Consider the following 56567-nt stretch of genomic DNA (forward strand, 5'->3'; position numbering starts at 1 on the left):
TCCACAGCCGCGGCGATCTCGAAATCGTAGGCTTCCAGCATGCGCACCAGGCCGTCGCGCAACAGGAAGAGATCTTCGGCTAGGACAACTCGCAAGGGATCTCCATGGTCACCATGGTGGGACCGCCCGCTGGGCTGCTGACGGCCAGTACGCCGTCGAATGTACCGAGTCGGCGTTCGACTCCGCTCAGCCCCGAGCCGGAACCGATCGCCGCACCGCCCCTGCCGTTGTCCGTCACGGAGACGCGCAGCATCCCGTCGGCGTGATGCACGTCCACCCAGAGCCGGTCGGCGCCCGAGTGCTTCACCGCGTTCGTCAGGATCTCGCTGACCGCGAAGTACGCCGCCGACTCCACCGGCGCCCCGGCCCGCCCGGTCAGCTCCACATGTACGTCGGACTCGGTCGGCAGCCGCAGGGCCAGCGCCTTCACCGCGTCGCCGAGCCCGCGCTCGGCCAGTACCGGCGGATGGATGCCCCGCACCAGATCGCGCAGCTCGGTGAGGGCCTCGGCGGAGGACGCGCGGGCCATCGCCAGCAGCTTCTTCGCCTGGGCCGGGTCCTTCTCGACGAGCGCCTCGATGGTGCCCAGGTTCATGCCCATGGCGACCAGCCGGGCCTGGGCGCCGTCGTGCAGATCCCGTTCGATGCGCCGCAGTTCGGACGCCGCCGTGTCCACCGCCTCGTGGCGGGTCTCGGTGAGCCGGTCGATGCGCTGCGCCAGCTCCTGTTCATGGGTGGGAGCGAGGACCGAGCGGGCGAGCACGAAGTGCAGACGCAGCAGCGGTTCGCTCACCTTCAGCCCGACGGCGAACAGCACGATGCCCAGGGCGACGGCGGCCAGCGCGGACGCCTGGCTGTCCACCGGCACGAATCCGTACCAGTACGCGTCGTCCCGGAACACCCGCCACAGCCCCGCCGCCAGGACCAGCGACTCCAGCGGGTAGATCATCAGTGCGGCGGCCAGGACCGACAGGACGTATCCGGCCGTCATGTCGACCAGCAGCCACTGGAGGTCGCGCCAGGTCGCCGGGTCCTTCAGCATCAGCGTCGTGCGCTCCACCTGCCCGGTGAAACCCGTGCGCACATCCGGCGGAAAGGGCCGGTACGGCACCGGAATGCGGACGTCCGACCAGGTGACCGCCCACAGCCGGCGCTGATTGGCGTGCCTGCGCACCGCTTCGAGCACCGGGGGAGTGGTGACGAGCCCGATGCCCAGCAGGATGAAGGCGATGGAGAGCACCGACAGCACGAACAGGGTGATCGACCCCACCAGACCGACGAAGGAGAGGGCGAAACCGCGTCCGGCCGCCCGCATCGGCGGCCGTATCCGCTCCAACATCGCATTCATGGTGGTATCTCCCCTCACGGGACCCGAGCAGGTCCCGGTCCGAGGACAGTCTCACCCGAGCGGGGCCGCGGGCGTGAGCCGGTTCGCCACCCGCGCGGGGGTGTACCTGGCACCACCCCCTGACCTCGCCCTACGGCTCGGGCAGTGGGTGTTTCGACGGCTGGGGAGGGCGGTCCGCCGTCCCTAGATTCGTCAGCGTCTTGTCCGACGTTTACTTTCTGGGGGCGAAAACCGCATGAGGCGCAACCTCGCGGCACGCATCGGTGTGTGGAGCGCGCACCACCGCAAAACGGCCATTCTCGGCTGGTTGCTCTTCGTCGTGCTCGCCACGGGCATCGGCGGAGCATCCGGCATGGTCGAGATGACCGACGCGGAGAACGGCGCGGGCGACTCGGTCTGCGCGGAGCGGATCCTCTCCGACGCCGGGCTCGACAAGCCCGCGGGCGAGCTGGTCATGGTGTCCGCGTCCGCCGCCGGGGAGTGGAAGGCAGCCGCCCGGGACGTCTCCGCCGCCGTGCGGAAGACCGGCGAGGTACGCAACCTCGCGGAGCCCGTCCCCTCCGAGGACGGCAAGGACGCCCTGATCACCTTCGAGATGAAGGGCGACGCGGCGACCGCCGCCGACCGGGTGCAGCCGGTACTGGACGCGGTCGCCTCGGCCGGGAAGGAGCACGGGGGCGTCGAGATCCACCAGTTCGGCGAGGCCAGCGCGGGCAAGTGGCTCGGCGACCTGCTCGCCGAGGACTTCAAGAAGGCCGAGTTCACCGCCGTACCGCTGGCGCTGGGCATCCTGCTCGTGGCCTTCGGCGCCGTGGTGGCCGCCCTGCTCCCGGTGGGGCTCGCGCTGACCGCGTGCATGGCCGCCTTCGGTCTGCTCTCGCTCGCCAGCCACCAGCTGCACCTGTTCCAGACCACGTACTCCGTGATGTTCCTGATGGGCTTCGCCGTCGGCGTCGACTACTGCCTGTTCTATCTGCGCCGCGAACGTGACGAGCGGGCCGCGGGCCGGGACGCCGAGACGGCCCTGCGGATCGCGGCGGCGACCAGCGGCCGGGCCGTGCTCGTCTCCGGCGTGACCGTGATGGTGGCCATGGGCGGCATGTTCCTGTCCGGACTGCTGCTGTTCAAGGGGTTCGCGCTCGCCACGATCATCGTCGTGTTCATCGCGATGCTGGGTTCCGTGACGGTGCTGCCGGCCCTGCTGTCCTGGCTCGGCGACCGGATCGACGCGGGACGCGTTCCGCTGCTGAACCGGCGTGGCAAGCGGGGCGCGCGGCCCGCCGGAGGCATCGCCGGCACCGTGCTGGGGCCGGTCCTGGCCCGGCCCAAGGTCTTCGCCGTCGGGGCCGTCCTGGTCCTGCTCGCCCTGGCGGCACCCGCCCTCGGCATGAAGACCGAGGCGCTCGGACTGGAGAAGCAGTTCGGCTCGGACTCGGCGCTCGCGGTCGCCCACCGGCACATCACCGACAGCTTCCCCGGCGGCCCCGCCCCGGCCCTCGTCGTGGTCTCGGCGGACGACATCGGCACGCCGGAACTCCGCAAGGCGCTCGGCTCCTTCGACAAGGTGACCGTCCACACCGCCCAGAACGTCGCGGAGATCGAGGTACCGCTGCCGGGCGGCCAGGCGGATCTGGCCGAGCTGCGCGAGGAACGGGTACCGGACGCCTTCGACGGCACAGGGGCCCAGGCGTATGTGACCGGGGAACTCGCGAATTCCGTCGACTTCAACGATCAGCTGAAGCGCGGCATGGTCCCGGTCTTCGCGTTCATCACGGTGGTGACCTTCCTGCTGATGCTGTTCTGCTTCCGCTCGTACGTCATCGCGGTGACCTCGATCCTGCTCAACCTGCTCTCCGTGGGCGCCGCCTACGGTGTGATGGTCGCCGTCTTCCAGCACGGCTGGGGTGCCTCGCTGATCGGCTCCGAAGGCGTCGGCGCCATCGAGTCCTGGATGCCGCTGTTCGTCCTGGTGGTCCTCTTCGGACTGTCCATGGACTACCACGTGTTCGTGGTCTCCCGGATCCGTGAGGCCCGCCTCGGCGGCGCGGACAACCGGACCGCGATCGACACGGGCATCCGGCACACGGCCGGTGCGGTGACCGGTGCCGCGGCGATCATGGTGGCGGTGTTCGCGGTCTTCGGGACCCTGTCCATGCAGGACATGCAGCAGATGGGCGTCGGCCTCGCGGTGGCGGTGCTGCTGGACGCCACGGTCGTACGGATGGTCCTGCTGCCCTCCGTCATGCTGCTGCTCGGGGAGCGGAACTGGCGCACCCCGCGCGGACTTTCCCGGCTGCCGAGCCTGGAGCACGACGCCCCGGCACCGGGCGGGGGAGCGGACGGGGCCGGCGTCACGGTGGGGGCCGGCACGCGCGGCTGACCCGTACAGCTGACCCGTACAGCTGACCCGTGCAGCTGTCCCGTACAGCTGACCCGTACACGGCGATGTGGCTCCGGCCCCCGGTGCGAACCGGGGGCCGGAGCCACATCGGCCCGACCCGGACCCGTCAGGGGGCGTACTTGTAGCCCACCCGCCGGACCGTCTGGATGGAGCGGCGGTACTCGGCGCCCAGCTTGCGGCGCAGCCGGGCCACATGGACATCGACGGTGCGCCCGTCGCCCACGTGCCCGTAGCCCCAGACCGTGGTCACCAGCTGATCGCGGGTGTGCACCCGGTGCGGATGCGCCACCAGGTGGGCCAGCAGCTCGAACTCCAGGTACGTCAGATCCAGCGTCCTGCCGTCCACCGCGGCGGTGCGCCGGGTGGCGTCGATCCGGACGGGACCGGCCGGATGGGCCGCGTCGACCGCCTCCGGGACGAAGTGCTGGGCGACCGGCAACTGGCCCGCCCGGTCGAACTGCCGCTCACCGGTCCGGTCGGCCTGCCGGTGCTGGGAGGCGGCGACCGCGCCGGCGATGGCCGGCTGCTGATCGGCCGGTACGAGCACCAGGTAACCGATCATCGGCGGGTGGCCGGGCAGCGCGGGGAGGGTGTGCTGAGGCGCGGGCAGCCAGGTGGCACCCGGCGGCAGGAAGTCGGCCACGTCGGAGATCCGGACGACCTCGTCACGGTCGACGGCGCGCAGCCGGTGCCGGTTGGGGGAGAGGGGGCGGGCGGTGGTGGCCGCGGCGGGCGCCGCGGATGGCGCGGTGGCAGCGGAAGCGGCGGAGAAGGTACGAGTGTTCGCCATGGAGGGTCAGCTCTTTCGCGCGAGGAGTCGTCAAGGACGGACTTGCGTCGTGCGCGCGGACCGAAGGCCGGGTGAGCGGCTTTAGAGGGCCTGCGCGTTCCACGCGCGGCAACACACCCGGTCGAAGTCATGATGCTGACGGGAAGGCCAGAACGGCTCTAGGTCGCTGGGACCCGACGCGATGTGCTGGAAGCTGGCCATGTCCCCATTGAAGCAGAGAATGCGGCAGGGCAGGAGGGTCCTCTCACCCGTCGATACGGCCCCTTGGTGTCACCTGCCTCACCGCTCCCGCACGCACCCTGCTCAAGGCCCCGTACGCTCCGTGCTCACGGGGCCGCACTTTCCGTGCCCCCGGGCAGTGTTCCCCGTCCCGTCCCCGTCCCGCACCGTCCCCCTCCCCGGCTGGTCCCGTCCTCGTCCTCTCCCCCCGCGTCGATCCGCTCAACCGATCAGCCGCTTGCGCCAGTCGAGAGCGTCCACATCGATCGCGTTGTCCGGCGAACCGTCCCACTTCACCGTCAGCCCCTCCTGGCGCAGGGCCGCCACGACCTCCTGACCCACGTCCGTGGTGGTCCCCTCGGACCCCTCGAACCCGCCGTAGTACAGCGAGAGACCGTGCCCCGAGGCGGCGCCGTCGGTGTTCTGCGTAGGGAAGAAGACGAAGCCGCGCGCCTGCTCGTTCTCCGCGTGGATCTCGCTCAGCCCGCAGGAGCGGCAGCAGGTGAAATGCTCACGGGCCGTTATCCCGCGCCCCTCCAGTGCGGCGAACGCCCGCTCCAGCCGGTCCGCGTCGGTGACATCCGTCCACCGGGTCTGCTCGTCGACCCGCTCCAGCCACAGCCGTTCCACCAGCTCGCGGGCCTGCGCCCTGGTGACGGGGTGGACCCCGTCCTTGACGAGATAATCCTCGGCCGTCTCGGTGAGCGAGTCCACCGTGCCGTAACCGCCGCGCAGCGACAGCCGGATCCGGTCCTCCAACTGCTCCCGGATCTCCGGGGCGAGCTCCGGCACCGGATCGGCGGCGGGCATCTCGGCGTCCGCCCACTCGATGCCCGCGTCCCACGCGGAATCCTGGCGCGCCCACCGCACCATCGCCTCGGCCACCCGGTCCGGGGAGCCGATCCGCGTGCGGAAGTGGTCCCGGGGGCCGCCGGCGCGGTACTCCAGCTGGTATTCCTCGCCCTCCTCGTGCCAGACCTGCACGAAGAATCCCGGCCGGTCCGGAACGCGCTGCACCACCAGGAAACGGTCCTTGCGACCGCCGATGCGGTGCACCAGGTCACTCAGGGCGTCCGGCGACATGCGGGTGTGCGTCTCGGAGTTCTCGGTCTCCACCTTGATATCGAGCATGGTTCAACCCTGACACGCGCCACTGACAACCGGCGGTGCCACCGACAGCCGGCCGGAGCCCGGCCACGGCAAGGGGCCGCCCGCCGGAACACCGGCGGGCGGCCCCTTCGCGTGCGCGGGACAGCGCGGGATCAGACCTGGTCGGCCTTCTCCAGCGCGGTGCAGCAGGTGTCGACGATCAGCCGCGTGACGACGTACGGGTCGACGTTGGCGTTCGGACGGCGGTCCTCGATGTAGCCCTTGCGGTCCTGCTCGACCTGCCACGGGATGCGGACCGAGGCGCCGCGGTCGGAGACGCCGTAGCTGTACTCGTTCCACAGGGCGGTCTCGTGCAGACCGGTCAGCCGGTCGTCGATGCCCGCGCCGTAGTTCTTGACGTGGTCCATCGGCTTGGAGCCCTCACCCAGCGACTCGCACGCGGTGATGATCGCGTCGTAGCCCTCGCGCATCGCCTTGGTGGAGAAGTTGGTGTGCGCGCCCGCGCCGTTCCAGTCGCCCTTGACCGGCTTCGGGTCCAGGGTCGCGGAGACATTGAAGTCCTCGGCGGTGCGGTACAGCAGCCAGCGGGCGATCCACAGCTGGTCGGAGACCTCCAGCGGGGACAGCGGGCCCACCTGGAACTCCCACTGGCCCGGCATGACCTCGGCGTTGATGCCCGAGATGCCCAGCCCCGCCCGCAAACAGTTGTCCAGGTGCTTCTCGACGATGTCACGGCCGAAGATCTCGTCGGCGCCGACACCGCAGTAGTAGCCGCCCTGCGCGGCAGGGAAGCCGCCCTCGGGGAAGCCGAGCGGCCGGTGGCCGTCGAAGAAGGTGTACTCCTGCTCGATGCCGAAGATCGGCTCCTGGCCCGCGAACTGCTCGGCGAACGGACGCAGCACGGCACGGGTGTTGGACTCGTGCGGCGTCATGTCGATGTGGAAGACCTCGCACAGGACGAGGATGTCGCCGCCGCCGCCGCGGATCGGGTCCGGACAGGTGAAGACCGGCTTCAGCACCCGGTCGGAGGCGTGGCCCTCCGCCTGGTTGGTGCTCGAACCGTCGAAGCCCCAGATGGGCAGCTCCGCCACGTCCTGCGAGGGGGACCCGGTCATGATCTTCGTCTTCGAACGAAGCTTGGCGGTCGGCTCGGTGCCGTCGATCCAGATGTACTCAGCCTTGAACGTCACGGACGCCATCCTTTGCGGGTGCTGCGGTCTCTACCGCGCAGCTTCGCAAGACGCGATTTCCCGTCCGTTGCCCGCATGTGAACCCCGTGTTACCTGGGTTTCCCCCGTGACGCCCGGTCCCCGGGCGTCGGACCGGCCGCCCCCCCCATGTCCCGGACGGTCCTACACCTGACCCTTGAGCAGCGCGGCGAACCCCGCGGCCCGGAGCCGCCGCGCCAGCTCCTCCCCGGTCGTCCCCAGCGTCACGGCGGCCCGGGACAGCGACCAGTCCGCGTCGAACAGTGTGCGCAGCAGATACCCCCGCCTGACCTGGGCGTCGGAGAGCCGGAACGTCTTCAGATAGGCGACCTGCCCGCGGTGGTCGGTGATCGTCTCCCCGATGTGCTGACCGCTCCCGTCCCGTACGAACGGCGGCAGGAACCGCCACAGGGTGAACGAACCCATCCGGTACACCCGGTCGAACCCGTACGACGAATCCAGCAGCTCCCGCGCGAACAGGGTGTCGTGCGCCTCCGTCCACGCCCGCTCCTGCGCCCGCGCGGCCACCCGCAGATCATCCAGCGTCCGCAGACCGGCGCCGTCCCGGATCCGCGCCCCGAACTCCGCCACCGGCGCCCCGTACATGGCGTACTGGTGCACCAGCTCACCGAACAGGTCCTCCACCAGCGTGGCGTGCAGCAGCCGGTAGTCCTCCGGGTGCGGCAGCACGAACGCGGCGGCGAGCGCGTCGGAGACGTACACCATGACGCCGCACTGGCCGGGATGGATCTCGAAGACCCGCAGCGCGTCGCCGAGGCCGCGCACCGACCGGCCGAGGTAGGCGTCCTCGGCGCGCGGCGAAAGCCCGTCGCGCAGCGCCTGGCGCGACCACTCCTCCCAGGCGACCGAGGGGCCGCCGAAGTGCAGGGCGAGATAGCCCTCCAGGGCCAGGTGCAGCGGCAGGAAGCGCAGCCGGTCGCCGGGCCGCCGCTTGGCCATCCGGTGATGGCGGTACTTCGGCAGCCGGACCGTGCGCGCCGGGGTGCCGTCGTCGAGCTGCGTACCGTACGCCGCCGACTGCGCCCCCTCGCCCGACCAGTCGGCGACGAGACCGTGCGGGATGTACGAGGCGTAGTGCGTGCGCGGGCCGGCCTCCACCAGGCCCGCGCCGAAGCCCTCGTAGACCTCCCGGTGCAGCCGCAGGCCCTCGACCGGCTCCTCGCGCACCAGCGGGACCAGCCGGACGCCGCCCCACACCTGCGCGGGCCGGACCGCGAGGCCGCCCAGATCCAGCCTGTTCACCGCGCCGTCCCCTCCATCCGCTCCTCGTCGCCCGCCCCGCCGTCCAGAAAGCGCGCCACCTGCCGGTCCAGGTACGCGTACAGCTCCGCGAGCCCCGTACGCCCCTCCGCGAACTGCGCGATCTCCACCAGCGACGGCAGATCCTCCGCGTCCCGGACCCCTGCCGTCGGCACACTCGGTGCCAGCCGGCGGACATCGAAACCGTCCGCGTCGTATACGGGGTTCAGGTGCACGGCCGCCGTCCGCCGCCCGGGATCCAGCCGCGTCCGCCATACCCGCAGCACCTCGCCCGCGAGTCCGGGCGGCGCGTTGTCCCAGCCGTCCGACACGATGATCAGCCGGTCGGGCGCGCCCCCGGGACCGGGCTCCAGCGCGTCCAGGACGCGCATCCCCAGCGGGGTCGGCCCCCAGGGGCGTACGAGCAGCGGATCGGTGGAGCCCGAAGTCCACAGCGGGCGGTACGCGCCGGGTGCCGCCAGCGCCTCCAGCAGGAAATGGCAGGCCAGCGCCACCGCGAGCGGACGGCGCCGCTTCTGGCCCGACCCGGACGAGGAGTAGCTGTCGTCGAGCACGGCGGCCACCCGCCCCCAGCTCCCGGCGTACGGGCCCGCCGCCCGTCGGGCCGCGGCACGCAGCGCACCGGTCAGCTCCGTACGGCCGGCCGCGCGCCTGTCGAAGCCGAGCGACAGCACGTACAGGGCGAGCCGGGTCAGCGGCATCACGGTCAGATCGATGTCCGAGGGCCGCCGCGGCTGCGTGCCGGTGGACCGCTGCCCCAGGGTGCGCAGCCGCTCCAGCCGCGTCATCCCGGGCGCCGCCCGCTCCAGGAACACCTCCCGCTTCATCCCGTGCCGGGCGGCGAAGCCCTCGGCGACGGTGAACGGCAGTTCGTGGACGGCACCCTGCTCGTAGTGGGCCCGGCGCCAGGCGTCCAGCAGCCCGTGCCGGTAGCGCGGCTGCTTCCCCGGCCGGAACAGGAACGCACCCACCTCGCCCAGCGGCCCGTCACCCTCCGGGCACCGCAGATGGATGTGGCGGGCGGCCGTCTTCAGCCCGCTGCGGTACTTCACCGCGTCGTGGGCCGGGTCCGGCCGGGCGGCCAGCCAGTCGCGCATGATCGCGCGCGTCCGCCGGTTGTTGACCTTGGCCCGGCGCAGCGCACCGAACAGCCGGTAGACGCGCTGCGGCGGCAGCACCGCCAGCCGCGCCGCGATCAGCCGCCCCTCGGTGCGCCGCTCCTCGGCACTCGCGTCGGCGGCGGTCTCCAGCAGGCCCCGCACGATGAGCGCGGCATTGTGGTCGTTGATGTCGAGGGCGAGCGAAGAGGCGTACACCCGGCGGTAGTTGACCCGTACGTACTCATGCAGGAAGTCCAGCGACAACTGCTGCTGATACGCCCCCGAGTGGAATTCGCGCTGCCCGGTCGCGGTGATCGCCGCATTGACGAAGAGCAGTACGTCCTCGGCGGCGACGAGGTCGGCCAAGGTCTCGGGAACGGCGCCCGAGGCATCGGCAACGGCGCCTGCGGTCCCGGGAACGGCGTCTGCTGTGGTCATGGATTCCCCCGTGCTGCTTCACCGGCCCGTACGGGTACCGAGGAGCCGGCCGGGGAATGGAGGCGCGAACAGCGAAATCACTGCTTCATAGGCAAGTCCCGGAAGTCGCAGCCGAAGTCCCGCGGCCGGCCGGAGAAACGTATCCGCCCACCTCCGCGCGCCGCCACCCCATTGGCGGACCGGGCACACTGGCCCGTATGACGACACCCACCGCCGCCCTGCGCATCGGCCTGCTCGGCACGGGCCCCTGGGCCCGCAACACCCAGGCCCCCGCCCTCGCCGCCCACCCGGACGTCGAACTGAGCGGGATCTGGGGCCGCCGCCCCGAAGCGGCGGAAGAACTCGCCGCCGCCCATGGAACACGGGCGTACACGGACGACGCGGGCATCGACGCGCTGCTCGCCGCGAGCGACGCCGTCGCCTTCGCCCTGCCCCCGGACGTACAGGCCCCGCTGGCCGCGCGGGCGGCGGCCGCCGGATGCCACCTCCTGATGGACAAGCCGGTCGCGACCACCGTGGCGGGGGCCCGCGAGGTCGCGGACGCCGCGGCGAAGTCGGGAGTCGCCTCCCTCGTCTTCTGCACCCTGCGCTTCGCCACCGCGACCTCCGACTGGATCGCCGAACAGGCCGCGGTGGACGGCTGGTTCACCGCCCGCGCCCAGTGGCTCGGCGCGCTCTACGGGCCGGACTCCACCAGCGAGTACGCCGCCTCCCCGTGGCGCCGCGACAAGGGCGGACTCTGGGACGTCGGCCCGCATGTGCTCTCGGTCCTGATCCCGGTACTCGGCGACGTGACGGAGGTGACCTCGGCCCGCGGACCCGCCGACACCGCACACCTGGTGCTCCGCCACACCTCCGGCGCCTCCAGCACCGTGACGCTCGGGCTGAGCGCACCCCTGGGCGCGGCGGGCACCGAGATCGAGCTGAGGGGCGAACACGGGACGGTCACCCTGCCGGGGTGGGACGGCGCGGTGGACCCGTTCCGGGCGGCGGTGGACGCACTGGCCGAATCGGTACGTACCGGAGTGCCGCACCCCTGCGACGTACGGTTCGGGCTGCGGCTCACCGAACTGCTCGCACGGGCCGAGGCCGGGCTGGGGGCTTACGACGGGGCGTAGCGGGCGCGCCCGCGCGGCGGGACATCGCGGACCGGGGGAGTCCCTCACCAGACGACCGGCATGCTCCGCAGGCCGAAGACGATGTCGTTGAGCTTGAACTCGCTCCGCGGCAGCGGCCTCGCCGGTCTGAGCCCGGGAATGCGGCGCAGGAGGGTGGTGAGGGCGACCTCCAACTCGATCCGGGCCAACTGGCGGCCGATGCACTGGTGCGCGCCGAAGCCGAACGAGAGGTGGGTACGGGCCTGTCGGCCGAGATCCACGGTGTCCGGGGCCGGGAACACGCTCTCGTCCCGATTGCCGGACGGAACCGCGGCGACCAGCCACTCTCCCGCCCTCACGGCGGTGCCGCCGACGGTGACGTCCTCGGTTGCGTGGCGCAGCAGCCCGAACTGGATCACCGACAGGTAGCGCAGCAGCTCGTCCACGGCGGTGCCGACCGAGTCCGGTGCGGCCCGGAACGCGGCCATCCGCCCGGGATCCTCCAGCAGCACCAGCGTGCTCAGCGCGATCATGCTGGCGGTCGTCTCATGCCCGGCGACCAGCAGCAGCACGGCGAGTGTGGCCAACTCCTCCACAGTCAGGGGACGTTCGGTCCGGTTGCCGCGGGCGATCAGCCGGCTGAGCAGGTCGTCCCGGGGTTCGGTGAGCCGTTGCCCGATCAGCTCGGCGAGGTAGCCCTCCAGCCTCCCGCCGGCCGCGTCACGAGCGGCATCGTCCGCGTCGAAGCCCATCAGCACCTCGCTGTCGCGCTGGAACGCCTCATGGTCCTCGTAGGGCACACCGAGCATCTCGAAAATCACCAGTGACGGGATCGGCAGGGCGAAGTCGCGCACCAGGTCGGCGCTCGACCCGGCGAGCATCGCGTCGATGTGTTCGTCCGCGATCCGCTGGATGTACGGCCGCAAGGCTTCCATGCGCCGACCGGTGAACTCGCCGATCAGCAGCCGCCGGAGCCGCGCGTGCTCCTCGCCGTCCAGCTGGATCATCGAGCCGGGCGACGGGTCGCGCCCGTCGTAGGCCGGCAGCATGTGCATCGACCCCGCGCCGCGCGAGCTCAGCCGCGGGTCCGTGAGCACGCCCCGGATGTCTTCGTACCGGCTGACCAGCCACGCGTCCATGCCGGCCGGGCAGCGTACCGGCGCCACGGGTGCCTCGGCGCGCAGCCGAGTGTAGCTCTCGTCGGGGTCGAAGGGGCAGGAATCCGGCCTGCTGACGGGAAAACCGGGGGCGTCGGTACCGGAAGGGGGAGGGGTGTTCGTCATGGGGGAGGGCTCCAGCCTGACGGGAAGGACTCACGACGCACCGTTCCGGGGAGGGGAGCACCGGGGGAGGCGGAAGCTCCAGGGAGGGGGAAACTCCGGGGAGGGGGAAGCTACTGTCTGTCCACCGCGTCGGGGGCCGCGACCAGCCTCCCGCGCCTGTCGGCCGGGCGGCTGAAGCGCCGGACGGCGGGACGTTCGACCAGGGTGTAGAGGGCCGCCGCCAGCGCGACGCTGATCACGACGGTCAGCAGGATCTGGACCAGTCTCGTCGACAGGGACGCGGTCACCGCCCCGCCCGTCGCGTGCACTGCGCCGATCGGTCCGTACTGGATGACGAGGTAGTGCACGAGATACAGGGCGAACGAGATCTCCCCGAGCCACACCATGATCCGGCCGCTGAACGGCGTACGCACAGCGCGTACGTCGGCACCGGCGCCCGCCGCGATCACCAGGGCGAGCCCGAACGCGGTCGGACCGGCGCAGAGGCGGAAGATGCCGGGCAGGCCGGACTGGACCACCACGCAGATGACGGTGAGGAGGAACGCCGGCGCCATGCCCAGCCGGATCCATTTCCCCGAGATCACGATGCGTGCCATCAGGATTCCGAGAATGAATTCGAGCATCCTGATGAAGGGAAAGCTGTACGCGAACCAGGACTGCCACTGCGGAACGGCCGGGTCCCACGAGGTGGCCGGATGCTCCGGCAGGAGCAGTGCGGCAAACGGTACGGCGATGATCGCCGCGGCGACCAACACCGTCCATGACCACAACCGGGGCGGCCGGATACGCCCGATGAAAGTGATCAGCCAAGGAAATGCGAAATAGAAAACCATCTCGCAGCCGAGGGTCCAGCTCGGCACATTGATCCCGGTCAGCCCGCCGAGGGCATCGAACTGGGGAATCCACGGTTCGATCAGCAGCAGCGGGGGAATCGTGTTGATCAGCATGACCGGCACACCGGCGATGACCATCAGCACCAGGGTGGCCGCGAAGGTCGTCAGATGGTTCGGAAAGATCTTGGCCACACGTCGACGCCAGAACAGCCTTGCGGTGTCGCCCGGGTCGGCGACCCAGGTGAGAATGAAACCGCTGAGCACGAAGAAGAAGGCCACCCCGACCGGCCCGAGGGTGGTGATCAGATCCAGCAGACCGGGGAATTCTGTGCCGGTGATCTGCCCGGAGAGGTGAGAGATCACCACGGCGAAGGCGGCGATGAACCGCATTCCCGTCAATGACGGCAGGCGGCTCCGGCGAACGGATGGTTCCGGCGTCTGCATAACCATTCCCCCCAGCTTCACCCGGTCAATAGCGCAGGGCAGCCGTTGGGGACACTATCAACGATTTCGTTGACACGAGCCGAGATGATTATTTTGATCAATTGGATCGCATGACGCGATCCCATAGAGGGGGAGAAATTCAACACCCGCACCACCATGCACATGAGCCCCGGCCGGCGCCCCCGCTGCCGGTCGGCGAATTCTTTCCGGCGGGCCCGTTCCGGGTTTGTGCGGCACGCCTCAGGCGAGAACGGGCGGCAGGGCGCGGCACAGGGCCTCCAGCGCCTCCGGATACGCCTGCTCGGAGGGTGTCGCGTACCCCACGACCAGCCCGTCCCGGCCGCCGCCCCGAGTGGCGGGGGCACTCGGATGCAGATAGTCGGCGAGGCCCTCGACGGCCAGCCCCTGCCAGGCGGCCGCCCGGACCACCGAGCGCTCGGTGCCGGGCGGCAGTTCCAGTACCGCGTGCAGGCCCGCCGAGATCCCGGTGACCCGGACGTGCGGCGCCCGCCGCTCCAGCGCCGCCACGAGCTGGTCGCGGCGGCGCCGGTGACGCTGGCGCATCCGGCGGACCTGCCGGTCGTACGCCCCCGACTCGACGAAGTCCGCGAGGGTCAGCTGCTCCGTGGCACTCGACCACTGCTCGCGCTCACCCTTGGCCGCGACCACCGCCTCCACCAGCCGCTCGGGCAGCACCAGCCAGCCGATCCGCAGGGTGGTGGAGAGGCTCTTGCTCACCGACCCCAGCAGCACCACATGCTCGGGATCGAGCCCTTGAACCGCGCCCACCGGCTGCCTGTCGTAGCGGAACTCACCGTCGTAGTCGTCCTCCACGACCAGCGCTCCCGCGGCCCGCGCCCAGTCGACCACGGCGGCCCGCCGCTCGGGACGCAGCGGCCCGCCGGTGGGGAACTGGTGGGCCGGGGTGAGCAGCACGGCCCGGTCCGTCCGCCCCAGCTCCGCCACCCGGGCGCCGTGTTCGTCGACGGTCAGCGGCCGGGTGCCGACCCCGTGCCCGGCGAGCAGTTCGCGATGGAACGGCAGCCCGTACTCCTCCGCCGCCCACGGCCCGCCCAGCACCTCCGCCAGCAGGCGCAGCCCGTGGGCGGCCCCCGAGCAGAGGACGATCTGCCCGGGGGAGGCCCGCACCCCGCGCACCCGGGCCAGATAGCCGGCCAGGGCCCGCCGCAGCTCGGGCCGCCCGTGCGGATCGCCCGGCCCGAAGGCGTCGTGCGGTGCCCGGGTGAGCGCGCGGCGGGCCGAAGCCAGCCACGCGGTCCGGGGGAAGACCGACGGGTCCGGTTTGCCCTGGACCAGATCGTGGACCGGCGGGGCGGACCGCTCCGGGGTACGCGGCCGGCCGACCGGGGTGCGGGGCGCGGCGCGCTCGGCGACCCGGGTGCCCGAGCCCTGCCGGGCGGCGAGCCACCCCTCGGCGACGAGCTCCGCGTACGCGTCGGCGACCGTGTTGCGGGCCAGCCCCAGATCGGCGGCGAGCGAACGGTACGGCGGCAGCCGGGTGCCGGGGGCGAGCCGGCCGGAGCGGATCGCCTCGCGCAGGGCCCGCATCAGGACGGCCCGCCGGTTGCCCGTACCGGACAGCTCCAGCGGCAGATCACTGCCGAGGACCTCAGCCGAATTGACCCACGGAACTGCCATGCAAATGCACCCCATATCCAGTCGCCCGTGCTCATAGATTCGTACCCATGACGACGACAGAGATCAAGACGAACGACCGCACCGCCACCGCCGCCACCACCGTCCGGCTCAATTTCGCCAAGGCCGCCCCGAAGGTCTTCCGGGCCGTGATCGGCCTCGACGCGGCGGCCCGCGAGGGGCTGGACCCCGCCCTGGTGGAGCTGGTGCAGATCCGTTCCTCGCACCTCAACCACTGCGCGTACTGCCTCCACATGCACACCACCGACGCCCGTAAGGCGGGCGAGAGCGAGGAGCGGCTGCACATGGTCGCCGTGTGGCAGGAGGCGGCCCACTTCTTCACGCAGAAGGAGCAGGCGGCCCTCGCCCTCACCGACGCGGTCACCCGGGTCGCGGACGGCGGGGTGAGCGACGCGGTGTACGAGCGGGCCGCGACGCACTTCGACGAGCCGGAACTGGCCCAGCTGCTCGCGCTGATCCTCACCATCAACACCTGGAACCGGATCGCCCTGGCCACCGCCAAGCGCGCGGGCACGGACGAGCGCTGAGTGGCTCCGGCCGCCGGTCACCTCAGCCGGGCCCGCAGCTCCGGCCGGCTCTCCCACTCGGCCCGCGGCTCCGCGTCCCGGACCGCGGGCAGATGCTGACGGGGGCGCGCGTGCCCGTGGGGGCCCTCTCCGTACCGTCGGGCCGGCCGGATCTCAACGCCCGAGTGCTTCCCGGACCGCTTCGTCCGTACGCGCCACGACGGCGCTGCCGTCGTCCGCGGTGATGATCGGCCGCTGGATCAGCTTCGGGTGCCCGGCGAGCGCCGCGATCCACCGCTCCCGCGAACCGTCCTCCCGCGGCCACTCCTTGATCCCCAGTTCCTTGGCAGCCGCCTCCTGGGTGCGCGTGATGTCCCAGGGCTCCAGCCCCAGCCGGTCCAGCACGGCCCGGATCTCCTCGGGCGAGGGGACGTCCTCCAGGTAGCGCCGGACGGTGTAATCGGCCCCTTCCGCGTCGAGCAGGTCCACCGCACCGCGGCACTTGGAACAGGCGGGATTGATCCAGATCTCCATGGGGCCCAGGTTACGGGAGGGGTTGCCGAAATACCCTCTGGCCAGGGGCGATTGTCAGTGGGGGGCAGTAAAATGGGGGTAGTTCGTGAGGGATCCACGACCGTGCCAGGAGGTTGCCGATGGCCGTTGCCGCAGTCACGACCAAGCCGCTCGACACTCAGCTCGCCATGCCCTTCCACCCGCCGCTGCCGAAGCCTCCGCAGAAGAAGAGGCTCCCCGCGGGCCGCCCCCGCGAGTGGTACGTCTCCCACAACCGCCGGCTCAAGGCGATGCGCCTGACGATCGCCCTGCTCGACTCGGGCGTGTACCAGCCGGCGAGCGCCAGCAACCACAAGATACGTACCACCGCCGAACACCTCGGCATCCACCCGCCGTCCGACACCACGTGCCGCATGGTCCGCACCCTGATCCGCTACGGCCGCTGACCCACCTGGACCTGTGCCCCCGGGAGACCGGGGGCACAGCCATGCCCCGGTCGGCGTACCCGGCATGCGGCCCCGCCCCCGGCGGCCTTGACTGGGACCATCGCGAGTGCTGGGAGGCACATATGACCGGGCGAGGCGTACGAGGCGTACGGGCCGTGCTGCTGGCCGCGGCCGTGGCATCGGCCGCAGCGGGCTGTTCGGACGACGGGAACAGCCCCTCCGGCGCGATCTCCAAGGCCGCGTCGGCAGCCTCCTCGGTGGCATCCAGGGGCTCCGACGTGGTCGCCTCCGCCACGGCCGCCGCCCAGGACAAGCTGAACGAATTCAAGGACGGCGTCAACGCCAAGGGCGACATCAAGCTCGGCACGGTGGGCAAGGACGGCGACGGCCGCTCCACGGCGAAGTTCACCGTGACCAACGGCACCGACTCGGCCAAGTCCTACGCCGTGCAGATCAACTTCCATGACAAGGGCGGCAACCTGCTCGACACCACGGTCGTCACGGTCGACGACGCCCAGCCCGCCGCACCCAAGGACGCCACGGCCCGCAGCAACCGCAAGCTCGACGGAGACGTCACGGCAGACGTGGCCACGGCCCTGCGCCACTGACCGCGCCGGCCGGCCACCGACGCCCGAGGGCCGCCACCCCGGAACAAACGGGGTGACGGCCCTCGCTCTACGGGTGTGGGATTCCTTCGCGCCCAGGCAGCTGGCAGTCTCACGGCGCCGTCGGCTCACCGGGCGGCTGCTCGTCCCGAGCTTCCGCTCTCCCAACCTTATGCAGCGAAGCGGCGAGGATCCGGCAGACTGCGACTCGTTGGCCCTGGTCGCACCCATCAAGAAGGCGCTCCAAGTGGCGCAATACTGCCACGTCCCGCCCGCATCGCACGATGAAACCCAGGACGGCGCACGCCGACACTCCGAGCATCATTACGGGCAGGGTCATGAGCTGTATCCCTTTCTGATGTCCTCCGCGATCTCCGGCGCCTCGTCGCCGTACAGGCATGAACCGTGGCGATTCAAGATCACTGTGCGTTCGCCGAGATGAGCTGAGTGGCGAGAGAGCAACCTGATTGCCTTCTCCCGAGGCAAACCGTCAGCGAAGCCGTGAGCCAGGAGGTTTGCGCAGAGGGTTTCCACGGTGTCACCGCAGCACCACTCGATCACAAGATCGCCGGAGTGATGCGTGTAGCAGTTGGCGAACCCATGTGGCTCCGCCGTCCTGTTGACCACGCCGACGAAGCGCAGAATTCGACTCAACAGCACGTCGCGTACCCGTAGGTCACGAATCGCCCGTGAGCCCACCCATTCCTCAGCTTCCTGCCTTTCGCCGTGAGAGAGGTCATCGGGGACTCGCCTCCACAGAAGCACCTCCCCATCACGGGCGGACGGCAGACGCATGGGGCCGTGATCGGGTCGCACCAGGGTGACCTGCGCGGAGCTGAGAGCGTCGTGGAGCACCACTTGCCTGCTGCTCCCAAGGACACGCAGTCCAGGGATTCCGCGGATACCTCCGTAGTAGTGATCGAACCGCGGGAGCAGCTCACGCAGCACATCGTCGGCCATGTCGGAGTCAAGAGTCAGCTTCAGACCTTGGTCTTCCGGCTGGGCCTCTCGAACTCCGAGAAGGGCGGCGTTGAGCTGACGGTCCTGGAAGCGGCTTGCCAGCACATGCGCAACATGTGCTTCCAGGCGGCGCTGATACGGGGCAGGGGCATCCGCGACCGAGGACCCGCAGTAGACATTGGCCTGCTGTGCCAGCCTGGAAGCAGTGGAGAGCGTCAGCGACGTCTGATCACGGATCTTCTTGGCCAGCCGGTTGGTGTTGCGTGACCTGGACATACGTAGCCCCTTCCATGTGCCGCCCGGCGACGACAGGAGAGACGGATCGGATGTCCGGATGCGTGCTGACTGCCAGCTGCGGATGACTCTCAAGAGCCCACTGCTCGCTCCGGCGCCGGGACCGGATGTGGCGAGACACGCTGCCGCAGCAGCGCCGCACACACGGTAACCCAACATCTCGCGCTCCCGTCTCGTGGACGAACCGCAGGTGCGGCCGACAGCCGAGGAGAACGGCTCCCGCATGTGCGGGAGCACGCTTTGGGGGCCGGGTGGCCAAGATCCACACACCGTCCGCACGACGCCGGGTCAAGACCGGCGCGCCCCATCGCCAGCCAGCGAAGGAAGGCCAAATCAGCGCCCCGCAGCAGCAATCGCCGCAGGTCACTGATCGCGAGCGCTATTCGGAGACCAAGAAGCCCGCCGCCGCATACGGAGCCTGGACACAAAGCAGCGAGGGCCGTCACCCCGACAGGGTGACGGCCCTCGCTCCGTGCCCTCGCGGGCCCGCTCTTTAGAGGTCGAAGTACAGCTCGAACTCGTGCGGGTGCGGGCGCAGCTGGATCGGGGCGATCTCGTGCGTCCGCTTGTAGTCGATCCACGTCTCGATCAGGTCGGGCGTGAACACGCCGCCGGCCTGGAGGTACTCGTTGTCCGCCTCCAGCGCTTCGAGGACGGCCGGGAGCGAGGTCGGGACCTGCTGGACGTTGGCGTGCTCCTCGGGAGCCAGCTCGTAGAGGTCCTTGTCGATCGGCTCGGCCGGCTCGATCTTGTTCTTCACGCCGTCGAGGCCCGCCATCAGCAGTGCCGAGAAGGCGAGGTACGGGTTCGAGGACGGGTCCGGGGCGCGGAACTCGACGCGCTTGGCCTTCGGGTTCGAGCCCGTGATCGGGATGCGCATCGCGGCGGAGCGGTTGCGCTGCGAGTAGACCATGTTGACCGGGGCCTCGAAGCCGGGGACCAGGCGGTGGTACGAGTTCACCGTCGGGTTGGTGAAGGCCAGCAGTGACGGGGCGTGCTTGAGGATGCCGCCGATGTAGTAGCGCGCCATGTCCGACAGGCCCGCGTAACCCTGCTCGTCGTAGAACAGCGGGTCGCCGCCGGCCCACAGGGACTGGTGGACGTGCATGCCCGAGCCGTTGTCGCCGAAGATCGGCTTCGGCATGAAGGTCGCGGTCTTGCCGTTGCGCCAGGCGACGTTCTTCACGATGTACTTGAAGAGCATCAGGTCGTCGGCCGCGGCCAGCAGCGTGTTGAACTTGTAGTTGATCTCGGCCTGGCCGGCGGTGCCGACCTCGTGGTGCTGACGCTCGACCTGGAGGCCGTTCTTGTCCAGCTCCAGGGAGATCTCGGCACGCAGGTCGGCGAAGTGGTCGACCGGCGGGGTCGGGAAGTAGCCGCCCTTGTAGCGGACCTTGTAACCGCGGTTGTTCTCCGTCGCACCGGTGTTCCAGGCGCCTGCCTCGGAATCGATGTGGTAGAAGCTCTCGTTCGCCGACGTCTGGAAGCGGACGCTGTCGAAGACGTAGAACTCGGCCTCGGGGCCGAAGTACGCGGTGTCGGCGATGCCGGTGGAGGAGAGGTACGCCTCGGCCTTCTTGGCCACGTTCCTCGGGTCACGGCTGTACTGCTCGCCGGTGATCGGGTCGTGGATGAAGAAGTTGATGTTGACCGTCTTGTCGCGGCGGAACGGGTCCACCCGAGCCGTCGACAGGTCCGCGCGGAGGGCCATGTCGGACTCGTGGATGGCCTGGAAGCCGCGGATCGACGAACCGTCGAAGGCGAGTTCCTCGGCCGGGTCGAAGGACGCTGCCGGGATCGTGAAGTGCTGCATCACCCCGGGCAGGTCGCAGAAGCGGACGTCGATGAACTTGACGTCGTTGTCCGCGACGTACTTCTGCACTTCGTCGGCGTTCTGGAACATCCAACTCCTCCTACTCCCGGCCCGGGCGGGACGGGGTTGCAGCTTCTTGTGCGCCAGTGCGGTGGCACACGCTGGACCCGACCATAGGCAGGCGGGATTTCTCAAGCATGACCCATTTGTTTCGCCCAAGTTAACCGGGGCGGGTGTGGGCAGCACCTCGGCGCCGTGTATCGGTGCCCCGCCCGGCCGGGGGCGGGAGGGGGCGCAGTACCGTGGTCGGGTGGACAACAGGCAAGCAATCGGATCGTGGCTCTCCGGGCCGCGTGCGGCCTCCGAGGAGATGGGTGCCGACTTCGGCTACCGGGGCAAGAGGCTCGGTCTGCCCGAGGAGGGACCGGGGGCCGTGGCCCCGCTCGGCCGCCGCTTCGGCGCCCTCTTCATCGACTGGTCGCTCTGCATGCTGATCGCATACGGGCTGCTCGCTCGCGGTGACCAGCAGGCGGCGGGCAACTGGGCGCTCGGCGTCTTCCTCGTGCTGAGCGTGCTGACCGTCGGAACCATCGGTTCCACACCCGGTAAGCGCATCCTCGGGCTGCGGGTCGTCGCCGAGGGCGGTGGCCGGCTCGGCTCCGGGCGGGTGATCCTGCGGAGCGTCCTGCTCCTTCTGGTGATCCCCGCCCTGGTCTGGGACCGCGACGGGCGCGGACTGCACGACCGGCTGGCCCGCGCCGTTCAGGTCCGCAGCTGAGCCACCACGCGCGTCAGCGGTTCCGCAGCTGAGCCACCACGCACGCCGGCGGTTTCGCAACTGAGCCGACGCGCACGCCGGCGGTACGGAGACGAGAAGGCGGCCCCGGAATCCGATCGAGCCGATCGGATTCCGGGGCCGCCTTCTCGCGTGTGGTGCGGTCAGCGCATCTTTCCGCCGCGCGGCATCCGCATGCCCTTGGGCATCGGCCCCTTCGGCAGCGGCATGTTGCTCATCAGGTCGCCCATCGCCCGCAGCCGGTCGTTGGCCGCGGTCACCTGCGGGCCGGACAGGACTCGGGGCAGCTTCAGCATCTTGGTGCGGACCTTCTTCAGCGGCACCTGGCCCTCGCCGTCACCGACGATGATGTCGTGCACCGGTACGTCGATCACGATGCGGGCCATCTTCTTCTTCTCGGCCGCCAGGAGTGACTTCACCCGGTTCGGGTTGCCCTCGGCCACCAGCACGATGCCGGCCTTGCCGACGGCGCGGTGCACCACGTCCTGGCTGCGGTTCATCGCGACCGCGGGCGTCGTGGTCCAGCCACGGCCCACCCGGTCCAGTACGGCCGCCGCCGCGCCGGGCTGCCCCTCCATCTGCCCGAAGGCCGCCCGCTCGGCACGCCGCCCGAAGACGATCGCCATGGCGAGGAGGGCCAGTACGAAGCCCAGGATGCCCAGATAGATCGGATGCCCGACCACGAAGCCGATGGCGAGGAGGACACCGAAGGTGACGATTCCCACACCAGCGACGACGAGACCGATCTTGGAGTCGGTCCGCCTGGTCATCTTGTAGGTCAGGGCGATCTGCTTGAGCCGCCCCGCGTTCTCGGCGCTGTCCGCGCCTTCAGTGTGTGCCTTCCTCGCCATGCACAGAAGTTTACGTGGCCTAGGAACGCTGGTCGGCCACGGCCTCCAGTACGTGCAGGGCCTCGACCCGGTCCTTGGCCCGGCGGCGGTCCTCCAGGACCGCTGTCCAGGCGTTGTGGCGGGCCGTGCGCTGGCCGCTGCTCAGCAGCAGCGACTCGACGGCGCGAAGGGCATCGGTGACGGACGGGATGGCGTGGGCACGGACCGGCGCGGCCTGCATCGTGGTGTTCCCCTCGGAGCGGATGCGCGGAATGGGGGTGGAGCGACGTGCGGCGAACAGTGACGGCGGCCGCCGCGGGAGCCGCGGCCGGTTCTACCTAGGGTCACTGCTCGGTGTTACCAGTGCGTGACCGGTCGGTCAAACACCAATGAAACCTTGATTCCGGCGCCGCGCACGTCGGCGCGGCCCATACGCGTCCCCGACCTGCGGGGAGCGTACGGACCGCGCCGAGCGCGCTATTACTGCTCAGTAGTGACTTGTGCGCGGATTCACACGGCGGGTGCGGCCGCGGGGGCCTCGGTGGCGGCGCCACGCGCCTCCATCGCCTGCTGGAAAAGACGCCCGGCGCGGTACGAGGAACGCACCAGCGGCCCCGACATCACCCCGGAGTAGCCGATCGCGTCGGCCTCGTCCTTCAGCTCCACGAACTCGTGCGGCTTCACCCAGCGCTCGACCGGGTGGTGCCGTACGGACGGCCGCAGGTACTGCGTGATCGTGATGAGCTCGCAACCCGCGTCGTACAGGTCCTGGAGCGCCTGGCTGACTTCCTCACGGGTCTCGCCCATGCCGAGGATCAGGTTGGACTTGGTCACCAGACCGGCCTCGCGGGCCCGCGTGATGACTTCCAGGGAACGCTCGTAACGGAAACCGGGGCGGATCCGCTTGAAGATCCGCGGCACCGTCTCCACGTTGTGGGCGAGCACCTCGGGGCGCGAGGAGAAGACCTCGGCGAGCTGCTCGGGCTCCGCGTTGAAGTCGGGGATCAGCAGCTCGACCTTGGTCGCGCCCGCCTCCCGCTCCGCCGTCAGCGCGTGGATCTGGCGCACGGTCTCGGCGTACAGCCAGGCGCCGCCGTCCTCCAGGTCGTCGCGGGCGACGCCGGTGATGGTGGCGTAGTTCAGGTCCATCGTGACGACCGACTCGCCGACGCGGCGGGGCTCGTCGCGGTCCAGCGCCTGCGGCTTGCCCGTGTCGATCTGGCAGAAGTCACAGCGCCGGGTGCACTGGTCGCCACCGATGAGGAAGGTGGCTTCGCGGTCCTCCCAGCATTCGAAGATGTTGGGACAGCCCGCCTCCTGGCAGACCGTGTGCAGCCCCTCGCTCTTCACGAGCTTCTGCAACTGGTTGTACTCGGGGCCCATCTTCGCCCGGGTTTTGATCCACTCGGGCTTGCGCTCGATGGGGGTCTGGCTGTTCCGGACCTCCAGGCGCAGCATCTTGCGCCCGTCGGGTGCGACAGCGGACACTCCGGCACTCCCCTTTGCTCTCGCTGCATTCGATTCTTCGGCGAACACCAGGGTACGCCCGTAGTTCAAACGGTCTTACGCCTGGCCAACCTGTGGCCGGCGGGGCCTATTCCCCCGAACGGCCTACGCTCGGGCTGCGGCCCTCGGAGGCTCGATCACCCGGGGGGCGAGGTCCGCGTTCTCCAGGACGTCCCTGAGGTGCTTCTCGGCGACCGGGAGCACCTGCGCGACGGTGATCTCGCGGCCCAGCTCGTCACTGAGCGAGGTGACGCCCGCGTCCCGGATGCCGCAGGGCACGATCCGGTCGAACCAGGTGTTGTCCGGGTTCACGTTGAGGGCGAAACCGTGCATGGTCACGCCCTTGGCGACCCGGATCCCGATCGCGGCGAGCTTGCGGTCCTCGCGGCGCTGGCCCGCGTTGGACGGGGCGTACTCGGGGCCGTTCAGCCGGGGGTCGAACTCCTCGTCCTGGAGCCTCGGGTCGAAATCGAGCGAGAGCCCACCGGCGGACCGGCGCTCCTCGACCGGGTCGCCCAGCACCCAGACGCCGCTGCGGCCCTCGATCCGGGAGGTCTCCAGGCCGAAGTCGGCGGCCGTGCGGATCAGCGCGTCCTCCAGGCGGCGGACATGCGCGACGACATCGACCGGGCGCGGCAGTTTCTGGATGGGGTAGCCCACGAGCTGCCCCGGGCCGTGCCAGGTGATCTTGCCGCCGCGGTCCACGTCGATCACCGGAGTGCCGTCCAGCGGGCGCTCGCTGTCGGCGGTGCGCCGCCCCGCCGTGTAGACGGCCGGGTGCTCAAGGAGCAGGCAGGTGTCGGGGACCGTGTCCTCGAACCGGGCCGCGTGCACCTCGCGCTGCTTCTGCCAGGCCGCCTGGTACTCGACCGCTTCCTCGCCGAACCCCAGACGGACGAACCGCAGCTCACTCACGGGGATGCCTTCCTAGTCGTGGTGCCGGGAGCCGGGGGGTGTCCCCGGAGTCACGTTCACCCTGCACTGATCGCGCCCCGAGCCACTGTACGGCCGCTCCGGAACAGGCGATCCGGCAGGTTGTTCCCGTCAGCTCTGCCCGCAATCCTCACACGATCGGATGAATGTGGAGCAAATGCGGCTGTCATTGCCCAGGAGGCCGCTAAATTCGCGCCGTTCCATAAGGGCCGCCCGCCGGGCCCCGAAGGCAGGAGACCGTACAGCTGATGTCGGAACGACCCCCGCAGCGCACCCCCAACCGACGACTCGCCTCACTCATCGCGGAAGCCGGTTTCTCCCACGCCGGCCTGGCCCGCCGGGTCGATCAACTCGGCCTCGAACACGGCCTCGACCTGCGGTACGACAAGACATCGGTGACCCGTTGGCTGCGGGGCCAGCAGCCGAGGGGAACCACGCCCGCGCTGATCGCCGAGGTCTTCACCCGGCGGCTGGGGCGCCGGCTCTCCGCGCAGGATCTGGGACTCGACGCGTGTGCGCCCGTCTACGCCGGACTGGAGTTCGCGGCCACCCCGGCCGAGGCGGTCGACATCGTCAGCGGTCTCTGGCGCAAGGACTCGGGCAGCCACGCGGAGCTGCGCAAGATCGCCTTCACCCCGGCCGGCCTGGTCGTGCCCAGCCGGGACTGGCTGATCGGGCGGGCCGACGAGTGGGTGGGGAACGACGAAGCGCCGGATCAGGGCGCGCCCGTGCCCGGTGGGGTACTCCCGGCGCCACCGGCCCCGGCACCGGCCCCGGCGCCGCCGGGAGCACCCCGCAGGACGGCCGGGGCCGGGGGAGCCGGCGGACCCTCCGGCCCGATGGGCGCGGCCGCGCCGGGCGCCGGGCTCCACCGCTCCACCGTCGTGGGCGGGCAGCGCAGCCGCGGCGGCGGTACGACGGGGCCCGGATACGTGCGCCCTCCCGCACCCCCGATGCCGCCCGTTCCGATGCCGCCCGTCGTGCCCCGGCAGCGCTCCACCGACCGCGAACCGGGACAGCGGGTCGGCAATGGGGACGTCGCCGCCCTCCGCTCGGTCGGTGAGCTCTTCCGCACCCTCGACAACGCCTACGGCGGCGGTCATGCCCGGCAGGCACTCGTGCGGTATCTGGAGCACGAGGCCGAGCCGATGCTCCGGGGGAGCTACGACGAGACCACCGGCCGCAGGCTGTTCTCGGCTGCCGCCGACCTGACCCGGCTGGCGGGCTGGACCTCGTACGACATCACCGCGCACGGCCTCGCCCAGCGCTACTTCGTCCAGGCCCTGCGGCTCGCGCAGGCCGCCGGTGACCGGGGCTACGGCGCCTATGTGCTGATCACCATGAGCCGGCAGGCGGTCTACCTCGGGCACGGGCGGGAAGCCGTCCAGCTCGCGCGCGTCGCCCAGCAGGGCATCGGTTCCTCGGCCCCGCCCGTCGCCCAGGCGCTGCTGCACTCGGTGGAGGCGCGCGGCCACGGGGTGCTCGGTGAGGCGCGGGCGTGCGTCGCCGCGCTGGCCCGCGCCGAGCGCGCCCTGGAATCCTCGCGCCCCGGTGACGAGCTGCCGCACTGGGCCCGGTTCTTCGACGAGGCCCAGCTCGCCGACGAGTTCGGGCACTGCCACCGGGATCTCCAGCAGTACCGGGCCGCAGCCCAGCACGCGGAGCGCTCGCTCCAGCTGCGCGCCCCCGCGTACGCCCGCAGCAGACTGTTCTGCCGCGTGGTGCTCGCCACCGCGCGCCTCGGGCTCGGCGAACTGGACCAGGCATGCCTGCTGGGTGCCGAGGCGGCCCAGCAGGCGTCCGAGATGCGCTCGGCCCGCGCGACGGAGTACGTCCGGGAGTTCGAGCGCCGTCTGGAGCCGTACCGGGACGCGGCCGCCGTACGGGGATACCGCGACCGGGTCGCCACCCTCGGCTGACCCGGCCGGGAGCGGCGGGCGCGGACGCGGTGGCAGTCGCGGACGCCCGGAGCCGGTGGGGCGGGCACGGTGAGCGGAACCCCGGCCGCCCCTGTGCGCGTGCCAGGGCCTGCGCCGCCCCTGTGCGCGTGGCTGGGCCTACGCCGCCTCGGGCAGCGTGGCCCCGGCTCCGTACTCCCTCCGTATGCCCAGGTCGGCGAGGATCGCCGAAGCCGCGCGGCGCCCCGAGTACAGCGCGCCCTGGACCGTGCTGGTGTCGCGGTGGTCGCCGCACACATACAGCCCGGCGAGCAGCCGTACCGGGCGGCGCATGTCGTGCGGGGGCGCCATCGCCGGGACCGCCTCCGGGTCGTGATGGGCGGCCAGCAGCTCCCAGTCGTCCGTCGGGGTGCCGTACAGCGCCGCGAGATGGGTCCGCACCGAGCGGTCGAGGTCCGGCGGCGGGGTGCCGAGCACCGTCGAGCTGATCAGCGTCCGGCCCCGGGGTGCGCGCGAGGGGTCGACCTCGCTCATCACGGCGGTGTACGCGACCGGCCCCGAACGATCGGCGTCCAGCAGCAGCGAGCGGCCCGTCGGCGGGGGAGCGGGCGCCGTGTGGTGAAGGACCGTCACCGGATGGAAGGACGGCGTCCGCAGCCCCGGCAGCAGCTCGACGGCGGCACCCGCCCCGGTGGCCAGCAGCAGGGAGCGGCAGCCCAGTTCACCGTGTTCCTCGGTGCGCACCGAGGTGATGTCGGCGGCGGTGACATGGACTCCCGTCCGTACGGTGCCCGGCGGCAGGGCGGCCGCCAGCAGTTCCGGGAGCGCCGCCGAGCCGCCCTCGGGTACGCAGAGCCCGCCCTGCGCGTAACTGCGCAGGGCGAGGTCGGCGCACCGGCTCGACGTGGTGAGCGCCGGATCGCTGAGCAGTGCCGAGAGCAGGGGGCGCAGAAACCCGTCGACCGTACGGGCGGGGAGGCCGTACGCCGGCAGGGCGGCCAGCGCGGTCCGTTCCGGCCGGGTCAGGAGCCGGCCGGCCGGGACGGTGGCGAGCCGGGACAGCGCTCCGCCGAGCCTGGCCCGGTCGATCGCCCCCGCCATCGCACCGCCCCGTGGGCCGCCCCGTGAGTCACCGCGGTGCACGCCCCGCGGTGCACGGGAGGCGCTCGATCGGATGCGTACAGCCCGGAGTGCGCCCCTCGTGCTCCTGACGTCGCCGGTGCGGTAGCGGCGGCCCTCGCTGTGGACGAGCACTCCGGGCGAGAACTCCCGCAGCACCAGTGCGTCGAGTCCGGGGGTGAGACGCAACTCCGGATGTGCGGTGCTGAGCAGGGGACCGATGTGGTCGAGCCGGAACCCGTCCACTTCGTGGGTGACCATCCGGCCGCCGACATGAGGGGCGGCCTCCAGGACGGTGACGCTGACCCCCGCGCTGGTCAGTTGATGAGCAGCTGACAGGCCGGCTATCCCGGCCCCGATGATGACCACGTCCGCGTGATGTGCCGTGCTGAGCACAGGACCCTCCCCGAGTCGGCGCGACTGGTGGGGGGCTCTTGCCCCCAACAGGCCCCCGGAATGCCGGAGTTCGGGTCGAGGGTAGGAGGATGGCCGATACAGGTACAGTCGCGCGCGGCCGGCGACGGGTGCACGGGGTCGCACACGTCGGCGCGGCCTTCCCGCCGGTGGGAGACGGTCAGCGCAGAGCCGCGCGGATGGCGGCGTCGATTCCGGGGAAGGCGAAGGTGAATCCCGAGTCCAGGAGCCGTCCCGGCAGGACGCGCTGGCTGCCCAGCACGTCCTCCGCGAAGTCCCCCAGCGCGAGGCGCAGCGCGGGCGCGGGGGCGGTGAAGAGGGTCGGGCGGCGCAGTACCCGGCCCATCGCGGCGGTCACCTCGGCGTTGGTGACGGGGTCGGGCCCGGTCAGGTTCAGCGGTCCGGACAGTGTGCGGGTATCGAGGATGTGACGCAGGGCCGCTACATGGTCGTGCAGCGCGATGAAGCTCCAGTACTGGCGGCCGTTGCCCATCCGCCCGCCCAGCCCGGCCTTGAACAGCGGGAAGAGCCTGCCCCAGGCCCCGCCCTGACGGGCGACCACCAGTCCGGTGCGCGCGTGCACCGTCCGTACGCCCGCCTCCTCGGCGGCGGCGGTGGCCGCCTCCCACTCCTCGCACACGGACGGCAGGAAACCGTTGCCGGGCGGCGCGCTCTCGTCCACCGCGCGGTCCCCGGTGTCGCCGTAGAAGCCGATGGCGGACCCGGACAGCAGGATCTCGGGCGGAGTGTCGAGCGAGGCCACGGCCTCGGCGATCGCGGCCGTTCCCAGCACCCGGCTGTCGCGGATCTCGCGCTTGTACGCCTCGGTCCAGCGGTGGTCGCCGACCCCGGCACCGGCGAGGTGGACCACGGCGTCGCAGCCGACCAGGCCCGCCACATCGACGTAGCCCCGGTGGGGATCCCACTCCACCTCGTCGCCGGCGGCGGCCTGCCGCCGCACCAGGCGGGCGACCTCGTGCCCGTCGGCCCGCAGCGAGCGCACCAGCGCCGCTCCGATGAGTCCGGTCGATCCGCTGACGGCGATACGGGAGTGCGGCATGGCCCCATCCTGCCCCATGGGTCCCACGAAATTGCTGCGTGGCACAGTGAGGGCATGGCCTCGCTCTCCCTTCTCCCCGTCCGTCACGCCCTGCTCGCCGACGAGGATGAGCTGGGGGAGCTCGACCGGGCCACCTGGTCGACGCTGCACGCCGTGCAGCCGCGGGCGCAGCCGCCGTACGACTCCTTCTACGACGAGCGGCACCGGCCCGAGGACTTCCTCGTGGCGGAGGCGAAGGCGGAGTCAGGGGCGGCGGACGATTCCGAGGGGCTTCGCATCGCCGGGTACATCCGGCTCGTTCCGCCGACCCCGCTGGTCTGCAACGCGCACGTACGGCAGATACAGGGCCTCGCCGTCGCCGACTGGGCGCGCGGCAACGGCGTCGCACGCGCCCTGCTGCGGGCCGCGTTCACCGAGGCGCGGCGCCAGGGTGCCCACCGGATCACGCTGCGCGTGCTCGGGCACAACGCCCCCGCCCGCGCCCTGTACGTGTCGGAGGGCTTCGTCGTGGAGGGCGTGCTGAGCGGGGAGTTCTTCCTGAACGGGCGCTACGTCGACGATGTCCTGATGGGGCGCTCGCTCACCCCTTGAACAGCCGTGTTCCGCCCATGAGTTCATGCAGGCAGCGCACCGCGAGCGCGGCGGGCGAGCCGGGGCCGGTCGCCGGTGCGTCGGTCCGGGCCCACGCTTCGAGCGCCACCCGTACCGCGGCCGTGGCGGCCGCGGCGGCGAGCCGTACCTCCAGCGGGTCCGCGCCCCGGCCCGCCAGCCGGGCCAGCACCGGAAGCAGCCGCTCCTCGGAATCCTGATTGACCCGGTACCAGACGGCGCGCAGCGCCGGATCGCCGTCGGCCGCCCGGAGCAGGCCGCGCGTCCAGGTGAGCTGCTCGGCGGCCGACGCGTCCGGTGCGGCCAGCGCGTCGGTGACGGCACGCTCCAGGACCTCGGCGAACGGGGAGCCCGGCTCCGCCGCTTCGAGCAGGGCCCGCCAGCGCTCGCCGCCGCCGGACAGCAGCGGGCCCACCGCGTCCTGCTTGGAGCGGAAGTACCGGTAGAAGGTGCGCAGCGCCACGCCCGCCCGGTGGGCGATGTCCTCGGCCGTGGTGCCGTCGGGCCCGCGCTCGGTGAAGAGCGCTGCGGCCGCCCGGGCGATGTCCAGCTGGGTCGCGGCCTTGCGGCGTTCGGTGAGGGACGGCTGCTGAGGACTCATTCCCAGCAGATTACCCCGGCGGCAACAGTGCGGACGGAATAGTGATGCGCGAAGTGCCGTTGTGGCAAAACGTGCCACCTAGACGTACGGTGGACACGCATCGGGATATCCGTCCGGATATCCACCGGGACGTTCATCGGAGCATCCGGCGGGGACCCACCGACGGATCGATCCGGAATCGGGAGACATCACATGAACCGCTACGAAGGCCGTCGCGCCCTCATCACCGGCGGCGGCTCGGGCATCGGCCGGGCCACCGTCCACCGCCTCCTGGCCGAGGGCGGCCGCGTCGTCGCCGCCGACGTCAGCGAGGCGGGACTCAAGGGCACGTACGACACGGCCGTGACCAACGGCACCGCGGACCGCCTCACCACCATGACCCTGGACATCTCCGACGAGGCGGCGGTACGCGCCGGTGTCGCCTCGGCGGTCGACACGCTCGGCGGTCTCGACGTCCTGGTGAACGCGGCCGGGATCCTGCGCTCCGAGCACACGCACAAGACCACGCTGGAGTTCTTCAACAAGATCATCGCGGTCAACCTCACCGGCACGTTCCTGATGGTCCGCGAGGCGATACCGGCCCTGCTGGCGGGCGACGGGCCGGTCGTCGTGAACTTCTCGTCCACCTCGGCGAGCTTCGCGCACCCGTACATGGCGGCCTACGCCGCGAGCAAGGGCGGCATCCAGTCGATGACCCACGCCCTGGCGAGCGAGTACAGCAAGCAGGGCGTGCGGTTCGTCGCCGTCGCGCCGGGCTCGATCTCCTCCGACATGACGAGCGGCAACGGCCCGGGGCTGCCCGCCGATGCCGACATGTCGCTCTTCATGAAGCTCTCCCCGGCCCTCGGGGAGGGATTCGCCAGCCCGGACACCGTGGCGGGCGTCGTCGCGATGCTCGGTTCCGAGGACGGGGCGTTCATCACCGGTACGGAGATCCGTATCGACGGCGGAACCCACTTCTGAGAAGGAACTCTCTTCAGAGGCCAGAGGCCAGAGGCCAGAGGCCAGAGGCCAGAGGCCAGAGGCCAGAGACCCGGGCCGGGCGTGGCCGGCGGCTCAGGCGGCGCCGAAGCGGTCCCACAGCATCGGGAAACGTGCCGCCAGGGCCGCGTCGTCCTCGAAGTCCACCGGGGTGCCCTCGGGATCCGTGGCCTGGGGTGGAAGTCCCAGGTCCGGGGCGACCACTCCGGTGAGCTGTTCGTACGCCTCGTCCGCGGCGTAGCCCAGGTCCTCGGCGTCCCCGTCGAGATCCTCGTCGAAGTCGTCGAGGAGTTCGGCGAGGCTGTCCGGATCGTGTACGGCTCCCTCGAAGACCTCCCGGCCCTGGCCGATCAGCCAGCACCGGAAGTAGTCGAACGCGTCGTCGCTCGCCCCGCCGAGGAGCACCGAGGCGGCGCCCCACAGATCCCAGCGGTACGCGCGGTTGTAGCGGGCCTCGAAGTGCCTGGCGAAGTCCAGCACGGAATCGGGATCGAGCTGCACCAGCCGTTCGACGAGCAGGTCGGCGTGGTCCTCGGGGTCGCCCTCGGCGGCCTCGCGGGTGTTGTCGATGATCTCCCAGAATTCCGTCTCGTCCATCACGGGTCCAGCATCGTGCTTGGCGGCGGGCGATGCACGCGGAGACACCGAAATGCAGCCTTTCAGCGATAGAGGTCGCGCAGGCGTTCGGCGGCCTCCGCGAAGCGGTCGCGCAGGCCGGGCGGCTCCAGGACCTCCAACTCGGGTCCCAGCGCCAGCAACTGGCCGTACGCCACGTCGAGCGACTCGACCGGCAGGGTGACCGTGCGCCACCCGTCCGGGTCAGGGGGCCCGGCGGCGGCCAGCGCCTCCTCGGCGGCGGCCCGGTCGCCCGCGTACGCCAGTTGCCCGGCACCGGCCCGCGACACCCGTACGGTCACCTCGGTACGCAGCAGGGACCGGGCGAACTGGGCCGCCCGCTCGTCCCAGAAGCCGGGGAGGTCGAACCCCTCGTCCCGCTCGAAGTGCCCGTCCGCCAGGTCCACCCCGGTGAAACGGTCGATCCGGTACACCCGGAAGTCGTCCCCCGTTTGGGCACACAGGTACCAGACCCCGGCCTTGAGGACGAGACCGTACGGAGCCAGTTCCCGCTCCACCTCCGTCCCGTCCCGGCCGCCCCTGCGGTAGCGGGCCCGGACGAGGCGGTCGTCCCAGACGGCCTCGGCCACGGCGGGCAGCAGCTCGGGGGAGGCAGGCTCGTGGTACCAGCGCGGGGCGTCCAGATGGAAGCGCTGGGCGGCGGAGTCGGAGGCGTCCCGCAGCGAGGGCAGCAGGGCCGCCGACACCTTCAGCCGGGCGGCGGACGCGGCGTCGTCCAGGCCCATCTCGCGCAGCGCGGAGGGGAGCCCGGAGAGGAAGAGGGCCTCGGCCTCGTTACGGGCGAGGCCGGTGAGACGGGTGCGGTAGCCGCCGATGAGCCGGTAGCCGCCGGCCCGGCCCCGGTCCGCGTACACCGGGACACCCGCCTCGGAGAGCGCCTGGGCGTCGCGGGTGACGGTCCGCTCCGAGACCTCCAGCTCCCTGGCCAGTTCGGCGGCGGTCATGGTGGGACGGGACTGGAGGAGCAGCACCATTCTGATCAGGCGGGCAGCACGCATGGGCCCATTGTCGCCGCACGGCCCCGGCGCGGGCGTACGGCGAAGCCCCGGCCCACGGCGCGGGCACGTACCGCGAAGCCCCCGGCCCCGGCGCGGGTGCGGACGACGAAGCCCCCGGATCGCCGGGCGGGCGTGACCAGCACGCCCGCCCGGCGATCCGGGGGCCATCGGGGGATCAGAGCGCGTACCGCTCCCGGGCCTCCTTGACCACGGACGCGGGGACCTCGCCGCGCCGGGCCAGCTGGGCCAGGGCCGCGACCGTGATCGACTCGGCGTCGACGCCGAAGTGGCGTCGGGCCGCGTCACGGGTGTCGGAGAGGCCGAAGCCGTCCGTGCCGAGCGAGGACCAGTCCTGATCCACCCACTGGCTGATCTGGTCCGGGACCTGACGCATCCAGTCGCTGACCGCGAGCACCGGGCCCGGCGCACCGGAGAGCGCCTGGGTCACGTACGGCACCCGCTGCTCGCCGCGGAGCAGCGCCTCGTCGGCATCCAGCGCCTCGCGGCGCAGCTCGCCCCACGAGGTGGCGGACCAGACATCGGCCGTGACGCCCCAGTCGGCGGCCAGCAGCTCCTGGGCCCGCAGGGCCCAGTGGATCGCCGTACCGGAGGCCAGCAGCTGCAGGCGCGGCGCGTCCGCCGTCGCGGGCGTGCCCTCCTTGAAGCGGTACAGGCCCTTGATGATGCCCTCCTCGACGCCTTCCGGCATCGCGGGCTGGGGCTTCGGCTCGTTGTAGACCGTCAGGTAGTAGAAGACGTTCTCGGCCTCGGGGCCGTACATCCGGCGCAGACCGTCCTTGACGATCACCGCGATCTCGTACGCGAACGCCGGGTCGTAGTTGAGCGAGGCCGGGTTCGTGGCCGCGATCAGGTGCGAGTGGCCGTCCGCGTGCTGGAGACCCTCGCCCGTGAGCGTGGTACGGCCCGCCGTGGCGCCGACGATGAAGCCCTTGCCGAGCTGGTCGGCGAGCTGCCACATCTGGTCGCCGGTCCGCTGCCAGCCGAACATCGAGTAGAAGATGTAGAAGGGGATCATCGTCTCGCCGTGCGTCGCGTACGACGTGGAGGCGGCGATGAAGTCGGCCATGGCCCCGGCCTCGGTGATCCCCTCGTTGAGGATCTGGCCGTCCTTGGCTTCCTTGTAGTACATCAGCTGGTCGCGGTCGACCGGGTCGTACGTCTGGCCCAGCGGGGAGTAGATACCGGCCGACGGGAACAGCGACTCCATACCGAAGGTACGGGCCTCGTCCGGGACGATCGGCACCCAGCGCCTGCCGGTCTCCTTGTCCCGCATCAGGTCCTTGACCAGGCGCACGAACGCCATGGTGGTGGCCATCTCCTGCTTGCCGGAACCCTTGTACAGCGCCTTGAACGCGCGCTCCTCCGGCTGCGGCAGGGCCGCGGCGTGCACCCGGCGGGCCGGGGCGGGGCCACCGAGGGCGGCACGGCGCTCCTGGAGGTAACGCACCTCGGGGGAGTCGGCGCCCGGGTGGCCGTACGGCACCAGCCCGTCGTCGAAGGCGCTGTCCGGGATCGGGAGTCCGAGCAGCTCGCGCATGCTCTTGAACTCGTCGATCGACAGCTTCTTCATCTGGTGGTTGGCGTTCTTGGACTCGAAGCCCTTGCCGAGCGTGTGGCCCTTCACCGTCTGGGCGAGGATCACGGTCGGCGCGCCCTTGTGCGCGACGGCCGCGCGGTACGCCGCGTACACCTTGCGGGCCTCGTGGCCACCGCGGGAGGTGTAGAAACACTCGGCGATCTTCGCGTCGGGGAGCAGTTTCGCCAGCTCGACGAGCGCGGGCTCGGCGCCGAAGAAGTGCTCACGGATGTACGCGATGTCGCGGGTGGCGTACGTCTGGAACTGCGCGTCCGGGACCGCCCGGAGCCGACGGACCAGCGCACCGGTGGTGTCGAGCTGGAACAGCTCGTCCCAGGCACTGCCCCAGAGCGTCTTGATGACGTTCCAGCCGGCCCCGCGGAAGGCGCCCTCCAGCTCCTGGACCACACGGAAGTTGGCGCGGACCGGGCCGTCGAGGCGCTGCAGGTTGCAGTTGATGACGAAGGTCAGGTTGTCGAGCTGCTCACGGGCCGCGAGGGCGAGGGCGGCGGTCGACTCGGGCTCGTCCATCTCACCGTCGCCGAGGAAGGCCCAGACGTGCGAGTTCGACGTGTCCTTGATGCTGCGGTTGGCCAGATAGCGGTTGAAGCGCGCCTGGTAGATGGCCGAGAGCGGGCCGAGGCCCATCGACACGGTGGGGAACTCCCACAGCCAGGGCAGCCGCCGCGGGTGCGGGTAGGACGGCAGACCCTCGCCGCCCGCCTCCTGGCGGAAGTTGTCCAGCTGCTGCTCGCTGAGCCGGCCGTCGAGGAAGGCGCGGGCGTAGATGCCGGGGGAGGCGTGGCCCTGGATGTAGAGCTGGTCGCCGGAGCCGTCCCCCTCCTTGCCGCGGAAGAAGTGGTTGAAGCCCGTCTCGTACAGCCAGGCTGCCGAGGCGAAGGTGGCGATGTGGCCGCCGACGCCGAGCCGCGAGCCACGGGTGACCATCGCGGCGGCGTTCCAGCGGTTCCAGGCGGTGATCCTGGACTCCAGCTCCAGGTCGCCGTCGAACGCGGGCTCGGCGGCGGTCGGGATGGAGTTGACGTAATCGGTCTCCAGCAGCTTGGGCAGCGCGAGACCGGCGCCCTCGGCATGCTGGAGCGAACGCCGCATCAGGTACGCGGCGCGGTGCGGGCCCGCGGCCTTGGTGACGGCGTCCAGGGAGGCCGCCCATTCGGCGGTCTCCTCGGGGTCGCGGTCCGGGAGCTGGTCGAGCTCGCTCGGAAGCTTTCCTACGGGGTCGGTCATGATCGCCGCCTTCCGGAGAGGAGGGGGGTGGAGAAGGCCCTGGCTGGCAGGACAGGGCGATGGGGCCGGTGGGCCCGCGGAGTGAACTGTAAGTCGCTGATCGATGATCGATCAAAGGATTGAAGGCAAAACTTCTCGATCTGAAGAAAAGTGGCATGCGGTGCCGCGAATCGGGGCACGGAGTGACGGGGCAAAATGCACATAAGGGATGGTCGGCCGCACAGTCGAGCGCTCCTCGCCGCAGATGATCGAAGGGCTCAGGCGCGCGGCGCGCAGCCCAGGACATGTGCTTTGACCAGCACTCCGATCTGCGGGTCCTGCCGGAGGAACGCGTCGATGAGCGCCTCGTGCTCCTCCGCGTACGACTTCTGCACCGTGCCCAGCCAGCGGATCGACAGGGCCGTGAACACCTCGATGCCCAGCCCCTCCCAGGTGTGCAGCAGGACGGCGTTCCCGGCGGCCCGCACCATCTCCCGGTGGAACGCCACGGTGTGCCGCACCTGGGCCTCTCCGTCGGCCAGCCGGTCCGCCTCGTACAGGGCCGCCACATGCGGCGTCAGCGCCGAGCAGTCCTCGGCCAGCACCCCGGCCGCCAGCTCCGCCGCGATCTGCTCCAGACCGGCCCGTACGGGGTAGCTCTCCTCCAGGTCGGCCGCGGTGAGATTGCGGACCCGGACGCCCTTGTTGGGCGCCGACTCGATCAGCCGCAGCGTCTCCAGCTCGCGCAGCGCCTCGCGTACGGGCGTCTGGCTGACCTCCAGCTCGGTGGCGATGCGCCGCTCCACGATCCGCTCGCCCGGCTTCCAGCGCCCGCTGACGATCCCGTCCACGATGTGCTCGCGGATCTGCTCGCGCAGCGAGTGGACGACGGGCGGGGTCATGAGGTGCTCCTTCTGGCAAACCGGTGCTGCCTCCACCATCACGGCGGCAGGGTGACCGGTGGTGTCTAGACAATACGGCGGCGCCCCCGTCCGGAAGTGTCCCGGACGGGGGCGCCGCTGGTGAGGCTGGTTACCGACGCGTGGTTCAGAGGCCGAGCTCGACCTCGAACTCACCGGCTTCCAGGATCGCCTTGACCGTGGTCAGGTAACGGGCGGCATCCGCGCCGTCCACCAGCCTGTGGTCGTAGGAGAGGGCCAGGTACGTCATGTCGCGCACCGCGATCGTCTCGCCGAGGTCCGGGTGGTCGATGACCACCGGACGGCGGACCGTGGCACCGATGCCCAGGATGGCTGCCTGGTTCGGGGGCACGATCACGGTGTCGAACAGCGCACCGCGCGAACCGGTGTTGCTGACCGTGAAGGTGGCACCGGACATGTCGTCCGGGGTCAGGCCGCCACCGCGGGCCTTGCCCGCCAGCTCGGCGGTCTTCTTCGAGATACCGGCGATGTTCAGGTCGCCCGCACCCTTGATGACCGGGGTCATCAGACCCTTCTCGGCGTCCACGGCGATGCCGATGTTCTCCGAGTCGAAGTACGTGATGGTGCCCTCGTCCTCGTTGATCCGGGCGTTGACGACCGGGTGGGCCTTCAGCGCCTGGGCCGCCGCCTTCACGAAGAACGGCATCGGGGACAGCTTGACGCCCTCACGGGCGGCGAAGGACGCCTTCGCCTGGTTGCGCAGCTTCATCAGCTTGGTGATGTCGACCTCGACGACCGAGGTCAGCTGGGCCTGCGAGTGCAGCGCCTTCATCATGTTGTCGCCGATGACCTTGCGCATGCGGGTCATCTTGACCGTCTGACCGCGCAGCGGGGACACCTCCAGCTTGGGCGCCTTCGCCGCGGCCGGGGCCTGAGCCGCGGCCGGAGCCGGAGCGGCAGCGGCGGCCTTGGCGGCCTCCGCTGCGGCGACGACGTCCTGCTTGCGGATACGGCCACCGACGCCGGTGCCCTTGACGGCACCGAGGTCGACACCGTTCTCGGCGGCGAGCTTGCGGACCAGCGGCGTGACGTACGCGCCGTCGTCACCGGAGGGCGCGGCCGGAGCGGCCGGAGCCGGGGTGACGGCTGCGGGAGCGGCGGCCGGGGCCGGAGCGGCGGCAGGGGCGGCGGGAGCCACCGGGGCCGGAGCCGGAGCAGCCGGGGCAGCGGGTGCTGGAGCAGCCGGAGCCGGAGCAGCCGGAGCCGGGGCAGCGGGTGCCGGAGCAGCCGGAGCCGGGGCAGCGGGTGCCGGGGCCGGAGCCGGGGCAGCGGGTGCCGGGGCCGGAGCAGCAACCGGAGCCGGAGCGGCAACCGGGGCCGGAGCCGCAGCGGGTGCCGGGGCGGTCGGAGCCGGGGCGGCGGCCGGAGCCGCACCGGCGGCACCGATGACGGCGAGCTTGGCGCCGACCTCGGCGGTCTCGTCCTCGGCGACCACGATCTCCAGCAGCACACCGGAAACCGGGGCGGGGATCTCCGTGTCGACCTTGTCCGTGGAGACCTCAAGGAGGGGCTCGTCCTCCGTGACCTCCTCGCCGACCTCCTTCAGCCAGCGGGTGACGGTGCCCTCGGTGACGCTCTCGCCGAGCGCGGGGAGGGTGACATCGGTACCGGCGGCGCCACCGGCCGGGGCGGCGGCCGGAGCCTCGGCCACGGGGGCCGGAGCGGCGGGCGCCTCGGCGACCGGGGCCGGAGCCTCGGCGGCGGGTGCGGGGGCGGGTGCCGCAGGAGCCGCGGGTGCCTCGGCGGCCGGAGCGGCGGCCGGGGCCGGGGCTCCGGTGCCGTCGTCGATGACGGCCAGCTCGGCGCCGACCTCGACGGTCTCGTCCTCGGCGACCTTGATGGAGGCCAGGATGCCGGACGCGGGAGCCGGGATCTCGGTGTCGACCTTGTCGGTCGAGACTTCGAGCAGCGGCTCGTCGGCCTCGACGCGCTCGCCCTCGGCCTTCAGCCAGCGGGTGACGGTGCCCTCGGTGACGCTCTCGCCGAGCGCCGGAAGGGTTACGGAAACCGACATGGTTTCAGTTGCTCCTTACGAAAATGCGGAAGTGGTCGGTCGTCGCGCCCGGGACTGAGGATCAGTCGTGGGAGTGGAGAGGCTTGCCGGCCAGAGCCAGGTGGGCCTCGCCCATGGCCTCGTTCTGGGTCGGGTGGGCGTGGATGAGCTGCGCGACCTCGGCGGGCAGCGCCTCCCAGTTGTAGATCAGCTGAGCTTCGCCGACCTGCTCGCCCATACGGTCACCGACCATGTGGACGCCGACCACGGCACCGTCCTTGACCTGGACGAGCTTGATCTCGCCCGCGGTCTTCAGGATCTTGCTCTTGCCGTTGCCCGCGAGGTTGTACTTGAGGGCGACGACCTTGTCCGCGCCGTAGATCTCCTTGGCCTTGGCCTCGGTGATCCCGACGGAGGCGACCTCGGGGTGGCAGTACGTCACCTTCGGCACACCGTCGTAGTCGATCGGGACGGTCTTGAGACCGGCCAGCCGCTCCGCCACCAGGATGCCCTCGGCGAAGCCGACGTGGGCGAGCTGGAGGGTCGGGGCCAGGTCGCCCACGGCCGAGATGGTCGGGACGTTGGTCTGCATGTACTCGTCGACGAGGACGTAGCCGCGGTCCATCGCGACCCCTGCCTCCTCGTAGCCCAGGCCCTGCGAGACCGGGCCGCGGCCGATGGCGACCAGGAGCAGCTCCGCCTCGAAGGTCTTGCCGTCGGCGAGCGTCACGCGGACGCCGTCCTGCGTGTACTCGGCCTTGTCGAAGAAGGTGCCGAGGTTGAACTTGATGCCGCGCTTGCGGAACGCGCGCTCAAGAAGCTTCGAGCTGTTCTCGTCCTCGACCGGGACGAGGTGCTTGAGGCCCTCGACGATGGTGATGTCGGTGCCGAAGGACTTCCACGCCGAGGCGAACTCGACGCCGATCACGCCGCCGCCCAGCACGATCGCGGACTTCGGTACGCGGTCCAGCTTCAGCGCGTGGTCCGAGGAGATGATCCGGTTGCCGTCGATCTCCAGGCCCGGCAGCGACTTCGGCACGGAGCCGGTCGCGAGCAGCACGTGGCGGCCCTCGACGCGCTGGCCGTTCACGTCGACCGAGGTGGCCGACGAGAGCCGGCCCTCACCCTCGATGTAGTGGACCTTGCGCGAGGCGATGAGACCCTGCAGACCCTTGTACAGGCCCGTGATCACTTCGTCCTTGTACTTGTGGACGGCTTCGATGTCGATGCCCTCGAAGGTCGCCTTGACGCCGAACTGGCCGGCTTCGCGAGCCTGGTCGGCGATCTCGCCGGCGTGCAGCAGCGCCTTCGTGGGAATGCAGCCGTTGTGCAGGCAGGTACCGCCGACCTTGCCCTTTTCGATCAGGGCGACGTCCAGGCCCAGCTGAGCTCCGCGCAGGGCCGCGGCATAACCGCCGCTGCCACCGCCGAGGATCACTAGGTCGAAAACGGTGCTGGCGTCGTTCGCCACGTCACGTCCTCCATGCATGTGCGCCGTACGCCGGGCCCCGTCGCTGGGGTGTGACCGGCCGGTCGGCTGGTGTTCGGCCGCTTTTGTTATTCGGCCCTGTGGTGGGGGCCCTGTCCTGCCGAGAACCCATCTTCGCACTTGTTGACGGTGGGCGGGACGCGGGGCCCGGGTCTGAGACGGATGATCGTCCGTCCCGGACGGTTACCGCTGCGTAGAGACGTACGGATTTCGTTGAGAGCGAAACCCGCCGCAACCGCGCGACGATGTCGACAAAGGAACACATACGGCCCCGGACATATGCCCGGGGCCGTACATCGTCAGCGATCTCAGCCGAGGTCTCCGGCGGCGGTGCGCTCCGCCAGCTTCACCAGGGTGCGGACCGAGGAGCCGGTGCCGCCCTTGGGCGTGTAGCCGTACGGCGCGCCCTCGTGGAAGGCCGGGCCCGCGATGTCCAGGTGCGCCCAGGCGATGCCCTCGCCCACGAACTCCTGGAGGAACAGACCGGCCACCAGGCCGCCGCCCATCCGCTCGCCCATGTTGGCGATGTCGGCGGTCGGGGAGTCCATGCCCTTGCGCAGGTCGGCGGGGAGCGGCATCGGCCAGGAGGCCTCGCCGACCTCCTCGGCGATCTCGTGGATGGAGGTACGGAAGGCGTCGTCGTTCGCCATGATGCCGAACGTGCGGTTGCCGAGCGCCAGCACCATCGCACCGGTCAGGGTCGCCACGTCGACGATCGCGTCCGGCTTCTCCTCCGAGGCGCGGGTCAGCGCGTCGGCGAGGACGAGACGGCCCTCGGCGTCGGTGTTCAGGACCTCGACGGTCTTGCCGCTGTACATGCGCAGCACGTCACCCGGGCGGGTGGCGTTGCCGGAGGGCATGTTCTCGGCGAGCGCCAGCCAGCCGGTGACGTTGACCTGGAGGCCGAGGCGGGAGGCCGCGACGACGGCGGCGAACACGGCGGCGGCGCCGCTCATGTCGCACTTCATCGTCTCGTTGTGACCGGCCGGCTTCAGCGAGATGCCGCCCGAGTCGTAGGTGATGCCCTTGCCCACGAGGGCCAGGGTCTTCTCCGCCTTCGGGTGCGTGTAGGCGAGCTTCACCAGGCGCGGGGCGTGGGTCGAGCCCTGGCCGACACCCAGCAGACCGCCGAAGCCGCCCTTGACGAGCGCCTTCTCGTCGAGGACCTGCACCTTGATGCCGTGCTCCTTGCCGGCGGCGGTGGCCACGGCGGCGAAGGACTCGGGGTACAGGTCGTTCGGCGGGGTGTTGATCAGGTCGCGGGCGCGGTTGATCTCCTCGGCGACGGCGACGGCGCGCTCGGCCGCGGCCTTGAACGCCTTGTCGCGCGGCTTGGCGCCGAGCAGGGCGACCTCGGCGAGCGGCTGCTTGGGGCCGTTGCCCTTCTTGCCCTTGGGAGCGATCTTGTCCTCGCCGCCCTGGTAGGCGGTGAAGGCGTACGCGCCGAGCAGCGCGCCCTCGGCGACGGCCTCGGTGTCCTCGACGGTCCCGGCCGGCAGGGCGAAGCCGGCCTTCTTCGCACCGGCCAGCGCGCGGGCGGCGTTGCCCGCGGCCCGGCGCAGCGCCTCGCTGTCGTACGCGTCGTCCTTGTCCGGGACCGGACCGAGCCCGACCGCGATGACGACCGGGGCCTTGAGGCCGGACGGCGCGGGGAGCTTGGTCACTTCGCCCTCGGCACCTGCGGCACCCAGGGTCTCCAGGACGGTGGCGAGCTTTCCGTCGAACGCCTTGTCCACGGCCTCGGCGCCCGGTGCGAGGACCGGGCCCTTGGCGCCCTTCGCGACGCCGACGACGAGTGCGTCGGCGCGCAGCGTCGCCGCGCCGGCAGTGCTGAGAGTGAGAGCAGTCACGGTGGTGAAATCTCGCTTCCGTTGAGTTCTGAGTCGGTCGAGGGGTGGGCCGACCGTGCCCGGCGCATCGTAGACGCCGCCGCAATGTGCCGGGAATGAGCCTACGCGCGCCTTTCCTGTTGGATCACGGCGGCGGGCCGTTCCCGGTTCCGGGGCGGTCCTGTTCCCGGTCACGGGCGGTCCGTTCCCGGTGCCGCCCGGTCGTGCGGTGGCCCTCCGGACGGGCGGGGTCCCGGGGGGATCCGGTCCGGCAGTAGGGTCGTTGCTCCCGGTGGAACACCGGACGGGCGAGGAGCGGGGAGCGGGGGAGCGGTGCGAGGCGGCGGTGCGAGGGTCGGTACGGGGCGATGGTCGCCGGTCCCCGTCACCGTACTGATTCTGTTGGTCCTGTTGTCCGGCTGCGCCTCGGGGCGGCCGGAATCCGACCCCGGACAGCCGCACGCCGATTCCTCCGGGCCGCACGCCGGCTCCCGCTGGCGCCCCGAACCGGGCCTGGACTGGCAGTGGCAGCTCTCCGGCCGGCTCGACCCCACGGTCGACGTCCCGGTGTACGACATCGACGGCTTCGACCACGATGCCGCGGCGGTGGCCGATCTGCACGACAGGGGCCGCAAGGTCATCTGCTACCTCTCCACCGGTGCCTGGGAGGACTTCCGCCCGGACGCCGGGAAGTTCCCGGCCGCCGTGCTCGGCCGGGGCAACGGCTGGGAGGGCGAGCGCTGGCTCGACATCCGTGCCGTCGACGTCCTGGAGCCGCTGATGGAGGCCCGGATCGCCATGTGCGCGAAGAAGGGCTACGACGCCGTGGAGCCGGACAACATGGACGGCTACCGCAACCGCACCGGCTTCCCGCTCACCGCCGACGACCAGCTGCGCTACAACCGGCTGATCGCCCGCGTCGCCCACCGCCACGGGCTCGCCGTGGGCCTGAAGAACGACCTGGACCAGATTCCGCAGCTGGTGGCGGACTTCGACTTCGCGGTCAACGAACAGTGCGCCCAGTACGGCGAATGCGCCGAACTCAGCCCGTTCATCGAGGCGGACAAGGCCGTCTTCCACGTCGAGTACGAGCTGCCGGTGGCACGCTTCTGCCCCGACTCCCGGCGGCTGGGGCTGAGCTCGCTGCTCAAGAAGTACGAACTGGGCGTCTGGCGGAAGGCGTGCTGACGCGGCAGCGGGAGTAGGGGCCCGGCTCAGGGCCCCAGTGCCAGGACCACCAGCGCCGCCGTCGCCGCCGTCTCCGTCAGCGCGCCGAACACATCTCCGGTGACCCCGCCGAAGCGCCGTACGCAGTGCCGCAGCAGCAACTCGGCGGCCACGAGGGCGCCCACCGCGGCGAGCGCGTGGTGCAGGGCCCCGTACGGGCCCAGGAGCGCACCCGCCGCCGCGCAGCCCGCCACCGTGACGGCCCCGGCCGCCAGCGCGCCCCAGGCCGGAACGGTGGAGGCGACCACCGCGCCCAGGCCCTCCGGGCGGGCCGCCGGGACCCCCTGACGGGACGCCAGCGTGAGCGCGAGGCGGGCGGCGACGGCCGCGACGGCCGCTCCCAGCGCACCGTGCGCCCAGCCCTGCCCGTACAGCTCGAAGAGGACCGCGACCTGGGCCAGCAGGACCAGGAGCAGCGCGATGACACCGAACGGACCAATGTCCGACTGCTTCATGATCCGCAGCGCGGCTTCCGCCGGTTTCGCGCTGCCGAGCCCGTCGGCGGTGTCCGCCAGACCGTCCAGATGCAGGCCCCGGGTGAGGGCGGCGGGCACCGCGACGGAGACGACCGCCGCGAGCAGCGGCCCCGACCCGAACAGCAGCGACAGGGAACCGAGCGCGGCGGCGAACAGACCCACGACGAGGCCGGCGAGCGGGGCGCAGAGCATTCCGGCACGCGCGCTCTCGCGGTCCCAGCGGGTGACGCGGACGGGGAGCGCGGTCAGGGTGCCGAAAGCGAAACGTATGCCGTGGCTGTTCAGGGAGGTCACCGCGGGCAGGCTAGCCGGTTCATCCCGCCGATAGATTGGGCAAAACGCATCAAAACCTGCGCAACGTGACTTATCTGGAGTAGGTGGCATGGGTCACTGGTGGCACACCAACATCACCGAGCCGGGCAAGCTCCCGCTGCTCCTGGCGCTGAGCGCCTTTGTGCTGACCTTCGCGGTCACCCGCACCATCACCCGGCTGATCCGGGCAGGCAAGGGCCCGTTCCGCAACATCACCCCGGGCGGGGTGCATGTCCACCACGTGGTGCCCGGCGTCGTACTGACCGTGGTCGGCGGCTTCGGCGCGGTCGCGAGCGGGCGGCACGGGGCCGCCGCGGGGACCTGTGCGGTGATCTTCGGGATCGGGGCGGGGCTCGTGCTGGACGAGTTCGCGCTGATCCTCCACCTGAACGACGTGTACTGGACCGAGCAGGGGCGCCAGAGCGTGGAGGTCGTCGTCCTCACCGCCTCACTCGTCCTGCTGGTCCTGGCGGGCTTCTCGCCGCTGGGGGTGAACGACGTGAGCGGTGCGGAACAGCAGAGCAGGCTGAGCGTCATCACGTCCTTCGCGATCAACTTCTGCTTCGTGCTCATCGCCCTGTTCAAGGGCAAGGCGCGGATGGCGGTGGTCGGCACCCTCGTCCCGTTCGTCGCGCTGACCGGTGCGATCCGGCTGGCCCGGCCGGCCTCGCCGTGGGCGAAGCGGTTCTACCGGCACAGGCACCGCGCCCGTGCCCGGTCGGTGCTGCGCGCGTACCACCACGATGTGCGATGGGCGGGGCCGCGCCGCAGATTTCAGGACCTCATCGGAGGGGCGCCGGACCGGGTGCCGCTGCCGCCCGGCCGCGAGCCCTGACCGCGCCGCCGTGCGCGTACCTCCACCACCGCGCACAGCGCCAGCACGACGACGATCGCGGCCAGATGCTCCTTGCCCGCCAGGTTGTCCTTGAAGACGATCTCCACCACCATCGCCACGATCACCAGCGCTCCGGTGAACCAGGCCCGGTAGGCATGGCAGGCATACACCGCGAGCCCCACCACCGCCGCCGACGGCCCCGTGTCCACGACCTGTGCGTCGGAGGCCGGCAGCCCGAGGAAACCGGCCGGGCCGACCGCGATGCCGACCCGTGCGTACAGCGTCCCGGCCAGCGTCGCCAGATACGCGATGCCGAGCGTGCGCCACCGCCCCAGACAGATCTCGGCGACGCCGAACACCAGCAGCAACTGCGCCAGCGCACCCCACACCGGCAGATCGAGCGCGGGGACGAACAGCGAGAGCGGGGTACGCAGCAGAGCGAGCCACAGCGGGTCCTCGGCCTGCACGGCGCCGAGGTTCTGCACGGTCCGAAAGCCCCAGGACTGGTTCTGCACCACCTGTATCAGCGCCGTCAGGAGCACCGCCGCCAGCGTCATCGGGACAGCCCGCGCACCACACGTGGCGAGCGCCCGCCGTACGGTCCCCAGCAGCGGCCCCCACTCCCGTCGGGCCGCGGCACGCAGGGCGCCCGCGCGGATCATCTACGGGTGGCCAGATGCGAGCGGTGCAGCCACTTGGGCAGCCCGGGGGCCTCCAGGAACCCTTCGGCGCGGCCCGCCGCGATGCCGATGCGCAGCAGATCGGCGCTCTTCTCGAAGAGCATGAAACGGGGCTCCCAGATCGGTCGGTACTTGGCGTTGGCGCGGTAGAGCGACTCGATCTGCCACCAGCGCGAGAAGAAGCTCAGCAGGGAGCGCCACAGCCTCAGCACCGGTCCTGCACCCAGGCGCGATCCCCTCTCGAAGACGGACCGGAACATCGCGAAGTTGAGAGAGACCTGCGTGATCCCGATCTCCTCGGAGCGCTGGAGCAGCTCGATGACCATGAACTCCATCAGGCCGTTCTCCGCGTCCCGGTCGCGGCGCATCAGGTCCAGCGAGAGACCGTGCGGGCCCCACGGCACGAAGCTCAGCACGGCGCGCAGCTCGCCCGGCCGCCCGTCCTGGAAATCCCGGCCGCCCTGACCGTCCTGGCCCCGCGGGGCGGCGTCCCGGCACTCCAGCATCACGCACTGTCCGTCCGCCGGGTCGCCCAGGCGCCCCAGCGCCATGGAGAACCCGCGCTCGGTGGCCCCGTCGCGCCAGTCGTCCGCGCGCCGCAGCAACTGGGCCATCTCGTCCTCGGGGATGTCCTCGTGCCGCCGGACGGTCACCTCGTACCCGGCCCGCTTGACGCGGTTGTACGCCTGGCGCACGGTGCGCATCGCCCGCCCTTCGAGGGTGAACTCGGCGGTCTCCACGATCGCCTCGTCGCCCAGTTCCAGCGCGTCGAGGCCGTGCCGGGCGTAGACGGTGCCCGCCTCCTCGCTCGCGCCCATCACCGCGGGGATCCAGCCGTGCTCCCGTGCCTCGGTGAGCCACGGCACGATCGCACCCGGCCAGGCCTCCAGGTCGCCGATCGGGTCACCGGAGGCGAGCGACACCCCGCCGACCACGCGGTAGACCACGGCCGCCTTCCCGGTCGGCGACCAGACGACGCTCTTCTCGCGGCGCAGCGCGAAATAGCCGAGCGAGTCGCGGTCCCCGTACACGTCCAGGAGGGCGCGGAGCTTCGCCTCGTCCTCGGGAGTCAGCGCGTCGACGGCCCGGCGGGCGCGGAACGCCGCGTACACGACGGCGATGAGCAGCAGCGTGGACAGGATGTTGATGACGACGTTGACCCAGCCGGGCGAGGTGATGCCGGGGAAGCGCGAGTCGTCGGCGGCGACGGAGATCAGCCGCAGCGCCCCGTAGCGCCAGCGGTCCAGGAACGTCGAGCGGTACTCGTCGTGCGCGGTGTTGGTGACGGTCACCAGCCCCGCGGCGAGCAGCGAGGTGATCAGCAGCCCGCCGACCGCGACCACGGCGGCCAGCTTCGGGTTGGAGCGGTCGCCCTTGGCGTAGAACTCCCGCCGGCCCAGCAGCAGGGCCAGGACGAACGCGGCGGTGAGGGCCAGCGAGACCCAGTTCTGCGCGTGCTGCCGGATCTCCGGGAAGAAGAACGCGAGCGCCAGGAGGAGCAGCAGGAGCCCGCCCGCCACCATGTTGACGATCCAGGCGGCCCGCTTGCGCCGCCGCATCGTGACGGCCAGGAACAGCGCGACCACCCCGGACGAGAAGCCCGCGGTGAGCAGATAGGGGGTGAAGAAGTTCTCGGTGTTGTGGCGCCGCAGATCCTGGCCGAGGCTGACCCAGACGGCGCTCAGGAAGTTGATGAACGAGACGATGCGCAGATACCAGATGGCGAACGCCGCGCTGCGCCGGGACCGGGCGGTACTGCGCCCGGCTTCCTCACTGGCCAATCGGACCTCTCCCATGAAACGCGATCATATGGGGCGTCGCGATTCATGGTGGCGCCGGGGCTGCGGCCGGTGTCCGGCCGGCCGCGGCCCGGGAGGACCGGTCCGGTCAGACGCCGCTCTTCGCGTCGTCGGCCTCGGTGCCGGAGCCGGAGCCGGAGCCGGAGCCGGTGCCGGTGCCGGTGTCGGTGCCGGTGTCCGCCGCCCCCTCCGCTTCGTCGTCCGTGTCCGTCTCCTCGTCCGGCGCGCGCTCGGGCAGTTCGGCGGCCAGCGCCGCCGCGGCCCGGACGAGCGGCAGGGAGAGCAGCGCTCCGGTCCCCTCGCCCACGGTGATCCCGTGGTCGAGCAGCGGAGTCAGCGCCATCCGGTCCAGCGCCTTCGTCTGCGCGGGCTCCCCGCTGACCTGTCCCGCCAGCCACCAGTCCGGTGCCCGGAACGCCGCACGCTGGGCCACCAGCGCACAGGCGGCCGAGACGACGCCGTCCAGGATCACCGGCATCCGGCGCACCGCGCTCTGGAGCAGGAAACCCGTCATCGCCGCCAGATCCGCGCCACCGACCGTGGCCAGCAGCTCCAACTGGTCGCCGAGGACCGGCCGCGCCCGGCGCAGCCCGTCCCGGATCGCCGCACACTTGCGCATCCACGCCAGATCGTCGATGCCCGCACCGCCGCGCCCCGTCACCACCGAGGCGTCCGTGCCGCACAGGGCGGCGATCAGCGTGGCCGCGGCCGTGGTGCCGCCGACACTGAGATCGCCGAGCACCACCAGATCGGTCCCGGAGTCGGCCTCCTCGTCGGCGATCGCCATACCGAGACGTACCGCCTGCTCGGCCTCCTCCGCCGTCAGCGCGTCCTCGATGTCGAACCGCCCGCTGCCGCGCCGCACCCGGTGCCGTACGACGGACTCGGGCAGCAGCTCCGGGTCGCAGTCCACACCGGCGTCGACGATCCGCAGCGGCACGGAGAAGCGGCGGGCCAGCACCGATACGGGACTCGCGCCGTCCAGCGCCGCCCGGACGAGGTCGTACGTACTCCCGGCCGGGCGGCCGGAGACACCCAGCTCCGCCACTCCGTGGTCACCGGCGAAGAGCACCACGCGCGGCTGTTCGACCGGCTTGACCGGCACGGACTGCTGGGCGGCGGAGAGCCACTCGCCCAGTTCGTCGAGGCGGCCGAGGGCGCCCGGCGGAACGGTCAGCCGCTCCCGGCGTTCCTCGGCATCGCGCCGTACGCCGCCGTCGGGGCGTTCGATCAGATCGGAGAAGTCGTCCAGATTCACGGAGGTCTGCCTCGCGGGTCGTAACGTCGGGGGCCGGGAACCCGGCGGCGGGCTCCTGCCGGGAACAGTACCGGTGCCCCCTCCCGGGAAGTGCCGCCGGAGGCGGGCTCACCCCCGCAGCACCAGCACCTGCCCCGCCACCACCAGCAGAACCTCCTCGCACTCCGCCGCGACCGCCGCGTTCAACCGCCCCAGCTCGTCCCGGAACCGCCGCCCGGCCGCCGTCGCCGGTACGACCCCCGACCCCACCTCGTTGGTCACCGCCACCACCTTCCGCGGCGTCCCGCGCACCGCGTGGACCAGCTCCGCGACCCGTTCCCGCAACGCCTCCTCGCCCCCGTCCGCCCACCGCGCGTCGTCCCAGGCGCCCACCCGGTCCATGGCGTCCGTCAGCCACAGCGAGAGGCAGTCGATCAGCAGCGGCGGCCCGTCCCGGGTCAGCAGCCCCGCCAGCTCACAGGTCTCCTCGGTGCGCCAGGTGGAGGGCCGGCGCTCCCGGTGCAGGCCCACCCGCGCCGCCCACTCGGCGTCGCCCGCACGGCGGCCGCCGGTCGCCACGTACACCACCTCGGGGAAGGTCTCCAGACGCTGCTCGGCCTCCAGCGACTTCCCGGACCGTGCCCCGCCGGTCACCAGCGTGCGCCGGGGCACGTCCGGTACCGCGTGGTACTCGCCCACCACCAGCGTCGTCCCGTCCGGCACGGCGCGCGCTCCGGCGGCCGCGAGCTGCCGGTCCAGCGCGGCGCCGGGCGGTGCGTCATGGCCGAGATGGACGGCGATGACCTCGGTGGTCGGGCCGACCGCGTCGACGGCCCGCAGCCGGGCCACCGCGTCGGGCCGTGCGATCACATCGCCGACCACCATGTCGTACGGCGCCGCCACCCGCCCGGCGAGCCCTGCGGGCGCGGCGCCGGGCGGCAGGTACAGCAGCCGCTCGCCCTCCGGCGCCGTCACCTCGTAACCGGTCCCGGGCGCGTCCATCGGCACCGCCCGCACCCGGTGCCCGCTGATCAGCGTCAGTACCTGGCCGTCCGGCACCCGCCCGGCCGGCGGCAGCACGGCGGGCAGCTCGACGGCGGGCCCGTCATGGGGATGGGTCAGCAGCACCTGGCGCACCGCGCCCAGCGAATGCCCCGCGCGGGCGGCCGCGAGCACGGCCCCGGGGGTGAGGTCGAGCAGCAGCGCGTCGTCGATCAACAGGGAGGTCGCGGCCCGCGCCCGCGGACCGCGGGCGCTCGCGCAGGCGGCGCAGGGGCAGTCGGGCCGCGGCAGCCCGTCGGGGGCTCCGGTGCCGAGCAGAGTCAGTTCCACGCCCTGATCCTCCCGCGTCCCCGCGCCGGGTGCGCGCCCGGCTAGGCTTCGGGCAGCAACGTGACCCAGGAGGCGGACATGGCGTGGACGTGGCGGTTCGAGAAGTCCGACGGTACGGAGACGGAGCCGGCTCTTCAGCCGGACGAGTTCACGACCCAGGGCGATGCGGAGTCCTGGATCGGTGAGTTCTGGAAGGAGCTCGTGGAGGGCGGAGCGGAGCAGGTGACGCTCTTCGAGGACACGACCAAGATCTACGGCCCGATGAGTCTCCACGCGGATCAGCCCGAACAGCCCGAACAGGCAGATCAGCCCGAACAGGCCGATCAGTCCGACCGGTCCGAGGCCGACCGGGCCGGTGCGGCCGACACGGCCTGACCGGGGTACGGCCCCGCGGCTCCCGTACGACGGGAAGGGGCGGGCGGCGCGGGAAAACCTGCTGCCGCCCGCCCCTTCCGCGTACCGGGCCGGTCCTGATCGTGACCCGGGGCCCGGCCCGGGGTTCCCTCAGATCTCGCCCAGCGTGACCTCGGCCGTCTTCTCCGCGTCGCTGCGCACGTACGTCACCGTGACCTTCTGGCCGGGTTTCTCGCTCGCCAGGACCTCGGAGAGCGACGTGATCGTCGTGACCTCGTCGCCGCCGACCTTGATGATGATGTCGCCGGCCCGCAGCCCCGCCTTCTCCGCGGCGCCGCCCTTCGTCACGCTGACCAGCGCCACTCCGGCGGGCCGGTAGCTGCTGTCGACGACCGTGCGCCCGGTGATGTTCAGCGCGGCCCGTCCCGAGTCGGTGACCTTGCCGCTCCTGATGATCTGGTCGGCGACCGTCTTCACCATCGACACCGGGATCGCGAACCCGATCCCGGGGGCCGCGCTGTCACCCATCTGCGGGTCCGTCGCCGCGAGCGTCGGAATGCCGATCACCTCGCTGTCGAGGTTCACCAGCGCACCGCCGCTGTTGCCGGGGTTGATCGCCGCGGACGTCTGCACCATGTCGGCGATCGTCGCCCCCGTGCCCCCGCCCGTACGGCCCTCGCTCACGGTCCTGCCCAGGGCCGAGACGATGCCCTGGGTGACGCTGCTGGAGAGACCGAGCGGCGAGCCCATCGCCATCACGATCTGCCCCACCTCGACCTTCTCCGAGTCACCGAACTTCGCGGCCTTCAGCCCGTCGGGGACCTTGTCGAGCTTGATGACGGCCAGGTCCTGTTCCGGATACGAGGAGACGAGCGAGGCGCTGAGCACCTTCTCACCGGTGGCGACGCTGACCTTGAAGGTCTTCTCCGAGCCGACCACATGGGCGTTCGTGACGATATGGCCCTTGTCGTCATAGACGATGCCCGAGCCCAGACTGTCGGAGGCATCGATCTGTACGACCGACGGCAGGACATCCTTGATGACGGCCTGGTAATCGGCCTGCAGGTCATTGGTGGCGCGGGAGGCCGAGCCCTGAACCGTGCCCGACGGGCTGGACTCGCCCGCGGAGCGGGAAGTGGAGTCGGCGTCGGAGCAGCCGCCCACCAGGGCGATCGCGCAGACACCTGCGGTCAACGGCAGCAACAGCCGGCGCACTCGGCTGCGGGAGTGAGATGCGTCCATGTCCGGAGTCTCACGTCCGACCCCCGTCCGCGGCCTGCGCTGATGGGCCGAACGGGGCCGTACGGGCCGCTCCGGCCCCGACCGGGGGCAGGCGCTCCGGAAGCCCCGGCCGGGGGGCCGGCGCTACGGAACGGTCGCCGCGCTCCGCCGGGCCCGGCCCTCAGCCGCGCACGCCGCACAGGTGCAGCAGTGCCGCCACCCGGCGGTACGGGTCCGTGCGGCCGGCCCGGTCCTCCGCCGCCAGCAACTGCTCCAGCTCCGTGGCGGCGGGCAGCTCCACGTCGTTGCCCACGTGGTCCGTGAAGACCCGCACCCCGTACCAGGCGTGCAGCGGCGCCGCGATCCCGGCGAGCGTGGCCGTCAGGGCGTCGAGCCGGTCGGCGCGCACGGTGGCGCCGAGCCGGTTGGTGTACGTGGCCGTGTCGAACGCCGACAGCGCGCCGTCGAAGTCCCCGGCGTACCCGGGGCGCATCGCGAGGGCGTCCGCGTTCCGTACGAGCAGGGAGAGAAGTCCGCCGGGCGCCAGCATCCGGGCCAGGCCCGCCAGTATCGGGTCCGGCTCCTGGACATACATCAGCACACCGTGGCAGAGCACCAGGTCGAAGCTGCCGGGCAGGAAGTGCACACCGGTGTCCCGGCCGTCACCCTCGATCAGCCTGACCCGCTCCCGGATGCCCTCGGGCTCCGCCGACAACGTCTCGCGGGCGGCCCGCAGCATGTCCGCGTCGGCCTCCAGGCCGGTCACGGAATGACCGGCCCTGGCCAGTCGCAGCGCCTGGGTGCCCTGGCCCATGCCGACATCGAGCACCCGCAGCCGCTGTCCCACCGGGAAACGCGCGGCTATCTGCTCGTCCAGCTGTCGGGCGACGAGTTCCTGGCGGACCGTGTTGCGCAGTCCGCCGAGACCCTTCAGCCACGCCGAAGAGACCCCGGTGAAACCGGAGGTCTCCGTACTCAGGGCCGCTCTCCCCGCTTGACCTGGGGCTTCGGGAGCCGCAGGCGACGCATCTGGAGCGTGCGCATCAGGCCGTACGCGACGGCGCCGCGCTTCGGGGTGTCCGGGAAGCGTTCCCGCAGCTGCTTCTTGAGCCGGAACGTGAGGCCGACGGAGTCGACCACGATCAGCACGATCACGCCGAGCCAGAGCAGCAGCGAGATGTTCTGGATGTTCTGGATCTGGATCACGCTGAGAATCAGGATGATCACGGCGAGCGGCAGGAAGTACTCGGCGATGCAGAAGCGCGAGTCCACGAAGTCACGGACAAAGCGCCGGACCGGCCCCTTGTCGCGCGCCGGGAGGTAGCGCTCGTCACCGGTGGCGAGCGCCTCACGCTGCTTGGCCAGGTCGACACGGCGCGCTTCGCGCTGGCGCTTCATGCCCTCCTTGCGATCGGTGGGCGTGCTGGAAGCACGCCGGCGCTGCGTCTGGGCCTCGCTGCGCTTGGGGGTGGGGCGACCCTTGGGAGCCTGCGGGTCGCGGGACGTCTTGGAGAGGTCCGGCGAGGGGACCTTCTCTTCCTTGGCACGGCTACGGAACACAAAACCCAAGGGTACGGGGTCGGCCGTGGCGAGTCCGGACCGGGCGGGAACGATCCGGCAACGGCCTGCGTCCCGAGAAGCGCCCCGACAGGGGCAGAACGGACGTTTGGCGCCGGTTTCCCTGACCGCCACCTACTCCCTGGGCTGGAGCGGTCACCGGGGGCAGTCGTCCTTTGGGAGGAGCACATCCGCTCCCCAACAGTGCGGTAATAGAGACAGGGCCCGTACTGTGGGTTCTGTTGGAGTGCTGGAGCTCAGTCCGTCAGAAGGGGGCGCGCGAAGCCCATGAGCGGTGTCATGAAGCGTATGGGGATGATCTTCCGCGCGAAGGCAAACAAGGCCCTTGACCGGGCCGAGGATCCGCGCGAGACCCTCGATTACTCGTACCAGAAGCAGCTGGAGCTGCTTCAGAAGGTACGCCGCGGCGTCGCCGATGTGGCGACCTCGCGCAAGCGTCTGGAGCTGCAGCTGAATCAGCTGCAGGGACAGTCGTCCAAGCTGGAGGACCAGGGCCGCAAGGCGCTGGCGCTCGGTCGTGAGGACCTGGCGCGCGAGGCGCTGTCCCGGCGTGCCGCCCTCCAGCAGCAGGTCACGGACCTGGAGACGCAGCACACCACGCTGCAGGGTGAGGAGGAGAAACTCACTCTGGCGGCCCAGCGGCTGCAGGCCAAGGTCGACGCCTTCCGTACGAAGAAGGAAACGATCAAGGCGACCTACACGGCGGCCCAGGCGCAGACCCGGATCGGCGAGGCGTTCTCCGGGATCTCCGAGGAGATGGGCGACGTCGGCCTGGCGATCCAGCGGGCCGAGGACAAGACGCAGCAGCTCCAGGCGCGGGCCGGCGCCATCGACGAGCTGCTCGCCTCGGGCGCCCTGGACGACCCGACCGGGACGGCGAAGGACGACATCGCCGCCGAGCTGGACCGGCTCTCCGGTGGTACGGATGTGGAGCTGGAGCTGCAGCGCATGAAGGCCGAACTGGCCGGTGGCTCCTCCTCGTCGCAGCAGGCCATCGAGGGCGGTGCCCAGGACGCCGCACCGCAGTCGCAGCAGTCTCCGCACAAGTTCGACAAGCAGTAAGGGCAACGTCATGATCGTACGGATCATGGGGGAGGGCCAGGTCAAGCTGGCCGACAGTCATGTCACCGAGCTCAACGAGCTCGATGACGTACTGCTCGCAGAGATGGAGAGCGGCGACGGCCCCGGCTTCCGCACCACGCTCCACGCGCTCCTGGACAAGGTGCGCGAGCTGGGTACGCCCGTGCCGGACGACTCCCTGGAGCCGTCCGGGCTGATCCTGCCGTCGCCGGACGCGACCCTCGAAGAGGTGCGCGCCATGCTCCGTGACGACGGGCTGATCCCCGGCTGACTCCTGCCGCCGTACGCGCAGGCCGGTTCCGTGCTCCACGCTCCCGCAGTACCCGCACACCTGTGCCCCGCCCGGTCCGCCGGCCGCGGGGCACAGTGCTGTCCGCCCCCGGCCCGTCCGCGCTGTGGCCGTATGCGCACACCGCGGGGACGGATCCGTGTACGACACGCCGTACCGTTGCTCGATGTGACCACCCTCTCGACCGGGCTCGTGCGTGCCCGCCGCTGGCTGCGGGACCATGCCCTCGCGTTCGACGGGGCCCTCGCTCTCCTCGTGCTCCTGAGCATGATCTGCGGGTCGTTCGCCGACCCGAACTCGGCCAACGGGAGACCGAGCTTCGGCACCCGTACCCCCGAAGCCTTCAGCGTGCTCATGATGGTGCTCAGCGCGTGCGCGCTCGTGCTGCGCCGGCGGCGCCCCGTGGCGGTGCTCGCCTTCACCGGGGCCCTGTCGGTCGTGGAGTTCATGACGATGGACCCGCCGGCCCCGGTGGTGATGGGAGCGGTCATCGCGCTCTACACCGTCGCGTCCCGCACCGACCGGCCCACCACCTGGCGGGTCGGGCTGCTGAGCGTGGCCGTGCTGACGGTGACCGCGATGTCCTTCGGCTCGGCCCCCTGGTACAGCCAGGAGAACCTCGGCGTCTTCGCCTGGCTGGGGCTGGCCGGTGCCGCCGGGGACGCCGTCCGCAGCAGGCGCGCGTTCGTCGACGCGATCAGGGAGCGCGCCGAGCGGGCCGAGCGGACCCGCGAGGAGGAGGCCCGCCGCCGGGTCGCCGAGGAGCGGCTGCGGATCGCCCGGGACCTGCACGATGTCGTCGCCCATCACATCGCCCTGGTCAACGTGCAGGCCGGGGTGGCCGCACACGTCATGGACAAGCGCCCGGACCAGGCCAAGGAGGCGCTCGCCCATGTCCGGGACGCCAGCCGCTCCGCGCTCAACGAACTCCGGGCCACGGTCGGGCTGCTGCGGCAGTCGGGCGATCCCGAGGCGCCCACCGAGCCGGCCCCCGGGCTGGCCGTCCTCGGCGGACTGGTGGAGACCTTCCGCAACGCCGGGCTCCCCGTCGAGGTGGCCTGCGTCGACCATGAGCCCCCGCTGCCCGCCGCTGTCGACCTGGCCGCCTACCGGGTCATCCAGGAGGCGCTGACCAACGTCCGCAAACACGCGGGATCCGGTGCCAGGGCGGAAGTGAGCGTCATACGGGTCGGGGCCACCGCCGAGGTCACGGTGCTCGACAACGGCCGGGGCGGTGACGCGTACCCGGACGCGAAGGATGAGGACCGCGACGGTGGCGGCCACGGTCTCATCGGGATGCGCGAACGCGTCGCCGCCCTCGGCGGCGCCCTCACCGCGGGCCCTCGGTACGGAGGCGGATTCCGGGTGCATGCGATCCTGCCGGTCAAGGCCCGCGCGGGTGAACCGGAACGGCCGGGCACGGCGGGCAGGACGGGGGGACGCGCATGACACCGATCAAGGTGCTGCTCGTCGACGACCAGGCACTCCTGCGCAGCGCGTTCCGTGTGCTGGTGGACTCGGAGCCCGACATGGAGGTCGTGGGCGAGGCGGCGGACGGTGCGCAGGCCGTGGAACTGGCCCGCTCGACGCGCGCCGATGTGGTGCTGATGGACATCCGGATGCCGGGCACCGACGGGCTCGCCGCCACCCGCATGATCAGCGCCGATCCGGATCTGGCGGAGGTGCGGGTCGTCATGCTCACCACGTTCGAGGTGGACGAGTACGTCGTGCAGTCGCTGCGCGCCGGAGCCTCGGGCTTCCTCGGAAAAGGTGCGGAGCCGGACGAACTCCTCAATGCCATCCGTATCGCCGCGGGCGGTGAGGCGCTGCTCTCCCCGGCGGCGACCAAGGGACTCATCGCCACGTTCCTCGCCCAGGGCGGAAGTTCGGGGGAGGGCCCGGACGCCGCCGAGTACTCCGAGCGGCTCGCCGCGCTCACCGTCCGCGAACGCGAGGTCCTGGTGCTGGTCGCGGGCGGACACTCCAACGACGAGATCGCCGAACGGCTCGCCGTCAGCCCACTCACCGTCAAGACGCATGTGAACAGGGCGATGGCGAAGCTCGGAGCCCGGGACCGCGCCCAATTGGTGGTCATCGCGTATGAATCGGGCCTGGTGCGCGCACGGCTGGAGTGACGGCCGAGCGACGGGTGCGGCCCCGGGCGGGCGGCGGGTGGAGCCCCGTACGGGGCGACAAGTGCGGCTACGGGTGGAGATCCGGCGTACTCCACCTGCGGTATGCGCGACATAAGAAAGCAACCCGGGGGCCGACGTTCCGGCAACCGGGATCGGCGATCGTAGAGATGGCGGGATGTCCCCCGTTTC

General features: G+C 71.3%; 50 protein-coding genes and 1 pseudogene (1 of these 51 only partly in view). 16 read left to right on the forward strand and 35 right to left on the reverse strand.

Annotated elements, in window-relative coordinates; all coding sequences use genetic code 11:
- Nucleotides 1-95: the start of a response regulator transcription factor gene (locus A6A29_RS30780; protein ID WP_073725064.1), read on the reverse strand. It extends 559 nt beyond the left edge of the window; only the first 95 of its 654 coding nucleotides appear in the window; its start codon is at nt 93-95; the stop codon falls past the left edge of the window.
- Nucleotides 80-1348 carry a sensor histidine kinase gene (locus tag A6A29_RS30785; protein WP_073725066.1) on the reverse strand — a complete coding sequence of 423 codons (1269 nt, stop codon included), beginning with the start codon at nt 1346-1348 and terminating at the stop codon, nt 80-82. Before A6A29_RS30785 ends, A6A29_RS30780 begins: the two co-directional genes overlap by 16 nt.
- Before the next feature lie 235 nt (nt 1349-1583).
- Here A6A29_RS30785 and A6A29_RS30790 point away from each other — a divergent pair, with 235 nt between their 5' ends.
- Nucleotides 1584-3728: an MMPL family transporter gene (locus A6A29_RS30790; protein ID WP_198953399.1), complete on the forward strand. Its 2145-nt coding sequence runs from the start codon at nt 1584-1586 to the stop codon at nt 3726-3728.
- Between the two features lie 127 nt (nt 3729-3855).
- On the opposite strand, the gene A6A29_RS30795 is transcribed toward A6A29_RS30790, so the two are convergent.
- The 5 genes from A6A29_RS30795 to A6A29_RS30815 form a co-directional block, all read right to left on the reverse strand.
- Entirely contained in the window at nt 3856-4539 is a 684-nt protein-coding gene (locus tag A6A29_RS30795; protein WP_073725068.1) for a winged helix-turn-helix domain-containing protein, read from the reverse strand.
- A gap of 441 nt (nt 4540-4980) precedes the next feature.
- Entirely contained in the window at nt 4981-5889 is a 909-nt protein-coding gene (locus A6A29_RS30800) for a DUF6891 domain-containing protein (protein WP_073725070.1), read from the reverse strand.
- A gap of 131 nt (nt 5890-6020) precedes the next feature.
- Nucleotides 6021-7058 carry a glutamine synthetase gene (gene glnII / locus A6A29_RS30805; RefSeq protein ID WP_073725072.1) on the reverse strand — a complete coding sequence of 346 codons (1038 nt, stop codon included), beginning with the start codon at nt 7056-7058 and terminating at the stop codon, nt 6021-6023.
- 162 nt (nt 7059-7220) lie between these two features.
- Nucleotides 7221-8339, reverse strand: a complete 1119-nt coding sequence (locus A6A29_RS30810) for an ARPP-2 domain-containing protein (RefSeq protein WP_073725074.1) — start codon at nt 8337-8339, stop codon at nt 7221-7223.
- Nucleotides 8336-9895, reverse strand: a complete 1560-nt coding sequence (locus tag A6A29_RS30815; protein WP_073725076.1) for a hypothetical protein — start codon at nt 9893-9895, stop codon at nt 8336-8338. Before A6A29_RS30815 ends, A6A29_RS30810 begins: the two co-directional genes overlap by 4 nt.
- A 197-nt stretch (nt 9896-10092) precedes the next feature.
- On the opposite strand from A6A29_RS30815, the gene A6A29_RS30820 reads away from it, so the two are divergent.
- Nucleotides 10093-11013, forward strand: a complete 921-nt coding sequence (locus A6A29_RS30820) for a Gfo/Idh/MocA family protein (RefSeq protein ID WP_073725078.1) — start codon at nt 10093-10095, stop codon at nt 11011-11013.
- A gap of 44 nt (nt 11014-11057) precedes the next feature.
- On the opposite strand, the gene A6A29_RS30825 is transcribed toward A6A29_RS30820, so the two are convergent.
- The 3 genes from A6A29_RS30825 to pdxR all read right to left on the reverse strand — a co-directional run bounded on the left by A6A29_RS30825 (nt 11058) and on the right by pdxR (nt 15211).
- Nucleotides 11058-12275, reverse strand: coding sequence for a cytochrome P450 (locus tag A6A29_RS30825; RefSeq protein WP_073725080.1), 1218 nt, complete (start codon nt 12273-12275; stop codon nt 11058-11060).
- A 110-nt stretch (nt 12276-12385) separates the two neighbouring features.
- Nucleotides 12386-13498 carry an acyltransferase family protein gene (locus tag A6A29_RS30830; protein WP_158074489.1) on the reverse strand — a complete coding sequence of 371 codons (1113 nt, stop codon included), beginning with the start codon at nt 13496-13498 and terminating at the stop codon, nt 12386-12388.
- Between the two features lie 294 nt (nt 13499-13792).
- A complete protein-coding gene (gene pdxR / locus A6A29_RS30835) occupies nt 13793-15211 on the reverse strand; it encodes a MocR-like pyridoxine biosynthesis transcription factor PdxR (RefSeq protein WP_073725084.1) in 1419 nt (472 codons plus the stop codon).
- A 47-nt stretch (nt 15212-15258) separates the two neighbouring features.
- Between pdxR and A6A29_RS30840 the strand changes: the two genes are divergently transcribed.
- Nucleotides 15259-15756: a carboxymuconolactone decarboxylase family protein gene (locus A6A29_RS30840; RefSeq protein ID WP_073725086.1), complete on the forward strand. Its 498-nt coding sequence runs from the start codon at nt 15259-15261 to the stop codon at nt 15754-15756.
- Between the two features lie 153 nt (nt 15757-15909).
- Here A6A29_RS30840 and A6A29_RS30845 read toward each other — a convergent pair whose 3' ends face one another.
- Nucleotides 15910-16269 carry an arsenate reductase family protein gene (locus A6A29_RS30845; RefSeq protein ID WP_241838731.1) on the reverse strand — a complete coding sequence of 120 codons (360 nt, stop codon included), beginning with the start codon at nt 16267-16269 and terminating at the stop codon, nt 15910-15912.
- A 119-nt stretch (nt 16270-16388) separates the two neighbouring features.
- On the opposite strand from A6A29_RS30845, the gene A6A29_RS30850 reads away from it, so the two are divergent.
- The gene (locus A6A29_RS30850; protein ID WP_073725090.1) at nt 16389-16694 is read left to right on the forward strand and encodes a hypothetical protein; all 306 of its coding nucleotides are present in this window, start codon (nt 16389-16391) and stop codon (nt 16692-16694) included.
- Nucleotides 16695-16816: 122 nt separating this feature from the next.
- Complete coding sequence (locus tag A6A29_RS30855) at nt 16817-17302, forward strand: hypothetical protein (RefSeq protein ID WP_073725092.1); 486 nt, start codon at nt 16817-16819, stop codon at nt 17300-17302.
- A gap of 333 nt (nt 17303-17635) precedes the next feature.
- On the opposite strand, the gene A6A29_RS30860 is transcribed toward A6A29_RS30855, so the two are convergent.
- Nucleotides 17636-18535, reverse strand: coding sequence for a hypothetical protein (locus A6A29_RS30860; RefSeq protein WP_073725094.1), 900 nt, complete (start codon nt 18533-18535; stop codon nt 17636-17638).
- A 511-nt stretch (nt 18536-19046) separates the two neighbouring features.
- Nucleotides 19047-20456, reverse strand: a complete 1410-nt coding sequence (gene glnA, locus A6A29_RS30865) for a type I glutamate--ammonia ligase (RefSeq protein ID WP_073725096.1) — start codon at nt 20454-20456, stop codon at nt 19047-19049.
- Nucleotides 20457-20736: 280 nt separating this feature from the next.
- On the opposite strand from glnA, the gene A6A29_RS30870 reads away from it, so the two are divergent.
- A complete protein-coding gene (locus A6A29_RS30870) occupies nt 20737-21144 on the forward strand; it encodes an RDD family protein (protein ID WP_198953419.1) in 408 nt (135 codons plus the stop codon).
- A gap of 161 nt (nt 21145-21305) precedes the next feature.
- Here A6A29_RS30870 and A6A29_RS30875 read toward each other — a convergent pair whose 3' ends face one another.
- The 4 genes from A6A29_RS30875 to lipB form a co-directional block, all read right to left on the reverse strand.
- On the reverse strand, nt 21306-22013 hold the full coding sequence (locus tag A6A29_RS30875; protein ID WP_073725100.1) for a DUF4191 domain-containing protein: 708 nt from the start codon (nt 22011-22013) through the stop codon (nt 21306-21308).
- Nucleotides 22014-22032: 19 nt separating this feature from the next.
- Nucleotides 22033-22233 carry an SCO2195 family GlnR-regulated protein gene (locus A6A29_RS30880; protein WP_073725102.1) on the reverse strand — a complete coding sequence of 67 codons (201 nt, stop codon included), beginning with the start codon at nt 22231-22233 and terminating at the stop codon, nt 22033-22035.
- Between the two features lie 269 nt (nt 22234-22502).
- Nucleotides 22503-23480 (reverse strand): lipoyl synthase, encoded by a 978-nt coding sequence (lipA, locus tag A6A29_RS30885; protein ID WP_073725104.1) that lies wholly within the window; start codon nt 23478-23480, stop codon nt 22503-22505.
- 123 nt (nt 23481-23603) lie between these two features.
- Nucleotides 23604-24413 carry a lipoyl(octanoyl) transferase LipB gene (gene lipB, locus A6A29_RS30890; protein ID WP_073725106.1) on the reverse strand — a complete coding sequence of 270 codons (810 nt, stop codon included), beginning with the start codon at nt 24411-24413 and terminating at the stop codon, nt 23604-23606.
- 266 nt (nt 24414-24679) lie between these two features.
- Here lipB and A6A29_RS30895 point away from each other — a divergent pair, with 266 nt between their 5' ends.
- Complete coding sequence (locus A6A29_RS30895) at nt 24680-26350, forward strand: regulator (protein ID WP_073725108.1); 1671 nt, start codon at nt 24680-24682, stop codon at nt 26348-26350.
- 138 nt (nt 26351-26488) lie between these two features.
- Here the strand turns inward: A6A29_RS30895 and A6A29_RS30900 are convergent, their stop codons facing one another.
- On the reverse strand, nt 26489-27844 hold the full coding sequence (locus A6A29_RS30900; protein ID WP_073725110.1) for an NAD(P)/FAD-dependent oxidoreductase: 1356 nt from the start codon (nt 27842-27844) through the stop codon (nt 26489-26491).
- Between the two features lie 178 nt (nt 27845-28022).
- Complete coding sequence (locus A6A29_RS30905; RefSeq protein ID WP_073725112.1) at nt 28023-28922, reverse strand: TIGR01777 family oxidoreductase; 900 nt, start codon at nt 28920-28922, stop codon at nt 28023-28025.
- Nucleotides 28923-28976: 54 nt separating this feature from the next.
- On the opposite strand from A6A29_RS30905, the gene A6A29_RS30910 reads away from it, so the two are divergent.
- A complete protein-coding gene (locus tag A6A29_RS30910; protein ID WP_073725114.1) occupies nt 28977-29513 on the forward strand; it encodes a GNAT family N-acetyltransferase in 537 nt (178 codons plus the stop codon).
- Here A6A29_RS30910 and A6A29_RS30915 read toward each other — a convergent pair.
- Complete coding sequence (locus A6A29_RS30915) at nt 29503-30132, reverse strand: TetR/AcrR family transcriptional regulator (RefSeq protein WP_073725116.1); 630 nt, start codon at nt 30130-30132, stop codon at nt 29503-29505. The genes A6A29_RS30910 and A6A29_RS30915 overlap by 11 nt on opposite strands.
- A gap of 192 nt (nt 30133-30324) precedes the next feature.
- Between A6A29_RS30915 and A6A29_RS30920 the strand changes: the two genes are divergently transcribed.
- The gene (locus tag A6A29_RS30920; RefSeq protein ID WP_073725118.1) at nt 30325-31095 is read left to right on the forward strand and encodes an SDR family NAD(P)-dependent oxidoreductase; all 771 of its coding nucleotides are present in this window, start codon (nt 30325-30327) and stop codon (nt 31093-31095) included.
- 93 nt (nt 31096-31188) lie between these two features.
- On the opposite strand, the gene A6A29_RS30925 is transcribed toward A6A29_RS30920, so the two are convergent.
- The 7 genes from A6A29_RS30925 to A6A29_RS30955 form a co-directional block, all read right to left on the reverse strand.
- Entirely contained in the window at nt 31189-31710 is a 522-nt protein-coding gene (locus A6A29_RS30925) for a DUF4240 domain-containing protein (RefSeq protein WP_073725120.1), read from the reverse strand.
- Between the two features lie 62 nt (nt 31711-31772).
- Complete coding sequence (locus A6A29_RS30930) at nt 31773-32747, reverse strand: helix-turn-helix transcriptional regulator (RefSeq protein WP_073725122.1); 975 nt, start codon at nt 32745-32747, stop codon at nt 31773-31775.
- A gap of 175 nt (nt 32748-32922) precedes the next feature.
- Nucleotides 32923-35592 carry a pyruvate dehydrogenase (acetyl-transferring), homodimeric type gene (gene aceE / locus A6A29_RS30935; RefSeq protein ID WP_073725124.1) on the reverse strand — a complete coding sequence of 890 codons (2670 nt, stop codon included), beginning with the start codon at nt 35590-35592 and terminating at the stop codon, nt 32923-32925.
- 257 nt (nt 35593-35849) lie between these two features.
- The gene (locus A6A29_RS30940) at nt 35850-36473 is read right to left on the reverse strand and encodes a GntR family transcriptional regulator (RefSeq protein WP_073725126.1); all 624 of its coding nucleotides are present in this window, start codon (nt 36471-36473) and stop codon (nt 35850-35852) included.
- Nucleotides 36474-36618: 145 nt separating this feature from the next.
- Complete coding sequence (sucB, locus tag A6A29_RS30945; RefSeq protein WP_073725128.1) at nt 36619-38526, reverse strand: 2-oxoglutarate dehydrogenase, E2 component, dihydrolipoamide succinyltransferase; 1908 nt, start codon at nt 38524-38526, stop codon at nt 36619-36621.
- Nucleotides 38527-38587: 61 nt separating this feature from the next.
- Nucleotides 38588-39976: a dihydrolipoyl dehydrogenase gene (gene lpdA / locus A6A29_RS30950; protein ID WP_073725130.1), complete on the reverse strand. Its 1389-nt coding sequence runs from the start codon at nt 39974-39976 to the stop codon at nt 38588-38590.
- A 326-nt stretch (nt 39977-40302) separates the two neighbouring features.
- On the reverse strand, nt 40303-41844 hold the full coding sequence (locus tag A6A29_RS30955; protein ID WP_073725132.1) for a leucyl aminopeptidase: 1542 nt from the start codon (nt 41842-41844) through the stop codon (nt 40303-40305).
- Between the two features lie 375 nt (nt 41845-42219).
- On the opposite strand from A6A29_RS30955, the gene A6A29_RS30960 reads away from it, so the two are divergent.
- Nucleotides 42220-43011 carry an endo alpha-1,4 polygalactosaminidase gene (locus A6A29_RS30960; RefSeq protein ID WP_385732543.1) on the forward strand — a complete coding sequence of 264 codons (792 nt, stop codon included), beginning with the start codon at nt 42220-42222 and terminating at the stop codon, nt 43009-43011.
- 26 nt (nt 43012-43037) lie between these two features.
- On the opposite strand, the gene cobS is transcribed toward A6A29_RS30960, so the two are convergent.
- Nucleotides 43038-43820, reverse strand: coding sequence for an adenosylcobinamide-GDP ribazoletransferase (gene cobS, locus A6A29_RS30965; RefSeq protein ID WP_073725136.1), 783 nt, complete (start codon nt 43818-43820; stop codon nt 43038-43040).
- Between the two features lie 88 nt (nt 43821-43908).
- Between cobS and A6A29_RS30970 the strand changes: the two genes are divergently transcribed.
- Entirely contained in the window at nt 43909-44673 is a 765-nt protein-coding gene (locus tag A6A29_RS30970) for a hypothetical protein (protein WP_073725138.1), read from the forward strand.
- On the opposite strand, the gene A6A29_RS45515 is transcribed toward A6A29_RS30970, so the two are convergent.
- The 4 genes from A6A29_RS45515 to A6A29_RS30990 form a co-directional block, all read right to left on the reverse strand.
- Nucleotides 44613-45335, reverse strand: a complete 723-nt coding sequence (locus A6A29_RS45515) for a hypothetical protein (protein ID WP_158074490.1) — start codon at nt 45333-45335, stop codon at nt 44613-44615. The genes A6A29_RS30970 and A6A29_RS45515 overlap by 61 nt on opposite strands.
- The gene (locus tag A6A29_RS30980; RefSeq protein ID WP_073725140.1) at nt 45332-47149 is read right to left on the reverse strand and encodes a phosphatidylglycerol lysyltransferase domain-containing protein; all 1818 of its coding nucleotides are present in this window, start codon (nt 47147-47149) and stop codon (nt 45332-45334) included. The genes A6A29_RS45515 and A6A29_RS30980 overlap by 4 nt, the downstream gene beginning before the upstream one ends.
- Before the next feature lie 91 nt (nt 47150-47240).
- Nucleotides 47241-48410 (reverse strand): nicotinate-nucleotide--dimethylbenzimidazole phosphoribosyltransferase, encoded by a 1170-nt coding sequence (cobT, locus tag A6A29_RS30985; protein WP_073725141.1) that lies wholly within the window; start codon nt 48408-48410, stop codon nt 47241-47243.
- A gap of 108 nt (nt 48411-48518) precedes the next feature.
- Nucleotides 48519-49721 carry a bifunctional adenosylcobinamide kinase/adenosylcobinamide-phosphate guanylyltransferase gene (locus tag A6A29_RS30990; protein WP_073725143.1) on the reverse strand — a complete coding sequence of 401 codons (1203 nt, stop codon included), beginning with the start codon at nt 49719-49721 and terminating at the stop codon, nt 48519-48521.
- Between the two features lie 78 nt (nt 49722-49799).
- Between A6A29_RS30990 and A6A29_RS30995 the strand changes: the two are divergent.
- A pseudogene (locus A6A29_RS30995) lies at nt 49800-50000 on the forward strand (hypothetical protein); the annotation flags it as partial.
- 225 nt (nt 50001-50225) lie between these two features.
- On the opposite strand, the gene A6A29_RS31000 reads toward A6A29_RS30995, so the two are convergent.
- The 3 genes from A6A29_RS31000 to A6A29_RS31010 form a co-directional block, all read right to left on the reverse strand.
- On the reverse strand, nt 50226-51317 hold the full coding sequence (locus A6A29_RS31000) for a S1C family serine protease (RefSeq protein ID WP_073725145.1): 1092 nt from the start codon (nt 51315-51317) through the stop codon (nt 50226-50228).
- 160 nt (nt 51318-51477) lie between these two features.
- Nucleotides 51478-52212, reverse strand: a complete 735-nt coding sequence (locus A6A29_RS31005) for a class I SAM-dependent methyltransferase (protein WP_079183097.1) — start codon at nt 52210-52212, stop codon at nt 51478-51480.
- 59 nt (nt 52213-52271) lie between these two features.
- Nucleotides 52272-52856, reverse strand: coding sequence for a DUF3043 domain-containing protein (locus tag A6A29_RS31010; RefSeq protein ID WP_073725149.1), 585 nt, complete (start codon nt 52854-52856; stop codon nt 52272-52274).
- Between the two features lie 297 nt (nt 52857-53153).
- Between A6A29_RS31010 and A6A29_RS31015 the strand changes: the two genes are divergently transcribed.
- From A6A29_RS31015 to A6A29_RS31030, 4 genes are all read left to right on the forward strand, one after another.
- On the forward strand, nt 53154-53936 hold the full coding sequence (locus A6A29_RS31015) for a PspA/IM30 family protein (RefSeq protein WP_073725485.1): 783 nt from the start codon (nt 53154-53156) through the stop codon (nt 53934-53936).
- 10 nt (nt 53937-53946) lie between these two features.
- On the forward strand, nt 53947-54225 hold the full coding sequence (gene pspAA / locus A6A29_RS31020) for a PspA-associated protein PspAA (protein WP_073725151.1): 279 nt from the start codon (nt 53947-53949) through the stop codon (nt 54223-54225).
- Nucleotides 54226-54411: 186 nt separating this feature from the next.
- Complete coding sequence (locus A6A29_RS31025; protein ID WP_073725153.1) at nt 54412-55692, forward strand: sensor histidine kinase; 1281 nt, start codon at nt 54412-54414, stop codon at nt 55690-55692.
- On the forward strand, nt 55689-56378 hold the full coding sequence (locus A6A29_RS31030) for a response regulator (protein ID WP_073725155.1): 690 nt from the start codon (nt 55689-55691) through the stop codon (nt 56376-56378). Before A6A29_RS31025 ends, A6A29_RS31030 begins: the two co-directional genes overlap by 4 nt.
- Nucleotides 56379-56567: the final 189 nt, after the last annotated feature.

The organism is Streptomyces sp. TSRI0281 (assembly GCF_001905125.1).
In the GTDB taxonomy this organism is placed as follows: Bacteria; Actinomycetota; Actinomycetes; order Streptomycetales; family Streptomycetaceae; genus Streptomyces.

Coding starts and splice junctions, on each gene's coding strand:
- A6A29_RS30785 (WP_073725066.1), bottom strand. CDS start 1,348: ATGAATGCGATGTTGGAGCGGATACGGCCGCCGATGCGGGCGGCCGGA.
- A6A29_RS30790 (WP_198953399.1), top strand. CDS start 1,584: ATGAGGCGCAACCTCGCGGCACGCATCGGTGTGTGGAGCGCGCACCAC.
- A6A29_RS30795 (WP_073725068.1), bottom strand. CDS start 4,539: ATGGCGAACACTCGTACCTTCTCCGCCGCTTCCGCTGCCACCGCGCCA.
- A6A29_RS30800 (WP_073725070.1), bottom strand. CDS start 5,889: ATGCTCGATATCAAGGTGGAGACCGAGAACTCCGAGACGCACACCCGC.
- A6A29_RS30815 (WP_073725076.1), bottom strand. CDS start 9,895: ATGACCACAGCAGACGCCGTTCCCGGGACCGCAGGCGCCGTTGCCGAT.
- A6A29_RS30820 (WP_073725078.1), top strand. CDS start 10,093: ATGACGACACCCACCGCCGCCCTGCGCATCGGCCTGCTCGGCACGGGC.
- A6A29_RS30825 (WP_073725080.1), bottom strand. CDS start 12,275: ATGACGAACACCCCTCCCCCTTCCGGTACCGACGCCCCCGGTTTTCCC.
- A6A29_RS30830 (WP_158074489.1), bottom strand. CDS start 13,498: ATGCGGTTCATCGCCGCCTTCGCCGTGGTGATCTCTCACCTCTCCGGG.
- pdxR (WP_073725084.1), bottom strand. CDS start 15,211: ATGGCAGTTCCGTGGGTCAATTCGGCTGAGGTCCTCGGCAGTGATCTG.
- A6A29_RS30840 (WP_073725086.1), top strand. CDS start 15,259: ATGACGACGACAGAGATCAAGACGAACGACCGCACCGCCACCGCCGCC.
- A6A29_RS30845 (WP_241838731.1), bottom strand. CDS start 16,269: ATGGAGATCTGGATCAATCCCGCCTGTTCCAAGTGCCGCGGTGCGGTG.
- A6A29_RS30850 (WP_073725090.1), top strand. CDS start 16,389: ATGGCCGTTGCCGCAGTCACGACCAAGCCGCTCGACACTCAGCTCGCC.
- A6A29_RS30855 (WP_073725092.1), top strand. CDS start 16,817: ATGACCGGGCGAGGCGTACGAGGCGTACGGGCCGTGCTGCTGGCCGCG.
- A6A29_RS30860 (WP_073725094.1), bottom strand. CDS start 18,535: ATGTCCAGGTCACGCAACACCAACCGGCTGGCCAAGAAGATCCGTGAT.
- glnA (WP_073725096.1), bottom strand. CDS start 20,456: ATGTTCCAGAACGCCGACGAAGTGCAGAAGTACGTCGCGGACAACGAC.
- A6A29_RS30870 (WP_198953419.1), top strand. CDS start 20,737: ATGGGTGCCGACTTCGGCTACCGGGGCAAGAGGCTCGGTCTGCCCGAG.
- A6A29_RS30875 (WP_073725100.1), bottom strand. CDS start 22,013: ATGGCGAGGAAGGCACACACTGAAGGCGCGGACAGCGCCGAGAACGCG.
- A6A29_RS30880 (WP_073725102.1), bottom strand. CDS start 22,233: ATGCAGGCCGCGCCGGTCCGTGCCCACGCCATCCCGTCCGTCACCGAT.
- A6A29_RS30895 (WP_073725108.1), top strand. CDS start 24,680: ATGTCGGAACGACCCCCGCAGCGCACCCCCAACCGACGACTCGCCTCA.
- A6A29_RS30905 (WP_073725112.1), bottom strand. CDS start 28,922: ATGCCGCACTCCCGTATCGCCGTCAGCGGATCGACCGGACTCATCGGA.
- A6A29_RS30910 (WP_073725114.1), top strand. CDS start 28,977: ATGGCCTCGCTCTCCCTTCTCCCCGTCCGTCACGCCCTGCTCGCCGAC.
- A6A29_RS30915 (WP_073725116.1), bottom strand. CDS start 30,132: ATGAGTCCTCAGCAGCCGTCCCTCACCGAACGCCGCAAGGCCGCGACC.
- A6A29_RS30920 (WP_073725118.1), top strand. CDS start 30,325: ATGAACCGCTACGAAGGCCGTCGCGCCCTCATCACCGGCGGCGGCTCG.
- A6A29_RS30925 (WP_073725120.1), bottom strand. CDS start 31,710: ATGGACGAGACGGAATTCTGGGAGATCATCGACAACACCCGCGAGGCC.
- A6A29_RS30930 (WP_073725122.1), bottom strand. CDS start 32,747: ATGCGTGCTGCCCGCCTGATCAGAATGGTGCTGCTCCTCCAGTCCCGT.
- aceE (WP_073725124.1), bottom strand. CDS start 35,592: ATGACCGACCCCGTAGGAAAGCTTCCGAGCGAGCTCGACCAGCTCCCG.
- A6A29_RS30940 (WP_073725126.1), bottom strand. CDS start 36,473: ATGACCCCGCCCGTCGTCCACTCGCTGCGCGAGCAGATCCGCGAGCAC.
- sucB (WP_073725128.1), bottom strand. CDS start 38,526: ATGTCGGTTTCCGTAACCCTTCCGGCGCTCGGCGAGAGCGTCACCGAG.
- A6A29_RS30970 (WP_073725138.1), top strand. CDS start 43,909: ATGGGTCACTGGTGGCACACCAACATCACCGAGCCGGGCAAGCTCCCG.
- A6A29_RS45515 (WP_158074490.1), bottom strand. CDS start 45,335: ATGATCCGCGCGGGCGCCCTGCGTGCCGCGGCCCGACGGGAGTGGGGG.
- A6A29_RS30980 (WP_073725140.1), bottom strand. CDS start 47,149: ATGGGAGAGGTCCGATTGGCCAGTGAGGAAGCCGGGCGCAGTACCGCC.
- A6A29_RS31000 (WP_073725145.1), bottom strand. CDS start 51,317: ATGGACGCATCTCACTCCCGCAGCCGAGTGCGCCGGCTGTTGCTGCCG.
- A6A29_RS31015 (WP_073725485.1), top strand. CDS start 53,154: ATGAAGCGTATGGGGATGATCTTCCGCGCGAAGGCAAACAAGGCCCTT.
- pspAA (WP_073725151.1), top strand. CDS start 53,947: ATGATCGTACGGATCATGGGGGAGGGCCAGGTCAAGCTGGCCGACAGT.
- A6A29_RS31030 (WP_073725155.1), top strand. CDS start 55,689: ATGACACCGATCAAGGTGCTGCTCGTCGACGACCAGGCACTCCTGCGC.